This window comes from Psychrobacter glacincola (assembly GCF_965118485.1).
In the GTDB taxonomy this organism is placed as follows: Bacteria; Pseudomonadota; Gammaproteobacteria; order Pseudomonadales; family Moraxellaceae; genus Psychrobacter; species Psychrobacter glacincola_D.
Window position 1 is genome coordinate 1 of sequence record NZ_CBCPJH010000019.1, and the last position, 57,671, is coordinate 57,671.

45 protein-coding genes are annotated in these 57,671 nt (G+C 41.5%); 30 read left to right on the plus strand and 15 right to left on the minus strand.

The annotated features are described in order from the left end of the window. The first annotated feature begins 184 nt into the window (after nt 1-184). The 5 genes from ACMHKH_RS08505 to ACMHKH_RS08525 all read left to right on the plus strand — a co-directional run bounded on the left by ACMHKH_RS08505 (nt 185) and on the right by ACMHKH_RS08525 (nt 5,264). The gene (locus ACMHKH_RS08505; RefSeq protein ID WP_413520210.1) at nt 185-1,279 is read left to right on the plus strand and encodes a DUF2157 domain-containing protein; all 1,095 of its coding nucleotides are present in this window, start codon (nt 185-187) and stop codon (nt 1,277-1,279) included. Beyond that, a complete protein-coding gene (locus tag ACMHKH_RS08510; RefSeq protein WP_413520211.1) occupies nt 1,272-2,459 on the plus strand; it encodes a DUF4401 domain-containing protein in 1,188 nt (395 codons plus the stop codon). Before ACMHKH_RS08505 ends, ACMHKH_RS08510 begins: the two co-directional genes overlap by 8 nt. Further along, on the plus strand, nt 2,456-3,145 hold the full coding sequence (locus ACMHKH_RS08515) for a GDYXXLXY domain-containing protein (protein ID WP_413520212.1): 690 nt from the start codon (nt 2,456-2,458) through the stop codon (nt 3,143-3,145). Before ACMHKH_RS08510 ends, ACMHKH_RS08515 begins: the two co-directional genes overlap by 4 nt. A gap of 126 nt (nt 3,146-3,271) precedes the next feature. Then, nucleotides 3,272-4,249 carry a zinc-binding dehydrogenase gene (locus tag ACMHKH_RS08520; RefSeq protein WP_413520213.1) on the plus strand — a complete coding sequence of 326 codons (978 nt, stop codon included), beginning with the start codon at nt 3,272-3,274 and terminating at the stop codon, nt 4,247-4,249. A 157-nt stretch (nt 4,250-4,406) separates the two neighbouring features. Beyond that, nucleotides 4,407-5,264 (plus strand): HNH endonuclease, encoded by an 858-nt coding sequence (locus tag ACMHKH_RS08525; RefSeq protein ID WP_413520214.1) that lies wholly within the window; start codon nt 4,407-4,409, stop codon nt 5,262-5,264. A gap of 76 nt (nt 5,265-5,340) precedes the next feature. Here the strand turns inward: ACMHKH_RS08525 and guaA are convergent, their stop codons facing one another. Continuing rightward, on the minus strand, nt 5,341-6,945 hold the full coding sequence (guaA, locus tag ACMHKH_RS08530; RefSeq protein ID WP_413520215.1) for a glutamine-hydrolyzing GMP synthase: 1,605 nt from the start codon (nt 6,943-6,945) through the stop codon (nt 5,341-5,343). Nucleotides 6,946-7,335: 390 nt separating this feature from the next. On the opposite strand from guaA, the gene ACMHKH_RS08535 reads away from it, so the two are divergent. The 3 genes from ACMHKH_RS08535 (at nt 7,336) to ACMHKH_RS08545 (ending at nt 12,556) form a co-directional block, all read left to right on the plus strand. Beyond that, on the plus strand, nt 7,336-9,072 hold the full coding sequence (locus tag ACMHKH_RS08535) for an FAD-binding oxidoreductase (protein WP_413520216.1): 1,737 nt from the start codon (nt 7,336-7,338) through the stop codon (nt 9,070-9,072). A 205-nt stretch (nt 9,073-9,277) separates the two neighbouring features. Further along, a complete protein-coding gene (locus tag ACMHKH_RS08540; protein WP_413520217.1) occupies nt 9,278-10,954 on the plus strand; it encodes a glycerol-3-phosphate dehydrogenase/oxidase in 1,677 nt (558 codons plus the stop codon). Nucleotides 10,955-10,987: 33 nt separating this feature from the next. Next, nucleotides 10,988-12,556: an FGGY-family carbohydrate kinase gene (locus ACMHKH_RS08545; protein WP_413520218.1), complete on the plus strand. Its 1,569-nt coding sequence runs from the start codon at nt 10,988-10,990 to the stop codon at nt 12,554-12,556. 128 nt (nt 12,557-12,684) lie between these two features. Here ACMHKH_RS08545 and ACMHKH_RS08550 read toward each other — a convergent pair whose 3' ends face one another. The 5 genes from ACMHKH_RS08550 to ACMHKH_RS08570 all read right to left on the minus strand — a co-directional run bounded on the left by ACMHKH_RS08550 (nt 12,685) and on the right by ACMHKH_RS08570 (nt 16,833). Next, entirely contained in the window at nt 12,685-13,863 is a 1,179-nt protein-coding gene (locus ACMHKH_RS08550) for a MalY/PatB family protein (protein WP_413520219.1), read from the minus strand. Between the two features lie 240 nt (nt 13,864-14,103). Next, the gene (locus ACMHKH_RS08555) at nt 14,104-15,090 is read right to left on the minus strand and encodes a hypothetical protein (protein ID WP_413520220.1); all 987 of its coding nucleotides are present in this window, start codon (nt 15,088-15,090) and stop codon (nt 14,104-14,106) included. Between the two features lie 18 nt (nt 15,091-15,108). Beyond that, on the minus strand, nt 15,109-15,675 hold the full coding sequence (locus tag ACMHKH_RS08560) for an IS630 family transposase (RefSeq protein WP_413520221.1): 567 nt from the start codon (nt 15,673-15,675) through the stop codon (nt 15,109-15,111). Continuing rightward, the gene (locus tag ACMHKH_RS08565) at nt 15,602-15,952 is read right to left on the minus strand and encodes an IS630 transposase-related protein (RefSeq protein ID WP_413520222.1); all 351 of its coding nucleotides are present in this window, start codon (nt 15,950-15,952) and stop codon (nt 15,602-15,604) included. Before ACMHKH_RS08565 ends, ACMHKH_RS08560 begins: the two co-directional genes overlap by 74 nt. Nucleotides 15,953-16,017: 65 nt before the next feature. Next, nucleotides 16,018-16,833 (minus strand): crotonase/enoyl-CoA hydratase family protein, encoded by an 816-nt coding sequence (locus ACMHKH_RS08570; protein WP_413520223.1) that lies wholly within the window; start codon nt 16,831-16,833, stop codon nt 16,018-16,020. Between the two features lie 205 nt (nt 16,834-17,038). Here ACMHKH_RS08570 and ACMHKH_RS08575 point away from each other — a divergent pair, with 205 nt between their 5' ends. Together ACMHKH_RS08575 and rlmF are read left to right on the plus strand one after the other, a co-directional pair. Continuing rightward, nucleotides 17,039-17,776 carry a LysE family translocator gene (locus ACMHKH_RS08575; RefSeq protein ID WP_413520224.1) on the plus strand — a complete coding sequence of 246 codons (738 nt, stop codon included), beginning with the start codon at nt 17,039-17,041 and terminating at the stop codon, nt 17,774-17,776. A 65-nt stretch (nt 17,777-17,841) separates the two neighbouring features. Continuing rightward, nucleotides 17,842-18,879, plus strand: a complete 1,038-nt coding sequence (gene rlmF / locus ACMHKH_RS08580) for a 23S rRNA (adenine(1618)-N(6))-methyltransferase RlmF (protein ID WP_413520225.1) — start codon at nt 17,842-17,844, stop codon at nt 18,877-18,879. 111 nt (nt 18,880-18,990) lie between these two features. On the opposite strand, the gene ACMHKH_RS08585 is transcribed toward rlmF, so the two are convergent. The 5 genes from ACMHKH_RS08585 to dnaA form a co-directional block, all read right to left on the minus strand. Further along, entirely contained in the window at nt 18,991-19,572 is a 582-nt protein-coding gene (locus ACMHKH_RS08585) for a manganese efflux pump MntP family protein (protein WP_413520226.1), read from the minus strand. 124 nt (nt 19,573-19,696) lie between these two features. Next, nucleotides 19,697-22,276 (minus strand): DNA topoisomerase (ATP-hydrolyzing) subunit B, encoded by a 2,580-nt coding sequence (gene gyrB, locus ACMHKH_RS08590; protein WP_413520258.1) that lies wholly within the window; start codon nt 22,274-22,276, stop codon nt 19,697-19,699. 544 nt (nt 22,277-22,820) lie between these two features. After that, the gene (gene recF / locus ACMHKH_RS08595; RefSeq protein WP_413520227.1) at nt 22,821-24,029 is read right to left on the minus strand and encodes a DNA replication/repair protein RecF; all 1,209 of its coding nucleotides are present in this window, start codon (nt 24,027-24,029) and stop codon (nt 22,821-22,823) included. Between the two features lie 167 nt (nt 24,030-24,196). Beyond that, nucleotides 24,197-25,372: a DNA polymerase III subunit beta gene (dnaN, locus tag ACMHKH_RS08600; RefSeq protein ID WP_413520228.1), complete on the minus strand. Its 1,176-nt coding sequence runs from the start codon at nt 25,370-25,372 to the stop codon at nt 24,197-24,199. A gap of 159 nt (nt 25,373-25,531) precedes the next feature. Next, a complete protein-coding gene (dnaA, locus tag ACMHKH_RS08605) occupies nt 25,532-26,977 on the minus strand; it encodes a chromosomal replication initiator protein DnaA (protein ID WP_413520229.1) in 1,446 nt (481 codons plus the stop codon). Nucleotides 26,978-27,634: 657 nt separating this feature from the next. On the opposite strand from dnaA, the gene rpmH reads away from it, so the two are divergent. The 8 genes from rpmH (at nt 27,635) to ACMHKH_RS08645 (ending at nt 35,109) form a co-directional block, all read left to right on the plus strand. Next, the gene (gene rpmH / locus ACMHKH_RS08610) at nt 27,635-27,769 is read left to right on the plus strand and encodes a 50S ribosomal protein L34 (protein WP_007394757.1); all 135 of its coding nucleotides are present in this window, start codon (nt 27,635-27,637) and stop codon (nt 27,767-27,769) included. Between the two features lie 174 nt (nt 27,770-27,943). Next, nucleotides 27,944-28,315, plus strand: a complete 372-nt coding sequence (gene rnpA / locus ACMHKH_RS08615; RefSeq protein ID WP_413520230.1) for a ribonuclease P protein component — start codon at nt 27,944-27,946, stop codon at nt 28,313-28,315. A gap of 1 nt (nt 28,316) precedes the next feature. Next, nucleotides 28,317-28,691, plus strand: coding sequence for a membrane protein insertion efficiency factor YidD (gene yidD / locus ACMHKH_RS08620; protein ID WP_413520231.1), 375 nt, complete (start codon nt 28,317-28,319; stop codon nt 28,689-28,691). A 216-nt stretch (nt 28,692-28,907) separates the two neighbouring features. After that, complete coding sequence (gene yidC, locus ACMHKH_RS08625; RefSeq protein WP_413520232.1) at nt 28,908-30,605, plus strand: membrane protein insertase YidC; 1,698 nt, start codon at nt 28,908-28,910, stop codon at nt 30,603-30,605. Nucleotides 30,606-30,849: 244 nt separating this feature from the next. Further along, nucleotides 30,850-32,286 carry a tRNA uridine-5-carboxymethylaminomethyl(34) synthesis GTPase MnmE gene (gene mnmE / locus ACMHKH_RS08630; RefSeq protein ID WP_413520259.1) on the plus strand — a complete coding sequence of 479 codons (1,437 nt, stop codon included), beginning with the start codon at nt 30,850-30,852 and terminating at the stop codon, nt 32,284-32,286. Nucleotides 32,287-32,379: 93 nt separating this feature from the next. Next, nucleotides 32,380-32,838, plus strand: coding sequence for a transcriptional regulator NrdR (nrdR, locus tag ACMHKH_RS08635; protein WP_413520233.1), 459 nt, complete (start codon nt 32,380-32,382; stop codon nt 32,836-32,838). Nucleotides 32,839-32,930: 92 nt separating this feature from the next. Then, entirely contained in the window at nt 32,931-33,986 is a 1,056-nt protein-coding gene (gene ribD, locus ACMHKH_RS08640) for a bifunctional diaminohydroxyphosphoribosylaminopyrimidine deaminase/5-amino-6-(5-phosphoribosylamino)uracil reductase RibD (protein WP_413520234.1), read from the plus strand. A gap of 451 nt (nt 33,987-34,437) precedes the next feature. Continuing rightward, nucleotides 34,438-35,109: a riboflavin synthase gene (locus ACMHKH_RS08645; protein ID WP_413520235.1), complete on the plus strand. Its 672-nt coding sequence runs from the start codon at nt 34,438-34,440 to the stop codon at nt 35,107-35,109. Between the two features lie 43 nt (nt 35,110-35,152). Here ACMHKH_RS08645 and ACMHKH_RS08650 read toward each other — a convergent pair whose 3' ends face one another. Then, nucleotides 35,153-38,071, minus strand: coding sequence for a response regulator (locus ACMHKH_RS08650; protein WP_413520236.1), 2,919 nt, complete (start codon nt 38,069-38,071; stop codon nt 35,153-35,155). Between the two features lie 161 nt (nt 38,072-38,232). On the opposite strand from ACMHKH_RS08650, the gene fmt reads away from it, so the two are divergent. The 9 genes from fmt to ACMHKH_RS08695 all read left to right on the plus strand — a co-directional run bounded on the left by fmt (nt 38,233) and on the right by ACMHKH_RS08695 (nt 49,587). After that, nucleotides 38,233-39,327, plus strand: coding sequence for a methionyl-tRNA formyltransferase (gene fmt / locus ACMHKH_RS08655; RefSeq protein WP_413520237.1), 1,095 nt, complete (start codon nt 38,233-38,235; stop codon nt 39,325-39,327). Between the two features lie 119 nt (nt 39,328-39,446). Continuing rightward, nucleotides 39,447-41,024, plus strand: coding sequence for a transcription antitermination factor NusB (locus ACMHKH_RS08660; protein WP_413520238.1), 1,578 nt, complete (start codon nt 39,447-39,449; stop codon nt 41,022-41,024). Nucleotides 41,025-41,065: 41 nt separating this feature from the next. After that, a complete protein-coding gene (thrC, locus tag ACMHKH_RS08665; protein ID WP_413520239.1) occupies nt 41,066-42,487 on the plus strand; it encodes a threonine synthase in 1,422 nt (473 codons plus the stop codon). A 344-nt stretch (nt 42,488-42,831) separates the two neighbouring features. Next, nucleotides 42,832-43,929, plus strand: a complete 1,098-nt coding sequence (locus tag ACMHKH_RS08670) for a LysM peptidoglycan-binding domain-containing protein (RefSeq protein ID WP_413520240.1) — start codon at nt 42,832-42,834, stop codon at nt 43,927-43,929. Between the two features lie 58 nt (nt 43,930-43,987). Then, complete coding sequence (gene dprA / locus ACMHKH_RS08675) at nt 43,988-45,199, plus strand: DNA-processing protein DprA (protein WP_413520241.1); 1,212 nt, start codon at nt 43,988-43,990, stop codon at nt 45,197-45,199. Between the two features lie 112 nt (nt 45,200-45,311). Next, complete coding sequence (locus ACMHKH_RS08680) at nt 45,312-45,956, plus strand: L-threonylcarbamoyladenylate synthase (RefSeq protein WP_413520242.1); 645 nt, start codon at nt 45,312-45,314, stop codon at nt 45,954-45,956. Between the two features lie 142 nt (nt 45,957-46,098). Next, nucleotides 46,099-47,073 (plus strand): TIGR01777 family oxidoreductase, encoded by a 975-nt coding sequence (locus ACMHKH_RS08685; RefSeq protein ID WP_413520243.1) that lies wholly within the window; start codon nt 46,099-46,101, stop codon nt 47,071-47,073. Between the two features lie 215 nt (nt 47,074-47,288). Beyond that, nucleotides 47,289-48,359, plus strand: coding sequence for a metallophosphoesterase (locus ACMHKH_RS08690; protein WP_413520244.1), 1,071 nt, complete (start codon nt 47,289-47,291; stop codon nt 48,357-48,359). A gap of 79 nt (nt 48,360-48,438) precedes the next feature. Then, the gene (locus ACMHKH_RS08695; protein WP_413520245.1) at nt 48,439-49,587 is read left to right on the plus strand and encodes a metallophosphoesterase; all 1,149 of its coding nucleotides are present in this window, start codon (nt 48,439-48,441) and stop codon (nt 49,585-49,587) included. 32 nt (nt 49,588-49,619) lie between these two features. Here ACMHKH_RS08695 and ACMHKH_RS08700 read toward each other — a convergent pair whose 3' ends face one another. Continuing rightward, entirely contained in the window at nt 49,620-51,080 is a 1,461-nt protein-coding gene (locus ACMHKH_RS08700) for an alpha/beta hydrolase (RefSeq protein WP_413520246.1), read from the minus strand. A gap of 618 nt (nt 51,081-51,698) precedes the next feature. Between ACMHKH_RS08700 and grpE the strand changes: the two genes are divergently transcribed. Continuing rightward, nucleotides 51,699-52,298 (plus strand): nucleotide exchange factor GrpE, encoded by a 600-nt coding sequence (gene grpE / locus ACMHKH_RS08705; protein ID WP_413520247.1) that lies wholly within the window; start codon nt 51,699-51,701, stop codon nt 52,296-52,298. A gap of 256 nt (nt 52,299-52,554) precedes the next feature. Further along, nucleotides 52,555-54,498 carry a molecular chaperone DnaK gene (gene dnaK / locus ACMHKH_RS08710; protein ID WP_413520248.1) on the plus strand — a complete coding sequence of 648 codons (1,944 nt, stop codon included), beginning with the start codon at nt 52,555-52,557 and terminating at the stop codon, nt 54,496-54,498. A gap of 110 nt (nt 54,499-54,608) precedes the next feature. Here dnaK and ACMHKH_RS08715 read toward each other — a convergent pair whose 3' ends face one another. Both ACMHKH_RS08715 and ACMHKH_RS08720 read right to left on the minus strand, forming a co-directional pair. Then, on the minus strand, nt 54,609-55,448 hold the full coding sequence (locus ACMHKH_RS08715) for a methyltransferase domain-containing protein (RefSeq protein ID WP_413520249.1): 840 nt from the start codon (nt 55,446-55,448) through the stop codon (nt 54,609-54,611). A 69-nt stretch (nt 55,449-55,517) separates the two neighbouring features. After that, the gene (locus ACMHKH_RS08720) at nt 55,518-56,750 is read right to left on the minus strand and encodes an 8-amino-7-oxononanoate synthase (RefSeq protein WP_413520250.1); all 1,233 of its coding nucleotides are present in this window, start codon (nt 56,748-56,750) and stop codon (nt 55,518-55,520) included. Between the two features lie 309 nt (nt 56,751-57,059). Between ACMHKH_RS08720 and ACMHKH_RS08725 the strand changes: the two genes are divergently transcribed. Continuing rightward, complete coding sequence (locus ACMHKH_RS08725; protein WP_413520251.1) at nt 57,060-57,596, plus strand: porin family protein; 537 nt, start codon at nt 57,060-57,062, stop codon at nt 57,594-57,596. Nucleotides 57,597-57,671: the final 75 nt, after the last annotated feature.

Consider the following 57,671-nt stretch of genomic DNA (forward strand, 5'->3'; position numbering starts at 1 on the left):
CTTAAAGCCTACCTTTAATCAGAAGACTGCCATGATGTTACGAATTGTATCCACAGTTTTTTAATCCTCTTTAAAGCAGTATGAATCGTTATTCGGCTCATTTAGCGCTAATGCCAATAAATATAACGCTACTTTATAAAAACCACTAATATAGTCTTAATACTATCTTTAATGAGAAGATGTTATGAGTCAATCACGGCGTACTATTGAACAGCTGCTAAAGCGCGGTATTCTTCCCATTGTAAATGCAGATCTAGCCTCAACTCAGCTAGAGATTTACCCAAGCAAGCGCACATGGCTTTTCTTTTTTGATAAAGCGCTGCTCATTATCGGTATCGTAGCGTTGGTACTATCCCTTGTGTTTTTTGTCGCCTTCAACTGGCAACATATGGGCAAAATGGGTAAATTCACTTTGGTTGAAGCAGGATTGGTTATTAGTATTGCGCTTTATGTGGCACTATCTTTTCGGCGACGATTTCGGCTGATTCGACAGTTATTATTGCTTATCGTTAGCGTGATTACTGGTAGCTTACTAGCGCTATTTGGGCAGGTATATCAAACGGGCGCGGATACTTGGCAGCTATTTTTTGGCTGGGCAGTATTGATTACACCTTGGGTGGTTATTGCCCGCTTCCCTGCGCTCTGGCTGTTGTGGTTAGGGCTGATAAATGCTGGTGTGATGCTATATCTTGATGTGGCAGATTTGTCATTTATCGATGTTATCAATCAAAGTATTGCTCAAGTATGGCTTCTAGCGCTGATTAATTTTATCGCCTTCAATACGTGGCTGATTAGTATGGAAAAGCAAAAACCTCAAACAGACTCGACCCATACCACGCTCACCTCTCACATTACTCCTAAAATGAATAGGCAGACTAAGTCGAGCTTGCACTGGAGCACTTATGTCGTCGGTTTACTCAGTACTTTTCTTACTACCTATTTGGCGATTGTGCCTGTATTTGAGAATGGAAATAGCTTAGCTATGCTTATCGCTGTTATATCTTGGCTTGGCTGGTGCGGATTTATACTGTGGCGCTTTTATCAGCGTCGAATCGATTTGCTGATGCTCACTTATCTGTCATTTTCTATCATTAGCGTGGTGATGTTTTGGGTAGGAGAATCGCTATTAGATGACTTCGATGCCGGTGGGTTTTTAATCTTAACCTTACTATTGATAGGGATGAGTTCAGCAGCGGTCGTTTGGCTACGTAAGGTGGCTCGTTTAAATCACGAAAATAATCTGTCAAGTAAGGTAGCCCGAGGTGATAACTATGAATAGTGACATAGACAATAAATACCCAGACACCACTCTTTTACAGCTACAACAGCTTGGGCTGATTGATGCAAATGCTATTAATAACGATGCTCAGTCTAACCAAACCGTTAATAATAACCCTCAAGACGATAGCCCTTGGTTTATACAAGTATTTTTCGGTTTTAGTGGCGTTTTAGCCAGCTTATTTTTCATTGGTTTTTTGACTTTGATGCTACAAAATACGGGTGCGCTTGACAGCGCGATAGTAACTTTTTTGATTGGCATGTTATTAAATGTGGGCGGCTTTGTGTTATTCAAAAGCCAACTGACCAAGCGTAGCATGTTTTTAAATAGTTTGGCTTTTACGGTCAGTGTTGCAGGTCAAGCTTATGTGTTTTATGCCTTAGTCAATAATGATATTGAACCTCCCTTTGGTATATGGCTGTTTTTATTACTTCAAAGCGCTGTGACTGTTATTGTGCCAAATTTTATTTACCGACTATTGAGTAGCTTGGTTGCTCTGGTCTGTATGGTTTATTTGCTTAACTACTATCATCTACCTGAGGTCAGCTTGGGGTTATTGGCGCTGATTACTATCGTCAGTAATCTGCAACGCTATCGGCTATTACAGCTTACTTCTATTAAATGGCGAGCGGCTTTTTTTGACACGATTAGAGCTGTTGCTTACGCCAGCGCGCTTATGTTGCTATGCGTCTCGGTATATTTTATTGCTGCTGAATATGGAAATAGCTTCGTTACTTCTGATGGTTATAATGCAGCTTTCAGCTACAACTATTATTTAGCCCAAGGGCTGCTCACTGTTACCAGCCTTTATGCGGCTTATCTGATACTGCGGCGCTATCAAGTCAAACCACTATCCTCAGCAAGTATCGTTATTTTCTGCGCCATCGTCGTACTTGGTATCATGTCAATCTACGTCTCAGGGCTACTTGCAACCAGCCTAATCATCGTCATCGCGATGGCCAATAGTCAGCGCGTGCTATTGGGTCTCGGCATTTTTGCCTTGGTCAGCTATATTTTTTGGTATTACTATCAGCTTGATACGTCATTACTAGTAAAGTCTGGCTCTATGCTGATCATTGGCATCGTTATGCTGCTCACGCGGTGGCTGTTAATAAGTCGCTACTTTGCTAATGATAAACAGCGGATGAATGCTGCCGATAATAAGGAGCGTCTGTCATGAATAATATCAGTGATAAAGCCTTGCTTCAAAAGCAACTGACTGAAAAGCAGCCATTTTCTTGGTTACAGAAACGGGTCTTTTGTATCGTCATTGCTCTACTTGGATTACTGCTAATATTGGTAGTAATGACCATTAATGTCGCAAAATACGAAACCCATCTTGCCACTGGTGATACCGTGTTATTAGCGCTTGCCCCTGTTGATCCGCGCGGCTTTATGCAGGGTGATTATATGGCGCTTAGCTATGCGCTAGAGCGTGATATTTTTGCAGCGTTGCGACCAGAAAAGCCTCAAAGCGACTTAGATAATTCTGAAAATTTAGAAAGTTTGCAGCCAAATTTCCAACCTTATGAACCCAGTCAAGGCTATGTGATTGTAAAAATTGATGTCAATAATGTTGGGCGTTTTGTACGATTGGGTGATAGCAATAGTGATGCTAATAACAATAATAATGAAAAACTAGCCGCAAACGAGCGAGCGATCTATTATCGTATCCGTCACGGCAGCGTACAACTGGCAACCAATGCTTTCTTTTTTCAAGAAGGCCATGCCAAGGCGTTTGAGGCAGCAGAGTACGGCTTGTTTCGTATCAACGATAAAGGCGAGCCGTTATTAACCGAGATGGTAGATAGTAATTTTCAGATTATTAAAGGTAAAGCCGAGTCAGCTGTCGACTCCTCTCCTTAAATAATAAAAGCTGGCCAGTTAATAACTTTCATTAACCAAACTGATATTGTGATAGCTATGCACGACTTGTTACTGTTACTGGTGGTTTTTAATTATTCACCCAAAAAATAAATAAAGGAATGACTCATGTATAGCGCAACTTATGACCATTTTGGTAAACCTGCTGAAGTACTTAGCTTAGGCGACCGCCCTACTCCAGAACCCAAAGCCGACGAAGTCCGAGTCAAAACCATCTTAGCCTCTATTCATAATCATGACCTCTTAACCATTCGCGGACAATATGGCTTTAAGCCTGAAATGCCTGCTATCGGTGGTTCTGAGGCCGTTGGTATTATCGATGCGGTAGGTGATGACGTCACAGACCTCAAAGTCGGTCAGCGTGTTGCAGCCGCTAGCGTTCAAGCGACTTGGGCAGAATATTTCGTTGCTTCAAAAGATATGGTATTTCCCGTACCCGATAGCTTAGACGATGAAATGGCGGCGCAATTAGTTGCCATGCCGCTCAGCGCGTTGATGTTGATTGAGTTTTTAGAGATGAAAAGCGGTCAATGGATTATTCATAACGCAGCGAATGGTGCAGTCGGTAAGTCGCTTGCGATGCTAGCAGCAGCGCGCGGAGTCAAAACCATCAATCTAGTACGCAGTGCCGATTCGATAGATGAATTAGAAGTGCTAGATATTAAAAATAATATCAATACGTCAGACGATAACTGGAAAGAGCAAGTAAAACTAATTATTGGTAACGACAAAATCAGCGCTGCCGTCGATTCGGTGGGCGGAGAAGCCAGTGGCGATTTATTATCGTTACTCGGTCATGGCGGCGTATTTGCCGTATTTGGCGCGATGTCAGGTAAGCCCATGATGCTTAACCCTACTGATATAATTTTTAAACAAGCGACGTTAAAAGGATTTTGGGGCAGTAAAATCAGCCAAGAGATGAGTGTAGAGAATAAGCAGCGCTTAGTTGCAGAGCTGATAGATCGTGCAGTTGATGGCAAATTAAAACTACCCGTTGAAGCGGTATTTAATTTGGCAGATATCTTAAAAGCAGTTGATGGAAAAATACAGGCTGAGAAAAAAGGTAAGGTGCTTTTGAAGCCTTAAACTTTAATCTTAGTTTGGAGTTATTAGCAATGGCGGCGTTCTATATTTTGGGATGCTGCCATTTTTTTGATAGATGAATTAGAGCCAGTAAGGAATGATATAGTTAGGAATCAACTTTAATTGTATATTTTTCATAAAAAAATATATCGAGGTTAAAATGTTTGAAGTCGGGAAAGTTTATAACCGCCGCATAGATATACATGGTTTATATAAAGGTCAGCAATATGGCGGTATAGCGACTCCTGCCGCTCATCCTTATGTGTTTATTTTCACTGGTGATGCTGGCGGAGAATATGGCTATATAGATGGTTTTGATGCGAATGGTATCTTTAGATACACTGGTGAGGGACAAGAAGGTCATATGAAAATGACCAAAGGTAACTTAGCAATCCGTGATCATCAAAACAATAAAAAGCAAATCTTGCTTTTCGAATCCGTGTCCTCAGGCTATGTACGGTTTGTAGGGTTCTGCAATTATATCAGTGACCATACCGAAGAACGGCCAGATAAAAATGGTAAGATTCGTGATGCTATCGTCTTTCATTTGGATATTATTAGTAATGTATATTCTGATATAAATCAAAAAACAATTCATAATGTGGTCGAAGCACCAAAGGTATCTTATATAGCTAATCATACAATAAAGCCTAGTAAAGGTAAGTCGTTACAGGAATTGCGCGATATTGCATTAAGCGAAACACCAACTCAAGCAACTACTGAAGAAAAAATTCAGTCTATTAAGTATCGGAGCGATGCCATCAGATTGTATGCAAAGAAAAGAGCAGATGGCACATGTGAAGGCTGCAATGAGTTAGCACCATTTGAAACTAAATCCGGCCCTTATTTGGAAGTACACCATTTAATAAGGTTGGCAGACGGTGGTCCAGATAGACCTGAAAATGTCATTGCACTTTGCCCTACCTGCCATCGTAGAGCTCATTATTCAATAAATCATTTAGAGTTTAATGATGAGTTAATAATCAAGGTTTCTAATATCGAGGCGAATATAATCTAAGTAGATGTTCACAGAGAATAAAAAACACCCAACCAAGTTGAGTGCTTTTGTTATTTTAGCTAAAGACTAAGTAGATTTATTCCCACTCAATCGTCGCAGGTGGCTTGCTCGACACATCATAAGTCACGCGAGATACTTCCGCGATTTCATTCATAATGCGATTCGATACGGTTTCAATTAAATCATACGGCAGATGGGCAAAGCGCGCAGTCATAAAGTCTACAGTCTCAACCGCACGTAGCGCAATCACCCACGCATAGCGGCGACCATCACCGACCACGCCGACCGATTTAATCGGTTGGAATACCGCAAACGCTTGCGCAGTCTTCTCATACCAGCCTGATTTTTCTAACTCTTCCATAAAGATTGCATCAGCAGCACGCAAGATATCAGCGAATTCTTTGGTTACTTCGCCAAGGATACGCACGCCCAATCCTGGTCCTGGGAACGGATGACGATTGATCATCTTAGCCGGTAAACCAAGGGTAATCCCGAGTTTGCGAACTTCATCTTTAAACAAATCACGTAACGGCTCAACCAATTCAAACGCCAAATCATCTGGCAAACCACCAACATTATGATGGCTCTTAATCACATGCGCTTTACCTTGATGCGACTTGGCTGATTCAATCACGTCTGGATAAATCGTACCTTGTGCCAAGAATTCGATGACTTTACCATCGCTTTGCTCGCTGATTTCACGGGCACTATTAGCAAAGACATCGATAAAGGTTTTACCGATGATTTTACGTTTGGCTTCAGGATCAGACTCGCCAGCCAGTGCAGTTAAGAATAACTCTTCAGCATCAACACGGATGACTTTTACGCCCATGTTTTCAGCGAATACTTGCATCACTTGGTCGCCTTCGTGTAAACGAAGCAACCCAGTATCAACGAACACGCAAGTCAGCTGATCACCAATCGCTTTATGCAACAATGCCGCCACGACTGAACTATCGACACCGCCTGATAAACCAAGCAATACTTGCTTGTCACCGATTTGCTTTTGCAATTGTGCAATACGCATATCAATAATGTTATCAGACGTCCAGCTACCAGCACAGCCACAGATATCATGAACAAAGCGTCCAAGTAACGCAGAACCTTGCGCGGTATGGGTGACTTCGGGATGGAACTGCAGACCATAATAATGGCGCGAATCATCAGCCATAATGGCAATCGGGCAGCTTGGCGTACTGGCAACGATATCAAAACCTTGTGGCGCTTCAATGACTTTATCGCCATGACTCATCCAGACATTTAATTTACCCGCTGCGTCTTCGATGCCATCTATAAGGGTAGATTTACCATCGATATTGATAGTCGACGCACCAAACTCATGGATATCACTGGCGTGGACTTTGCCACCGAAACGCTCTGCCATGGCTTGCATACCGTAGCAAATACCCAATACTGGTACGCCTAAGTCGAATACGGCATCGTTGATACGCGGGCTGTTTTCAGCATGTACGCTCTCAGGACCACCCGATAAGATGATGCCTTTTGCGCCAAAATCGATGATGCGTTGGGTGTCGATATCAAACGGGAACATCTCACAAAATACCCCTGAATCGCGTACACGGCGGGCGATTAATTGGCTATATTGTGAACCAAAATCGAGGATTAAGATGCGATCTTCTTTAATAGTAGGTATTGCAGGAGTGGCAGCGGCAGTGGTCATAAATCGATGTCCATCAAGAAAAAATTAGTGCCCCATTTTAACAAGTTTGAGCCCATTAATGGCTATTAGATGGTTAATTATTGATTATTTTTGCGAGTTATTAGGCAGTGATAAGAATAATACTCTTAAGCGAACACTAATAATGACGCTGCAGAGCAAAAGCTATGAATTTTTATTATACAAATGACGAGTCTATATAAAAAATTTGTTTATATTGTGCTATGCTCGAACGATAAAACTCTTATCTTTAAGACTGCCTATTTAACGTAAGAGCTTAATATCATATGTATTTTATGATAAATCTTAGCTAATGATAAGCCGTCAGGCTGAGCCAATATTGACCCAACATTATCCGAACTCTTAATTATAAAAATCGACAGGTATGTCCCTATGAGCAAAATCAAATCTCTTATTCGTAAAACCACTACGCCTACCAATACCAACAATCCTATATTAGATGACGTCGCAAAAAGTGATGCGCCTATTAACATGACCGCTAACACGCCGATAGAGCAAACGCGTTGGAATGGCTGGGGCAATATCAATATCAATAAAAAAGTCTCAGCGCATGGGGCGAAACTGATTAAATCACACATAGGTAAAACCAAAAAACTAAACTCTGTCAGTTTGGCACAGGTACTCAAAACTGTACCCAAATCACGCTTGCCTGCTGCCATTACTGAGTTAAAGACAGTATCTATTGATCAAGAAGATAGACTCAGACATGCGCGTGGACAAAGCTTTCCTGACTGGATAGCTATGCATGGTGGCGACTTTGAGGTCTTTCCTGATGGAGTCGCTTTTCCTGAATCAACGGCTGATGTCGAAACCTTATTGAAACTGGCAAGCGAGCACGACCTTATTGTTATTCCTTTTGGTGGCGGCACCTCAGTCGCGGGTCATATCAATCCACAAAAGGGTTCACGCCCCGTACTTACCGTTGCCATGAGCAAGATGGCTCAGCTTATTGATTTAGATAATGAGAGCCAAATTGCTACCTTTGGCGCAGGCACACAAGGGCCAGCAGTCGAAGCGCAATTGGACACGCACGGCTACCGTTTGGGACATTATCCTCAGTCTTGGGAGCTATCAACCCTTGGCGGCTGGATTGCCGCGCGCTCTAGTGGTCAGCAGTCATTGGGCTATGGGCGTATCGAGCAGATGTTTGCTGGTGGTACTTTGGTGACCCCAAAAGGGATTTTGAATATAGCTGATTTCCCAGCGTCAGCGGCAGGCCCTGATCTACGTGAGATGATGATGGGCACTGAAGGTCGCGCTGGTATTTTTACCGAAGTTAAAATGCGTGTGCAGCAGCAGCCTGAAGAAGAGCTATTTAAAGTCGCCTTTCTGCCTAACTGGGAAGCGGGTAAAGAAGTACTTAGACAAGCCGTGCAAAAAAACGTTCGCTTATCGATGCTACGCCTAAGTAATGCGGTCGAGACTGACGCGCATTTACACTTGGGTACGACACCCAGCCAATTTTTAGCGATTAGTACTTATCTTAAAGCGCGCGGACTCAGTTCAGATAAAGTCATGCTCACTTATGGCGTATCCGGTGATAAAGCACAGAATAAACTGGCGCTGACGCAGTTTAATAAGCTATTAAAACAGCAAGGTAGTGTCACTGGTAAAATAACCGATATCATGGGTAGTGTATGGGCGCATGGACGCTTTAAATTTCCTTATTTACGCGGGACACTGTGGGAAAAGGGCATCATGGTTGACACCTTTGAAACCGCAACCAACTGGAATAATATCGACGCACAGATGCAACAGATGCAAGAAGCCGTGCAAACTGCTTTGAGTGATGAAGGTGAAAACGTCATGGCCTTTACCCATATCTCGCACGTCTATAAGCAAGGTGCGAGCCTTTATACCACTTATTTCTTTAGAGCGGCAAAAGATCACGCTAGCACTTTAAGTCGCTGGCAAAAAATCAAACATGCTGCCAGTTCAAGTTTAGCCAATGGCACAGCGACGATATCGCATCAGCATGGCGTTGGTCGCGATCATGCGCCTTACCTTACTGCCGAAAAAGGCAAGCTAGGCATTCAGGTAACCAGCGATATGCTCAAAAGCTTAGATCCTGAACAGCGTATGAATCCGGGTGTTTTAATCGAAGACTAATATATAGTCGATTCCAAATAAAACAGATACGTTGTATTCCAACGCGAAACTGGTACAAATTTTTCTGGCTTGCTGTGCCTACGCCGACAGAGGCCGCGTAAAATTCATCCCATTCCCGCTGTATCGTTTTAATACTGAATTCACTATATAGCTCTAGCAATACTAGGTTGTTTATGGAAGTTATATAATTTGAGATGAGTCGTTTATGAGCCAAGTCAATCAGCATGATCAACATCAGCAACGCCAGCAAGCATTAGCGCCTTTATCTCGTCGCTCGTCTCAAGAAGTGCCTTGGGATATGCTGATCATTGGCGGCGGTATTACTGGCGCGGGGATTGCTCGCGAGGCGGCAAGGCGCGGCTTAGCAGTATTATTGATTGAGCAAAAAGACTTTGCTTGGGGAACCTCTAGCCGCTCGAGCAAAATGGTACATGGCGGGCTGCGCTATATTGCTTCAGGTGATTATAAAACGACCTTACTTAGCGTCCGTGAACGTGAGCGCATGCTCAATGAGGCTAGCGGCTTGGTTAACGAAATGCATTACGTTATGCCACATTATAAAGGCAAGTTTCCACCGCCATGGATATTCAATACCTTGCTACGTGTCTACGATGGCTTGGCGGGCAAGCGCTACTCTAAGTACTTTAAAAAAGACGCCTTTCTAAACCTAAATCCCGGTATCAAGCAAGAGAAGTTTTTGGGCGCTAGCCAATTTAGTGACGCGGTGACTGATGACTCGCGCCTTGTGATGCGAGTACTCGACGAAGCGACTCATGATGGTGCGCATGCGATTAACTATCTTAAAGCTGAGACGTTAATCACCAACGAGCAAGGCTTGGTCGTGGGTGCAAGTCTAGTCGATACTGCTGCGCAAAATAGCGCCGCCACTTATGATGTTTATGCCAAAGTGGTGGTCAGCGCGACCGGTGCTTGGGCGGACACGCTACGAATGCAGGCAAGTAAACAAACAGAGCAAAGCTTTCATAAGCAAATTCGTCCGTCTCGCGGTAGCCATTTGGTAGTCAGTCAAGAGCGTCTGCCTCTTACACAAGCCTATACCTTTTTGCACCCTGTCGATAAAAGAGCAGTGTTTGTTTTCCCATGGGAAAATCGTACCGTCCTTGGCACTACCGATTTGGATCATCCAACCTTAGATGATAGTGAGGTCGGTATAACGAACGAAGAGGTCGACTATCTATTAGCGGCGACTAATAATCTCTTTGATGATGCTAATCTCAACAGAGAGGATGTCATCAGTACTTGGGCAGGTGTGCGTCCGCTGATTTCGGAAGGTGGCGATGGTAAGCGCGTCAGTCCGAGTAAAGAAAAGCGCGACCATAGCGTTTGGCTCGATAACAACTTAGTGACCGTCAGTGGCGGCAAGCTTACTACCTTTCGCCTCATCGCCCTTGATGTGTTAAAGGTTTGTCAAAAGGTGTTCAAACTTGATGAGTCAGCTACTCAAGATAATGCGTCATATAGCAGCCAAGTTTTTAGTAATCAACCGCCAACCAGTCCCAAATTTTCAACTCTAACACCACTATTACAACAGCGCTTACAAGGATTTTATGGTTTACAGTTAGATAATTTACTAGAGCTAGCTCATGACGATGATTTTGCTCATGTCACCGATAGCAATACTATTTGGGCAGAAGTGCGCTTTGCTGCTCACTACGAGCAAGTCATTCATTTGGACGATTTGCTACTGCGACGCACCCGCTTAGGATTAATACTGCCGCATGGCGCGATGACACCACTGATCAGTGATAGGCTTAAGCAAATCTGTCAGCAAGAACTAGGCTGGGATGAGCAAAAATGGCAGCAAGAAGTTGGACGTTATCAAGCCTTATGGCAACGCTATTATCACTTGCCAGCAGCTTAGCGCTTTTTTATTTCTACATAGTTAAGGACGACTATGACCCATAACCTTGATACTCCTATTTATTTCTTAGCCATTGATAATGGCACGCAAAGTGTTAGAGCACTTATCTTTGATCAATTTGGTAGCGAGATTACCAAAGCCCGCGTCCCTATCGAGCCGTACTTTTCAACGCAGCCCAATTTTGCTGAGCAACATGCCAATTATTATTGGCAAAAATTAAGTGAGGCCTGCCAGCAATTGTGGCAAAGCTGCGATATTACACCAGCACAAATTGCGGGCGTAAGTCTCGCCACCCAGCGCTATACCATGATATGTCTAGATAAAAACAAGCAACCACTTCGCCCAGCTATTGTATGGATGGATTTGCGTCGAGGTGAAACCAACGATATAGGCTTTCTCAATCCACTCACCAAAGTTATCGGTATGGGCGAGCTGGTACAAGAGGCGCAGCAAAAGGCACGCTGTAATTGGCTTGCTCATCATGAACCAGAAATGTGGGCGAAAACTGCCTATTATGTCAATTTATCAGCATATTTAACCTATCAACTGACAGGCGAGTTGATAGACTCAAGCGGTCACGCCTTAGGTTACCTTCCGTATGATTACAAGGCACAAGCTTGGCTAAAAGCTAAAGATCTCAAATGGCGATTATTCAGCTGCCGACCTGAGCAGATGCCTAAGTTAGTTGCACCCGGTCAACCACTCGGTTCTATTAGTACAAAAGCTACTAAAGCTACCGGCATTCTTGAAGGTACGCCAATGATTGCTGCCGCCAGCGATAAAGCCTGTGAAGCATTGGGTTCAGCTGGTCTCGCCGCCGATACCGCTTGCTTAAGCTTTGGTACCACCGCTACCGTAAATACTACATCGAGCAATTATGTCGAAATACTCAAGCACATGCCCGCTTATACCGCCGCCGCACCAAATTACTATAACCATGAATATATGATTTATCGCGGCTTTTGGATGGTTAGCTGGTTTAAAGAGCAGTTTGCTCACTATGAAGAGCAGCTTGCGAAGACGCAAGGCATCGATACCGAAAAACTCCTCGATCAAGCGGTCAAAGACATTCCGGCAGGCTGTATGGGGCTAATGATGCAACCGTACTGGTCGCCCGGCGTTCGTCATCCAGGTCTTGAAGGCAAAGGTGCGCTTATTGGCTTTGGTGATGTACACACACGGGCGCATGTTTATCGTGCTATCTTGGAAGGACTTGCCTACGAGCTTAAACTTGGCTTTGATACTATTGAGAAGCGCACTGGAAAAACCATCAAACATTTACGCGTCTCTGGTGGCGGCTCCCAAAGCGACTCGGCGATGCAGCTCACGGCAGATATCTTTGGCATGCCTGCTTACCGCCCACATACTTACGAAGCATCAGGACTAGGCGCTGCCATCAATTGTGCAGTAGGTCTTGGCGTTTATCCCGACCATTTAGCAGCTACTGAAGCAATGACCCATTTGGGCGATGAATTCTTACCTATTGACGCCAACGTTCAGCTCTATAAACGCTTATATAATGAAGTCTATCTTAAGATGTATGAGCGCTTAAAACCTTTATACCAAAGCATTCAAGATATCACCGGTTATCCTGCGAAGTGAGTTAGTCAGTTTAATATAAAAGAGGTACGTTAAAAATAGCGTTATGCTGGGATAAACTTTCCTTGCTTACTGTGCACTTCGCACTCCAGAGGCTTCGCAAAATTTATCCCAGCAGCACTGTATTCTTTTTAAATTGAATCGACTATATTAAAAGCATCTTTATTTAAAGCTATGCGCATACGATTTAAGCCTTCTATCAATACCGTTTTAGGACATGCCACATTGAGGCGCATTTTCAAATGTCCCTCATTACCATATTTGATGCCTGCGCTAAGCTCAACTTTAGCCTCTCTAAGCGCGTCATAGAGCATTTGATCGTCTTGTGCATATGCCGAGCAATCTAGCCATATTAGATAAGATGCCTCTGGGCGCATAACCTTAATTTTAGGCAGATGCTCTTTTAAAAACTGTAGGGTTAAGTCAATATTTGCTTCGATATAAGCAAGCGCCTGCGCCAACCACTCACCACCTTGCTCATAAGCACTACGCATCGCCGTATAAGCAAATAAATTTAGCTCATGCTCGTCACTTAAGCGCTGCTGCTGATTAATTTTACTCAGTAATGCGCTGTCTTTAGCAAAGATCATCGAGCCTTTGATACCAGCAATATTAAAGGTTTTGGTCATCGAGGTCAGGCTGACTACTTTGTGCTCATAGCCTTTTACTAAGCTTAAAAATGGAATAAAGGTATGCCCACTTAATGTTAAATCTTGATGGATTTCATCACTAACAATTGCCACATTATGCTTTTTGCAGATTAAAAGCAGCGCTTCAAGCTCATCCGCTGTCCATACACGTCCGCCGGGATTATGCGGACTACAGAACAAATATAGCTTAACTTTATGCTCGATAATTTTGGCTTCGATATCAGCTAAATCCAGATGATAGCGTCCCTCGACCTCCTTTAACGCAGAAGTCACAAGCTTACGATCATTATCCAAAACCTTGGTCATAAAAGGCGTATAAATAGGGTTATTGATGAGTACCGCATCCCCTGCTTCGGTAAACACCTTCATCATCAGCACCAAACTTGGCACCACGCCCGAAGAAAAAAGAATATCTTGCTGATCTAGCCATAAGCCATAACGACTGCCATGCCAGTCGATAATCGCTTGGTACAAAGGCTCGGTCGGAACGGTGTAACCCAATATGCCATGCTGCGTTACTTGCTCAATCGCCTTTAAAATAGGCTGGGCAGTCTTAAAGTCCATATCCGCGACCCATAGCGGAATCGTGTCATCGCTATAATGCCATTTAAACGACCCCGTATTACGTCTGTCTATTATTTCATCAAAGTCGTACAACACCGTATTCTCCTGAGTTAGAAAAAAATAATGGTTTAGGGTACAACATGAATGGCGTCATCGCCAATCGCTTTATGGCGTTTGCATAGATGCGTTATGAGATTAATGCTGTGAAATACTAGAAAGGGGGTTTAGCGGTTTGATTGGAATTAAGTATATGAGTAGCCAATCCTGCCATTCGCTATTATTATTTAATTTATAGATTTCCTAGCATACGATATAAATTAAGTAGGCGTTATTAATCTAACAGTCATAGCCTCTATCGTTGATAACAACATCAACTCCAAAAAAAGCAGAAAAGTCGTCTACGTGTTTATCTAATTGTTTAACATCTAGTACTTGATAAATACGAATACTATTTTTAAATCCCTCTATTTTAATCTGCATCCAACAACCGCCGCCACCTTTTGCCGGACGTAGGTTATCAATCTGAATACTTTCAATTTTGTTAGGTAATATTAAACAAAAATCATCCCCCTTAAAGCATATTACTTTATTTACATTATCAATCCATACAATATTATCTTCATCATACTTGAGTAATGCGGTAACAAAGCTTGGTACAGGTTTTATGCAATAATCATAATAGTGATGATATTGCTCTATTTTAAGCCCATAGCCCATATAGTGAATTTTGCTAACAGTGCCTTGATGCTGATAATTATCATCTAGTAAAATAGGATAACCATAATCTCTCTTATTATAGATATCTAGGCGAGTACATCTATTAGGTATTGAATAATTAAGAGCGTAAAAAATATCTTCTATGCGCAAATTGAAGGAGTCTTCACCCATAACCTGTTTATCGGTAGTTTTTTGCGCGTACGTCTCATATTTAGAGAGCATTGCCGCTAGCTTTGAGTAAGTATCTGTATGTCTTACTCCATCTCTAATGTCGATTATATAATGCTGGATTGGTGACGCTAGTGAGGTAGAATTCCATAAAACCTTTACATGATTAAATTTGATATGACCCACTATAATAGGTATATCAAAATGATAAAATTGCACACCATTTATATCTGTTTCTAGATATCCTAAATTAAGGGCTAATAGTTCTGAATACGTCGTATTCCATGATATGCAATATGAAGAGTCTTTTTCTACAGTAAAGAAATATATGATATCTGGAGAGATATAAGGTAAAAGCTCTTCAAAGTCTGGTTGCCGACTTTTTGAAATTTTTAAAAAACACTTAGACCATATCGCCATTATTTTTTGCTTCCACATAAAACAGACCTTATATAGTTAAGTCTTTATAAAATCGATACAGCCCATATCGTGAAACAGTTTAGGTAAATTATTCTCCATCCACCCTTGGCGCAGAAACTTAGCCTGTGCCCATTTTTTCTCGATAGGGTTCAGATCAGGGCTGTACGGTGGTAACCATAAAATACGATGGCCGTGTCTGTTCAGTAATCTTTGAATACGTTTATTTTTATGAAACCGAGCATTATCCATCACAATCACGCATTTAGTTTTAAGACTTGGAATAAGTGTGAACTTACACCAGTCATAAAATATATTGCTGTTGATATTCTGCTCAAAGTAATCAAGCGCAAACAGCATCTTCTCATAAAGAGCACCGATGACATTCGTACGCTTTTTTGCTTGCCAGTTGTAGCTATCGATACAGGGTTTACCAATCGGTGCATAGCCATGAGAACGAATGGTTTCAGCCTCAAAGCCGCTCTCATCCATATATACAATGGGATAGCGTTGCTGAATAAAACTATTAAGCTTACTCTGATATTCTGCTCTTTTGATTGGACACGCTTTTGGATGTTCTAAGGTCTTTTTTTTGACTGATACCAAGACGCTTTAGAGCATTAAAGATGCCCGTTTGACTACAGTTCAAGCGACGAGCTCTTTCATAGTTATAATCATCAGGGTATCTTTTTACGTCTTCAATCAATGCGTCATCAGGTATTTTAGTCGGTGCTTTATTTCTGGTTGTTTTAGGGGCTAAATTCTGCTGCCAACTGTGAATGGTACTGGTACTAAGTCCATAAAATAGGGAAGCTTCTCGAATAGTCATGCCATCAGCGATGCTAGAAAGCACCTGTTTTCGATAGTCTATTGAATAAGTCATCGTTTATTTCATTAAATGCAATTGTTAATAAGATTGTATCGGTTTTATTTGGGTTAAACTATATTTCACTTCCCCACAAACTCAGCATCCCGTCTCTCAACCATCGCCATCGCGCCCTCTTTTGCATCTTCTGAATGAAATAAATGTGGCAGATAGCCATGAATATTGGCTAACGCTGCTTTTGCGCCATTACGACTGGCATCTTGTGCTGAAGACAGTAATCCTTGCACGCCAAGCGGGGCAGCTTTGCAAATCTCTTGGGCGATAGTTAGCGCGCGCTCGTATTCTTCGCCATTTGCCACCACTTCACTGACCAGATTTAGCTTATCCGCAGTTTGCGCATCGAAAGGCTTGCCTGTCAGTAAATAAGGCATGGCTTTTTGCCAGCCAGCAGCGGCTACAAAGCGTACGGTCGCACCACCAAATGGCATGATACCGCGTTGAACTTCCATTTGGGCAAAGTTGCAATTGCTACTTGCGATAACCACATCACTATTGAGCATCAGCTCAATCCCAGCGGTAAAGCAGGTGCCTTGTACTGCGACTACGACTGGCTTACTACGTAATTGTCCACCGATACCCCACGGGTCTATTTCTTCAGCAGTAAACTCAAAAGCGCCTTTATCCCATTTATCTTGTAGCTCCATTAAATCAAGTCCCGCGGTAAAGTGCTCACCATGGGCGAATATCAGCGCACAGCGGAGATTGGCATCATTTTCGTAGTTAGTAAGTGCCTCAGATAATTGCTTAATCATATGGCTATCAAAGGCATTGCGTTTATCGGCGCGATTGAGCCCGATTAGGCAGATGTAATCTTGGACTTCATAGGTGATGCGAATGTCTGTGCTATTGTCATTACTATTCTGGCTTTCCGTCGTCATAGTTTTATCCTTGTCAAAATTATAGTTATCGTAACGTTAGTCGTCATAAGCTTACTTTTAATATAGACACCCATCTGCCACAACGCAAGCAGCAAAGCGCAGACTCATAAAGGTCACCCTCATTAAAGCAGACGTCAATATCAGTTGACCTCATTTGCAATAAGTGAAACTATTATCTAAATCACAGTATTACTCAGAGTACGTTATGGAATTTTGGCACGGTTTTTTGCTTATCACTAGCGTTCATCTACTCGCTGCCGCCTCACCTGGCCCTGATTTTGTATTAGTCTCGCAGCAGACTTTAGCAAAAGGTCGACGCACTGGTTTAATTTGTAGTATCGGTATTACCTTAGGTTTGTCCATTCACATTATTTATTCCGTGCTGGGACTGGCGACGCTAATCGCCCATTCGCAGCCATTATTGACCGCTATCAAATGGTTAGGTGGCAGTTACCTTATTTATTTAGGGTGGCAAGGTATTCAGGCCAAACCTAAAAAGCCATTAAACTCAGCAAATTCAGTAGACGCAACCAATTCAGTTGTTAGTATTTCGCAAGAGGCATTTGCCAAGCAAACGACGTCTACCAATCATGCCGAGCTTTCTGATAAAGCCATTTCTACTAAGAAAGTATCTAGTGATACGGAGTCGACTGCTTCCATTGTACGTCGTGGCTTTTTTTGTAATGTCTTTAATCCTAAAGCGCCAGTATATTTTGTGGCAATATTTACCCTCGTATTATCACCCGGTATCCCGCTGTGGCAATTGGCAATCTATGGCGTATGGATGATGGTCTTGCAGCTGGCATGGTTTAGCACCGTGGTGATGTTGCTGTCTATCCCTGCTATCAATCGCCGCTTTCAGCGCTTTGAGCATTGGATAGACCGCGTATTAGGGTCAGCGATGATAGTATTGGGGTTAAATCTCATTTTACGTAGCCGATAAGACATTCGTTACTCATGAAATCTGCTAAAATGGCGCATTATATTCACATATCAAAGCCCTATACTATGACAAGCAAGCCTATGAACCGTCGCCCGACCGCCAATAATCATCGAAATCGCTCGCCTGAAACCGCCAAAAAGTTAGGGCAGCTACATCCACGCAATCCGCATCAAGGTCGCTATGACTTTGAGGTATTAACTCGTGCTTTGCCTGAGCTTGCTAAGCACACCATTACCAATCCTAAAGGCGAGTCGACGATTAATTTCTCGGACAGTGCAGCCGTGCGCGTCCTTAATCAGGCGCTGCTGGCTCATTATTATGGCGTCAAGTTTTGGGATATTCCGGAAGGCTATTTGTGCCCACCGATTCCGGGACGCGCCGATTATATTCACTATATTGCCGATTTACTTGCACAAACCACGCATGTAAATAAAGACAATACGCCACCAACTGGTAAAGAAATCCACGCCCTTGATATTGGTACTGGTGCCAGCGCGATTTATCCCATTGTTGGTAGCCAAAGCTATGGCTGGCGCTTTACCGCCACCGATATTGATCCGATATCGGTCAATACCGCAGCGCTTATTTGTGAAACCAATCCCAAGCTAAAAAGCGCGGTTAAAGTAAAGCTGCAACCTGAGCCTAAATTTATCTTTAAAAATATCATTGGTCGCCAAGATTACTTTGATGTGGTCGTTTGTAACCCGCCGTTTCATGCTTCATTAGAAGAAGCGATGGAAGCTAACAGCCGTAAGCAGCATAATCTGCAACGACATCGTGGTAAGAATGAGAACGAACAGATCAGCCGTAGCTCAACTAAGTCTGGTAATGCCGCACAGAATCTGAACTTTGGTGGTCAACATAAAGAGTTGTGGAGTGAAGGTGGCGAGATTGCCTTTTTAACCAAGATGGCAAAAGAGAGTCAAGACTTTGCAGAGCACGTCGGTTGGTTTACCAGCTTAGTGTCAAAATCTGAAAATATTAAGCCATTGCAGCTATTGTTAACACAACTCGGTGTTGCTCAAATGCGTATTATTGAGATGAGTCAAGGTCAGAAAAGCACTCGTATACTCGCATGGCGCTTTAATACTGATGAAGAGTAAGTAATAGCTAACATAGAATAAAAATAGTTTCACGTGAAACAAAAAAGCACCGCTTTAGTCATTAAAGTGGTGCTTTTTTATGGAAAAAATAAGCTTACCTGTCAAAGTTAATTAACTAAAAAACATCACCTTTACACCAATAGCAATCAATACTAGTCCACCCAGCATCTCAGCTTTATCCTCAAGCCACGTGCCAGAAGACTTACCTAAATAGATACCAAAAAAGCCAAATCCAGCGGTGATGATAGCGATAATAAAACATGCTAACCATGCATTGAGTGCCAATAAATTTAAGGTAAAGCCTGCTGCCATCGCATCGATACTGGTGGCGATAGCCAGTGTAAGCATCATACGATGATCAATTTTTGCTTGTATATTTTTATCGAAACTTTCTTCTAATACTGCTTCAATCTCACCACTGAATGCTTCGTATAACATCTTAGCGCCAAGTAGAATAAGGATACCACCGCCAATCCACGGTGCAGCAGTCGCTAACCAGCCTAATAATATTGCGCCCAATAAATAGCCGATTAGCGGCATCACGCCTTGTGCGATACCAAAGTATAGCGCTGCATAAATGGCTAAACGTAGCATATAAGCCGGCGATTGTTTTTGAGATTTGGCGCCTAAGCCAATGGATACCGCAAATGCATCCATTGCCAATGCTATAGCTAGTAAAATAACTTCGATCATTTCTATATCCATTATTTAAAGCTTTTATTAAATTGAGTTTCACGTGAAACAAATTTGATATTAAAAAACCACCGCCTTGTTTGCCAAAGCGATGGTTTTTTATTTATTAACAACACTATGCCATTTAGATATCTAAGTTAGAAACCGTTAACGCATTTTCTTCGATAAAGATACGACGTGGTTCAACATGATCGCCCATTAAGCAGGTAAACATATGGTCTGCTGCGATAGCATCTTCAATATTGACGCGTAGCATACGGCGATTTTCAGGATCCATGGTAGTATCCCATAGCTGATCGGCATTCATCTCACCCAACCCTTTATAGCGCTGAATCGCTAAACCGCGGCGCGCATCAAGCATCATTTGTTGCCATAGATAATCGAAGTCACGTACAGGAATATCTTTGGTCGTACCCGCAGTAGCGTCACGGCGGATAAAGGCATCTTCATCAAGCAAGGTATTCCATTCTGCTGATAAACGCAGCAGCTTGCTATACTCGCCTGAATTGATAAAGCTGGCATCAAGCAAGTAATGATGTGCTAATTGATGCACATAAACGGTAATACGTGGCAGCCACTGTGCTTTTGGCGCTACTACTTCAGCATCAGCGCTAACACCTTCTTCAACGGCCACGACAGGTCTCATCCCCAATAAATCGGCAGCAGCAGCATCCATATTTTTAGGTTGCGGTGCATGAATATTAACCAGCTCAATCTCAGGATTTAAATCACTACCAAAATGCTCAAGCTGAGTCTGTAGCGTGTCTCTCCATGCTTGCATAGCGTCTTTATCATAGGTCATGTCGGTACTGAGTTTCGGTGTATGCGTTAGCGCATCCAACAAAACGGCTGGATAACGAATCTGCAAGCGCGCTTTAATCAGCTGCGTTTGGTTATAATCGTTTAATAGCGTCTCTAACGCTTGACCAGTAATTGCTGGCGCATCAGCACTGATATGTAGCCTAGTATTATCAATCGTTGATGACAATAGATACGCTTTAAGTGCTTCGTCGTCTTTTAAGTACAGCTCTTGACGACCTTTTTTGACTTTATAAAGCGGTGGCTGCGCAATATAAATATAGCCCCGCTCAATCAGCTCAGGCGTTTGACGGAAGAAAAAGGTCAATAGCAACGTACGAATATGCGACCCATCAACATCCGCATCGGTCATGATAATAATTTTATGATAACGTACTTTATCAGGATTATATTCATCAGGACCAATACCACAACCAAGCGCCGTAATTAGATTACCGACTTCTTGTGAAGATAGCATCTTGTCAAAACGGGCACGCTCAACGTTTAGGATTTTACCTTTTAGCGGTAAAATAGCTTGCGTTTTACGGCTACGACCTTGCTTGGCTGAACCACCAGCAGAGTCCCCTTCCACGATATATAGCTCTGATAATGCTGGGTCTTTTTCTTGGCAATCAGCAAGCTTACCCGGTAGACCTGCGATATCTAAGGTGGTCTTACGACGTGTCATTTCACGCGCTTTACGAGCAGCGTCACGAGCACGAGCAGCATCAATTATTTTACCAGCAATTAATTTACCAGCGCCTGGATTTTCCTGCAGATAATCATTAAATTTATCATGCATCGCTGACTCAACCGCAGATTTTACTTCGCTTGATACCAGTTTATCTTTGGTTTGACTTGAGAACTTAGGATCCGGCACTTTCACAGAAACAATAGCTGTTAAACCTTCACGAGCATCATCACCAGTTGCGACCACTTTCTCTTTTTTGAAGAGATTTTCGCGATCCATATAGGTATTCAAACAACGTGTCAACGCTGAGCGAAAGCCTGATAAATGCGTTCCGCCATCACGCTGCGGGATATTGTTGGTAAAGCACAGCACTTTTTCGTTATAAGTATCTGTCCATTGCAATGCAACTTCGACACTAATGCCGTCATCTTGATTACTGATAAAATGGAACACATCATTGATGCCATCTTTACCAGCATTAATATAGCTGACAAATTCAGATAAACCACCTTTATGCTCAAACTCATGACGCTTATCGATACGCTCATCGGTTAAGACAATACGTACGCCAGAGTTCAAAAATGATAGCTCACGTAAACGCTTAGCTAAAATATCATATTCAAAAATAGTACCAGTAAACACATCATGGCTAGGATAAAAGCGGATTTGCGTACCTGTTTGCGCCGTTGCTTCCATTTGCTGAATATCGCTGTCCGGCACACCATCGGTATAAGTCTGATGATAATGATAACCTTCACGCCAAATATTCATCTCAAGCTTTTTAGATAAGGCATTAACGACTGAAACCCCAACACCATGTAGACCGCCAGATACTTTATAGCTGTTGTCATCGAACTTACCGCCAGCATGAAGTACTGTCATAATGACCTGTGCTGCAGATACACCCTCTTCTGGATGAATATCCACGGGAACACCGCGACCATTATCCATCACGCTTACAGATTCATCTTCGTGAATAATGATATCAATCTGATCACAATGACCAGCAAGCGCTTCATCGATAGAGTTGTCCACCACCTCAAAGACCATATGATGCAAGCCGGTACCATCATCGGTATCACCGATATACATACCAGGGCGCACACGCACCGCTTCTAAGCCACGCAGTACACGAATATCTTTCGAGCTATAATCAGAAGGTAATACTTCAGGAGTCACAGCGGCAGTCGTCGCTACAACAGCGCTATCTGGCATTGGTTGGTGGTCGGTAGGTAATGAATCACTCATGTGCATTCCTTAATCTAGCCATTATCAGCTGTATACCATCAAATATCACCACAGTGATAATACTTAATGATGCTATCTTAGTTATCATTTTTATAATCAAATTCTGCTATTAATGTGGTTGGGCTAAGATTTTCAGCAGATGAAACACGGGTGAAAATCAGATATAAATAATATAGACTTAACATTATTTATAAAACAATCATTACCAGTGTTTTTAATCTTCAACACACTTTAGAGAATAATATTAAACACTTATTTATCAAAGACTTGATTAACTACAATCGATAATAAATATTTATATAAAACAGTAAGATAGCTTGCTGAGAATAGAACAAAAATAAAGCCATATTTTAGCATTTTTTTGCTTATAAGTCACTGTTTACTGGCAGTTTTATCAGCCGTACAAGTCTATATAACTATAGGAAAATGAGTATAGATTATAAAAGAAGATAGTTAATCAAAGATGCTAGCGACGGCTGAAGCTTTAATAAAAAATTAAAACAATCAGAGACTATTGAGTAAGCGAAATCTCACCTCGTTTCATGTGAAACACCTTGGGCTCAGACCAATATTCATTGATCATCGGTAAGATACTCTCGCTCAAACTGCTCATAAACACCTGACACGGTAGCTGCGCTAAAGTAGCTAATAATATCTCTATTGCTCTTTCATCAAGTTCTGCTGTTATATCGTCCAATAATACCACTGGCGTGGCTCGTAGCTTAGCGTCACTCCTAGCTAGATCGCTATTATTTTTAACGTTAAGTAAGAGTGGAAGCTGAGATAAGCGTAAAGCGGTAATCAACAGCTTCTTCTCGCCGCGAGACAATATATTAGCAGCCTGCTCCTTTAAAACAGGAAGTTTAGTAGATTCATTAACCTCAAACGATGCGTTCTTTTTATCAGTAGCCCTTTGCTCTGAGCCTGTTGAACGCCAATGTACATGAATATCAGCGCGATGGTTGCCGATACGAGTATAACCTAGCTGTAAGTCCTGCTCTAGGCGATCATTAAGCTGTATATCTAACGCTATACTAGTATCGTAGCCCGCATTGTAGCTCAAGCTTAATTGCTCAGCATAAGCAGGCAATAACTGTGCAATACTCTCAGAAAAATACGGTTGCCAAGCTTCAAATATAGTTTCACGATAGTGATGAATTAGCGCTGCATGAGTGGAAAGCCCTTTATCCCAAGCCCTAAGCTCAGCGAGCTGTACATGGGTCAAATGACGTCGCTGTTTAAGCAAACTATTGCGCTGTTTTAAAAGGCGTTGATAAGCAATCCACTGCGGATGAAAGCCTTGTTTCATGTGAAACACTAGCCAATCTAATAGTTGGCGACGGCTGGCACTACCCTGCTCTAACATGTCCATCGTCGATGGATCTATAAGTAAAGTTGGCAGCTGTTCGGTTAAGATACTTTGATTATAAACTGTGGTTTGATTCAGACGTAAAACTGTTGTCGCATCTGCTTGCTTTTGAATAGCCAACGTACGGCTATCATTAATATTGGCATGTACAGTAGCAGAATCTTGATGGTGTTGAATGTAGCGTTTAGGCTGATGATGGCGGAAACTTTTGCCCCTTGATAACAAGAATATAGCTTCAAGTAAAGAGGTTTTACCGCTGCCGTTAGCGCCGATTATGACGTTGCAAGCAGCAGGTTGTAGATTGACTTGGGTTAAATTACGCAAGTGAGAAATTTGTAGACGTTCAATCATAATAGCGACAGCCGCCTATAAAGCTTGTTTGTAAAATAACAGGCAAAAGTTTAATTAAAAACTGAAGTTTTAGATATTTAAATCTTAAATTAATAATTACAATCAAGGTTAAATTGCATACTAATCATGATTTTTAACCTTGATTATCCAATATTTCAAAGTCAAAACTATATACGCATTGGCATAATGACATACTGATGAAACTCATCATTGAGCTGATTAACCAATACCGACGCATTTGACTGACTCATATGCATTTGCAAGTCGCCTTGGATAACGCCCAGTACATCTTGCAGATAAGCGGCATTAAAGGATAGCTCCATCGGTTCTCCTTGATATTTCGCTTGTATCATCTCAACCGCTTCGTCTTGCTCTGCGTTATTGGCGCGTACTTCTACCATACCATCACTGGCGAAATTAAATACCACTCCGCGAGACTTCTCATTGCTTAAAATCGCTACACGGCGTAGCACATCCATCATTTTTTCTTGATTAAATAGAGCAAGTTTGTCGGTATTGCTTGGCATCACTCGGCGATAATCAGGGAATTTACCATCGATAAGGCGCGCAGTAAAGGTCACCATCAAATCTTGACTGACTTGCCCTGCACTATCTACATCACCAAACGGTAAAGTGACTTGCAAAAACTCACGACCGAAACTCAGCGTGACAGCATTGTCTTTATCACCTAGCATCTTGCCAAGCTCAGTAGCCAAACGCTCGAGCTCAATCACAGCCTTACGCGGCAAGATAGCCTGCATACTTAAGTCCGCACTGACATCAATAACGCTACGTGCTAATGCCAGTCTATGACCATCGGTAGCAACCGTGGTTAGCTGCTGCTGTGATACGTCAAACAACATACCCGTTAGATAATAACGAACGTCTTGGATCGCCATAGCAAACTGAGTTTTATGGATCAAATCAGTCAAACGGCTACGGCTAATCGTCAATGGCGTAATATTTTCCGGATTACCCAAACTTGGATAATCTTCACTAGGTAATGTACCCAAGGTAAAACGACTTTTGCCACTGGTCAGTAGACAACGTTGATTTTCTTGAGTCGCGAGATTAACTTGTGCTTGAGCAGGCAAAGATTTACAGATATCTCTTAATTTAGTCGCAGGTAGTGTCGTCGTACCAGCTTCAACACAAGCACCAGCAGGCAATTTCAACGTCGATGTTAGCTCGACTTCTAAATCAGAAGCAGTCAAAACAAGCTCCGACTCAAATAGCTGTAGCTTGATATTACCCAAGATAACCATATTGTGGCGTTTATCAGCAGCCTTGGCGATCAAGTTAATGGCTTTTAGTAACGACTCTCGATTAATCGATAATTGCATGCTTAGTTACTCTTATTTAATTGATTCTTTTTATAAAAATAAAAAATACTGACCTAATATACCTTGTCTGCTGACGATAATCTATTAGGTGTCTGTATACACCAGTTTTCAACATTATAAACCATATCTAGCTACTAAAACACAGTGGTAGCAGAGCTTCTAACCGGCTTGTAGCATCAGTGCTAGGGTCTTGTAATCCTTGTCAAACGCTGGATCAGCAGCACGTAGCTCATTTACTTTATCACAAGCATGCATCACCGTCGTATGGTCGCGCCCTCCAAAAGATTGTCCGATTTCAGGAAAACTCTCGCTGGTCAACTCTCGTGATAGTGCCATTGCTATTTGTCGTGGTCTAGCAATACTACGCGTACGCTTGCGCCCCAGCATATCTTTAATCGTCACATCATAATATTCAGCAACGACTTTACGAATATTATCCATATTAACGGCTTGTACGCGCATGGCAACGATATCTTTTAACGCATATTGCACCATTTCAAGGGTGATAGGAGCGCCGGTTAAGTTAGCATTGGCAAACACCTGATTTAAAGCACCTTCCAAACGTCTCACATTAGACACGACATTTTGAGCAATAAACAATGCACATTCTTTAGGAAGACTCATGCCATACGAAGCAGCTTTCCTTTGTAAGATTTGTACGCGTGTATCAATTTCAGGCGGATCGACAGCAACCGTTAAACCCCAAGAAAAACGAGATCTAAAACGTTCATCAAATTCAGTCATTTGTGACGGATGACGATCAGAAGCCAAAATCAATTGCTTATCACCACTGGTAAAATCTGCAAATAATGTTAAGAATTCATTACTACTTTTTGTCTTTCCAGCTAGTACATGAATATCATCTACTATTAATAAATCCACTTTTTTTATTTTCTTTTTAAAATCTTCTATTTTATTATTTCTTAACGAATAAACTAATTGATTAATAAATTTTTCAGAGGTGAAATAATAAAAACTTTGATTATTTTTTAAATAGCGATGAGCTACAGAATGCATTAAATGGGTTTTTCCTAAACCAGAAGGTCCGTATATAAATAAGGGATTGTGACGATTCTTTGATTGGCGTTTACCAAGCTCGTAACAAGCCTTGTAAGCCAAATTATTAGACTTACCAGTGACAAAGGTTTCGAAAGTAAAGTCAGGATTAAGATAACTTAAAGACTTTGCATCAGCAGAGTCAACTGCCTGCGCATGACGCATATTGGCATCAATATCTGCTTTGGCAGTATTATGATGAATGGTTTCAAAATCATGATTTGCAGGAGTAGGGGAGAGGTTATCTTCTGAGAATAGTGATCCTGATTGTAGCGAGCTACTGTCATCAATATCACGACCCGCGTTATCAACGCGTACAATAACTTCCTCAATACCTCCTTGACTATGCTTAGCAACCAGCTGCTGGATGTCCGCTAAGTGATTCTTTTTAATATAAGTTACAAAATAATCATTAGGCGCGAGAATGATTAAAGTGTTGTTTTCTTGATGAGCAGATAGTGGTCTTAACCACATAGTAAACACGTTATCTTTGACGTTGTAACGTAAGTCGTTTAGACATTTATCCCAAATATTTGCTGTATCTATCATGAATATCAGTAGCCCTATAATGCAAAGTATGAACGTTTTTATTGTAACAATCGATCAAATGATATCTAAAAAAGGCGTTTAAGCTTAGGTTATAACGATTATGACAAAGCCACCTAATATCCTATATCCCATAGGAAGGTAATCTAACACAAATAACCTGTGGATAAAACCTTGTTTTCTGGGGATAAGACTGTGGATAGTTTTGTGCATAAGTAATAATATTAAGTTATCCATATTTCACCCACAGGTTATGCACAGGTTTACCCATAGTCTATACTTTTGATTATAAAGGTAAATAAAGACTTAACCACAGAAAAATGATGCCCCAATAACAACAATATCTATATATATTAATCAATTAATTATTATAGAATTCGGCACAATCTGTGGATAACTTTAAAAATTGACTCTAATGACACATATTATATCTAGCTAAAGAAAGTAATATTTAAAGTAAAATAACGATCGATTTCACAAATAATATTTTATTTCTCAAATCAATCTTCGAAAACACTAATGTCCTGATAAGCGGTAAAAAAGTAATAGGTAACATCAAGCTGCTACACAACATAGTTAATAGTTTATTGACCAACATCCTGTGCAGTGATATAATCCTCCGTTATTACGAATTTAGTCCATTATTTTGATAGGTGAGTTATGAAACGTACATTCCAACCAAGCGTGATCAAGCGTAAACGTACTCACGGTTTCCGTGCTCGTATGGCAACTAAAAAAGGCCGTCAGGTCTTAGCTCGTCGCCGCGCTAAAGGCCGTCATCGTCTTACTGTATAATCAGTAGATTATGCTAAGAATGGCTTGTTGTGTGTCTATTATCTATAGATTACGATAGTCAATCACTACAAATTATTCCTAGCCATATATTAAAAGCGCCCACATCGGCGCTTTTTTTGTCTTTATATTTTATCATTACTCATCATACTATTAGCTCTAATAACAGGTTGTACTATGTCTAATACCGTTTCAGCGAGCGCTAACGCCCGCTTCACTAAAGAGCAGCGCCTGCTCACACCTGCAGCCTTCCGCGAGGTATTTGATGCAACTGAGCGCAAACTACATCAGAGCCACTTAATGGCATTTGTACGTACGAATACTCATGAGCAGCCACGAGTCGGTATGGCGATTACTAAACGTAAAGTACCTACTGCCGTTTCACGGAATCTAATCAAACGTCAAATACGCGAGCAATTCCGGGTAAAGGCCTCTATTTTAGAAAACAAAGATATTGTTTTTATTGTCAAAAATTCTGTTAAAGGAATAAGTAAAATAGAATTGAAAAATGAAATAAATAATATATTTAAAAAATTAGAAAAAAAATAAAATGAAATTTTTAATAAAAAAATTAAATTACACTTTATATAATTTTTTATTTTATTTTATTTTATTTTATCAAAAAATAATAAGTCCGCTATTACCTGCTCGTTGTAGATACTATCCAACCTGTTCGAACTATGGTAAACAAGCTTTGTCTTGGCATGGTACTTGGCATGGTACTTGGTTATTATTAAAACGTATTGGTCGCTGCCATCCTTTAGGCGGACATGGGATTGATTTTGTGCCATTACCTTTAGCTTCTTATGGCTATCGATATATATCCTTTAACCTTCTAACTAATGAAAAGTTTCAAGGCTTATACGTTTATAGAGATATTACTAGCTATGTTTCTCGTCTAAATCATATGATGAAATCAATATAAAGCTTATTATCGACTGCGACGTTGTGGATATCTATTTAGTTACCCACAAGTTATCCACACTCTTGGTATCATTTTCAGACGTTTTTTAGTAAAATGATGAACATTTTATGTGATTGACTGTAAACAGTAGCGTGGGGTATTAGGCCAAAAGCTATTTGCAGCCATGACACATGCCCTAGTTTTTTATTCCCTAATTTTTTAATCTAGGAAAGGTTTATGCAAAAGATATTTCGGGTGATGATCATCATTGCGATGTTAATCACCGCTTATCTGCTGATTTTGGCATGGCGAGATGATTATGCCGATGCGCCAGCTGTAGACACAGTGCCAGAAACTGCAACTTCGGTAGGAGCGGATATTCCTTCTACTAGCGGCGCAGCAGGTGATATTCCGGTACAGACGCTACCTGTCGATAACGCTACAGTTAATAATGGTGCTGTGACAGCAACACCTGCGGCAGACGCAGGGCTAATCACGGTAACTACTGATCGCTATGACATCAAAATCAATCCAGTAGGCGGCGATATCGTTTATGCTGCGCTCAAGCAGTATAATGCGACCCTTGATAGTGATAAGCCTTTTGTATTACTAGAAAATAACAGTAATCGTATCTATGTTGCTCAGTCTGGTCTGATTGGTAAAGACGGTATCGATACCGCAGAGGGTCGTGCTAAATACAGTCATACCGCTAATAACTATGTGATGGAAAAAGGTCAGCAGACGTTATCAGTACCGCTTACTTATAAAAAAGATGGCGTGACGGTTACTAAGACCTTTACTTTTACACATGATAAATATCCTATTGATATCAGTTATCAGATTCAAAATGCTTCTACAGCAGCGTGGCAAGGTCAGATGTTTGCCCAGCTTAAACGTGATAATAGTAAAGACCCTGGTATGTCTGATAAAGGTGCGCTAAGTATGGCGACCTATTTGGGCGGCGCTTGGGGTACACCTGATGATCCGTATAATAAGTTGAAGTTTGGTAAATTTAATGATGGCGCACTGACAACAACCAGCGATAAAGGTTGGGTTGGTATCGTGCAGCATTATTTCGTATCTGCATGGACGCCTGAAAATTTCACTGGTAAATTCTTTAGCCGTGAAATAGGTGACGATTACTTTATTGGCTTTAATAGTCAGCCTGTCAATGTTGCGCCAAATAAGCAAGTAACTTTAAATGCGACGTTATATGCAGGTCCAAAGGTACAGTCTGAGCTTAAAGATGTGGCAGTAGGTCTCAATCAAACCGTTGATTACGGTCTGTTATGGCCAATTTCAAAGATATTATTTGCTATCTTGGATGGTATTCATAAAATCATCGGTAACTGGGGCTGGTCAATCATTCTCTTAACTATCTTAGTGAAGTTCGCTTTGATGTGGTTCTCAAATAAGAGCTACTACTCAATGGCGAAGATGCGTGCGATTGCACCGCGTCTAGCAGCGTTAAAAGAAGAACATGGCGACGATCGCATGAAAATGTCGCAAGAAATGATGGCGATTTATAAAGAAGAAAAAGTCAACCCAATGGCGGGTTGTCTACCAATCTTGATGCAAATGCCAATTTTCTTAGCGTTATATTGGGTGCTGGTTGAAAGTATTGAGTTACGTCATGCCCCATGGATTCTATGGATTCATGACTTATCAGCGATGGATCCGTGGTTTATTTTGCCACTATTGATGGGTGCATCGATGTTTATCCAGCAGCAGCTTAACCCGCAGCCAGCTGATCCGATGCAAGCGAAAGTCATGAAGTTCTTGCCGATTATCTTTACCGCTTTCATGTTATTTTTCCCAGCAGGTCTTGTGCTCTACTGGACAGTGAATAACTTATTTAGTATGACACATCAATATATCGTCAATAAAAAAGTTGAAGAAGAGCAAAAACTGCGTACGGTTAAAGTACTCGATTAGTTACTTGATGATTTAGAATTCGAAAAACCATCGCTACGGCGGTGGTTTTTTTATGTCCTTAATTCCATATCTGTTCTAAATGACCACTTAAGACTACGCCATATTCGTGTCAGCTAGGCTAGATGATATAGGCAAACGCTTACCATTAGGATGTAGTGCTATTTAAAGATTGCTTTGTCAGTGTGCATTAAGCCGTCTATAATGGAGTTTTTAGTTATTGAGAGTACTTGTGGATTCCCAAGAGTTGGCGTTAGCTGCCCCTGAGTCATCAAAAAAATCTGGTTTGTCGAGTCTACCTACCATTGCGGCGATTGCCACACCGCTTGGACGAGGTGGGGTTGGGGTTATTCGGCTGTCTGGTACCCGTGCGTATAGTATTGCTTGTACGCTGACAGGAAAGTCGAAGTTTAAACCACGCATGGCGAGCTTTTGCCGATTTTACCAAGCCGATGGCACGGTTATTGATGAAGGTCTGGTACTATATTTTAAAGGCCCAAACTCGTTTACCGGTGAAGATGTCATTGAGCTGCAAGGTCATGGTGGCATGATTTTACAAAATCAATTACTGGCGCGTGTGTTTAAGTTGGGAGCAAAACAGGCAAGTGCTGGCGAGTTCTCTTATCGTGCTTTTGATAATGATAAGTTGGATTTAGTACAGGCCGAAGCTATCGCTGATGCTATTGATGCTACTAGTGCTGCTGCTGCTAGTAGTGCTATTCGTTCACTTAGCGGTGAGTTCTCAAAAAAAATAAATCAGCTATTGGAACAATTGATATATTTGCGTCTACATGTTGAAGCAGCCATTGATTTCCCCGATGAAGAAGACGTCGATTTTTTATCAGATGGTGTGATACAAGATAAGCTTGAGCAGACACAAGAAAAAATCCAACAAGTACTGGCGACAGCCAAGCAAGGGCAATTATTACGCGACGGTATTCATGTGGTATTGGCAGGTAGACCAAATGCTGGTAAATCGAGTTTACTTAATCGCTTAGCTGGTCAAGAGCGGGCTATCGTCACGGATGTAGCGGGTACGACGCGTGATACACTACAAGAAACAGTCGTGCTCAATGGTCTGACGCTACATTTGACTGATACTGCAGGTTTACGCGAGACAGAAGATACAGTCGAGCGTATCGGCATTGAGCGCGCGCGTACAGCGATTACTCAGGCTGATATGTTACTGATGGTCTATGATGTCACCCGTGATCTTGAAGAAGAAATTAATCCGTTACAGCTTGCTGAACAGCTATTTGGTGAGCTACCAGCAGCTAAGCGCTTATTAATTATTGCTAATAAAAGCGACCTATTAAACAATAATAATGCTAAAGAAATAAACTCTATTTCACAACAAGAGATTCATGATCGTGGTTATGAGCAGGTGAATGTTTCATGTGAAACAGGCGCAGGTATCAATGATTTAGTCGAAACTTTATGTGCTAAAGTAGGATTCCATCCACCAGAAAATAGCTTAATTGCTCGTACGCGCCATCTAGATGCGTTAAGAAGAACGGCTGAGTATCTTGCAGAAGCTCACGAGCAGCTCACTGTTTTTAAAGCGGGAGAACTGGTTGCTGAAAGCTTACGTCAAGCTCAGCATAGTCTGGGCGAGATTACCGGTGAATTTAGCGCAGATGATTTGCTTGGTAAGATTTTTGGCAGTTTTTGCATTGGTAAGTAATTTTATCTACAGTTAAAAATGAGAATAATATTGTTGTAAAGGTAGGGTTGTTGCCCGTTTACTCTAGCTTCTTATAAAGACAAGGAAAGCCGTATGCATTGCCCTTATTGTAATGCGTCAGAGACAAAGGTAATCGATTCACGTCTTGCCGCTGAAGGCGCGCAGGTACGTCGTCGTCGTTCTTGTAATAGCTGTCAAGAACGCTTTACTACCTTTGAAGTGTTTGAAGTAGTGATGCCGCGTATCATCAAATCCAGTGGCAAGATTGAACCTTATGATAATGATAAGCTGCGTCGCTCTATCTTATTACCACTACAAAAACGTCCAATCACCATCGATGAGCAAGAGGCGATGATTAGCCGTATTGAAAAACGGGTACGGCAAATGGGCGAGCGTGAGGTCAGCAGTAAAGTGCTCGGTGAAATTATCATGAGTGAGCTTAAAACACTAGATGATGTCGCTTATGTGCGCTTTGCCAGTGTTTATCGCGACTTTCAGGATATCGATGCGTTTCATCAAGAAATTGCCAATATCCGTCCCAATGAAAAATAAAGGATGACATTAATCGCTTTTTCAAGATGATGCTTTATGCTAATTCGTAAATCTATTTATAATCATATCTCTTTATTTATTAAGCCTTTTTTATGTTGAATCTAAATTACTCGCAAAATGCCAAAGACAGCTATTTTATGATGCTTGCTATTGAGCAAGCAAAGCTTGGCTTATATAGCACAAGACCCAATCCTGCTGTAGGGTGTGTCATTGTTCAAGCGGAGGAAATCGTCGGTCAAGGGTTTCATCCTAAAGTTGGTCAACCACATGCTGAGGTATTTGCTTTAAAAGATGCCGGTATACGAGCAGTAGGCGCTACTGCCTATGTGACTTTAGAGCCTTGTAGTCATACTGGGCGTACGCCGCCTTGTGCAAAAGCGCTGATAGAGTCTGGCGTTAGTCGGGTTGTTGTCGCTGGGCTAGATCCAAACCCACAGGTTGCAGGTCGCGGGGTGAGGTTACTGGAACAAGCAGGTATTGAGGTAACAGTTGGTATCCTTACCGCGCAGGCCGAAGCATTAAATAAAGGCTTTCTTAAAGCCATGCGTACTCAAATGCCCTACGTACGGCTAAAAATCGCGACTAGCCTTGATGGTCGTACGGCGATGGTAACAGGTGAATCAAAGTGGATTACCGGTTCAGCAGCACGCGAAGACGTGCAAAAGCTACGGGCGCAAAGCGGCGCTATCATTACCGGTAGCGAAACGGTTATCGTCGATAATCCTCAATTAAATGTACGCTCTAGCCAGCTGGGTATCGCGCCCGAACAAGTGCCACACTCTAAAGTGGTGATACTCGATAGACGCGCGCGCTTACAGCACAATCTACAGTCAGATTACCAATTGTGCCGACGTACGGACATATTGTATTGGCGTGATGATAATTTGACGGACTTGTTAAAAGTGTTGGTGAGTGAATATCAGTGTTATGACGTTTTGATAGAAGCAGGTGCTAGTGTTGTTGGTAGCTTCTTGGAGCAGCAATTGGTAGATGAGCTGATTGTATACCAAGCTCCGTGCTTATTAGGCTCACAAGCGAGAGCAATGGTTGATATCAATCCCTTGTCATTAGCTCAGCAGCTGCGTTTTGATATTGAGTGTCATGAGCAGCTTGGTTCGGATCTAAAACTAACCTTATTGCCGATATGATTTCTAACTATTTATCCACAATATTGAATTAAACTATGTTTATTAAAAAATTGGGGATAAATATTAGCTACTAATATTGGTTTCACATGAAACTGTGCATAACTTTGTTTCACAGGAAACTATTTATCTAAAGGTAAGATTGTGTTTATAAAATAATTTATTATAAATCAATAGTTTAAGTGATGTTTACTAGCTGTGCAAATATTAACTGCAAACCACGTTAATTGTGGATAACTTGTTAATAACTAAAGGTTTTAAGTCTATAGAATAGCATTAGTTGTTAGTTATCCACAGTTTATCCTAGAATAAATGTAATAAATCATAGTTATTACTTTTGAAACCCATCTTAACTGTATGTATGTAAGCGTTTTACCAAAGCAGTCGTATTACTAAGATATCTGAATTACAAACACCATCTACAATGACAATAAAACAATGAGAAGAGGTCAATATGTTCACTGGAATTATAGAAAGTGTGGGAAAGGTTAAATCGATGCATCCTACAGGTGGCGATATTCGTTTAACTATAGAGTCTGATGGTTTAGATTTTAGCGATGTCAAGCTTGGCGACTCGATAGCTTCTAATGGTATCTGTCTAACAGTGGTAGATTTTGGCAGTAACCATTATTCTGTCGATGTTTCACGTGAAACTATAGCCCGAACCGCATTAGAGGATTTGAAGCCGGGGCATATTGTGAACTTAGAAAAGGCAATGCTGCCGACCACGCGCTTTGGTGGACATATTGTTGCAGGGCATGTCGATGGGGTAGGAGTGGTTAGCAAGTTGCAAAAGGATGCACGTTCTATTTATATCGAAATTGAAATACCGGTAGAACTTGCTCATTATACAGCGACTAAAGGCTCTATCACTTTAGACGGCATCAGTCTCACAACCAATTTAGTACGTGATAATATTGTCTCGTTAAACATCATTCCACATACCGCGCAGGTTACCAATATCGCGCAGCATTGGCTGGTGGGAGACAAGGTGAATGTAGAAGTAGATATCGTGGCTAGGTATTTAGAGCGCTTATTAAATAAATCGCAGGGAAATACAGCAAATAGCAGTCCGCAAAGTCATATTACCGAAGCTTTTTTAGCAGACAATGGCTTTATGAAATAGACGCCATTTATGATTAAATACAAGAGGTGACGAGTATTATTGATTAGGTTTTAATAAACGATGCCAACATTTCTTGTAGCTTGTTTTTATTAATAGGTTTGGCTAAAAACTCATCCATCCCGACCTCCAAGCAGGCAGTACGGTCTTCCTCAGTATTATTTGCTGTCAGGGCGACAATAGGAATATCATCGCCTTGCGCTCGAATCGCTTGCGTTGCTTGCAAGCCGTCCATCACTGGCATCCGGCAATCCATTAAAATAAGGGCAATCTCTTGACGCTGAGTTTGCAATATATCTAGCGCTTGCTGCCCATTCTCTGCCACTATAGTACGATAACCCAATTTAGCGAGTATTTTGCAGGCGATTTTTTGATTGGTTGGGCTGTCCTCTACGACCAAAATCAATGGTGAAATAGCCTCGTTAGTTTTATCTGTAATTTCTATTAAATCGCTATTAGTACTAATTTCCGTACTTTGTTTAAATGTCTTTCTAGTAGGTAGCGTCAATCTTAGTAACTCAGATAGCAATAAATTGGCATCTAATGGTTTGGTCAAAAAACCATCGCATTTATCTAGCAGTATCGAAGCAATACGGCGCTCAGACTGCATGCTGAGTAATATTTTTGGTAGCGACACATTAGACAATAAATGATTTAACGCCTGTTGCTTATCGCCAGCTTCTTCATTAATAATTCCGTTATTAATAGATGCACTATCTGTGACAGTTATTTGTTGTTTTGGAATAGTCATATTATTGCTGTCTTGATTGACTACATCTAATGGCTTAGATAAAACAAGCGTCAGACTTTCATAATAGTCATAATCAAGCAGTAAGATAGGCGCGAGATTCTGCTTATTTTTTACCAAACCATCAGTCAACTGCACCAAGTCCACATTGTCAGCAGAAGTAATCACCGTCACCGCTATGGATAAATGATTGCATAATTGTTTGAGATGTTCCGCAGCAAGTGGCTGGTTGATAATAGTAATCAGGTGAATCTGGGTTAAATGAGGGTTCAGATGGTAAACAGGTTGATAGTTTGGCTGCCGGCAAGGTAAATAGAGACTAAACGTACTACCTTTACCCATGCTACTTTTTATTTGAATAAAACCGCCTAACAAGCGCGCAAAGCTATTGACGTCATTTAACCCTAGTCCTTTGTACATAGCATTTTTTTGATGATATTGATTGTTTTTAATTTTGTTTGCACTGTTATTCTGACTCAGATAAGTGACTAACTGGTGCTGTTTCGCTATATCAATTCCTATCCCGCTATCTTCTATACTGAACCGAATCCAATCGTGTACAGTAGAATCAGAGTTGGCGTTGTCTTTACTTAGACCGTTGTTTTGATTAATCGTATCGATATTCATCAAACTTGTATTTTTAATTAATGCTACATCTGCATGACTCACGGTATCAATAGTCAATGCCACATAACCAGAATTGGTAAATTTGATGGCATTATCTAATAAGTTACGTAAGGTTTCTTGTAGGCGTTTATGGTCGGTATCGATGAGGCGTGGACAGTCAGGAGCAAAGAAATACAGTAGCTCAAGCCCATGCTGTCTTGCGTCCTTTTTGAATAAATGACTGATTTGTTGACCCATCTTGTAGATGTCGACAGCTTCAATACTAAGACGGGTTTTTCGAACTTCTATCTCCCCTATATCAAGCATCTCGTTGAGCATAATAAGCATAGCCTGACTGGTTTGAACCAAAGTGTTGACCGTCTGTTTTTGCTTGTCAGTTAAAACGCTGATATCAATTGGCTCCAAGGTATCAATCATCGCTTCTAATGGCAGACGTAAGTCATGGCCCATAGATGATTTTAGGATACTAAATTCATCGAGACGTCGTTGCATTTCTATATTTTGTTGCTGTAATTGTGCGTTTTTGCTCACCAACTCATTAATATTATTTAATAGTACCGTAAAACCATGAACTTGACCGTGCTCGCCAAACCATGGCGTGATGTGCAGCTGATACGCTTTTTTATTAGTAAGCCTACAGACCAGAAGCGTGCGTGTGACACGAAGCGTTGCCAGTTTTTGCAGGAGTAATTGTGTCGATGGGTCTTCGGAAAAAATAAAATCGGTCAATTGATAGCTGCTGTCATCGTGAAACGCTGTCGAAAATACTTGCTCAAAACGTTTATTAAAAAAGCTGATTTGACCATGTCGCATAATCATTAACATCGGTAGCGGAGCATGGTCAACTAGGCGTTCTAAGCGATGCTGAAGGGTGGTAATACGGCGATGATTGTTATGCAGCTGATAACTGACTCGACTGAGGGCGTTCCCCAATTGGAGAAAATCCGGTGTAGATTCTTTGGTGACAAACGGTGGCGGTATATAAGCATCCTTTGCATGACTACTTAAGTTATCAGTATAACGTAGCAGCTGCTCCCAATTGGCACGGCGCTTTAGTACATATAACAATGCTAAGGTGAAAAACATGATGGCTGTCATTAAAGGCAGCCAATAGCGATAGGATACCCAATCGATATCGAGTGGTTTATGACGCAAAACGGTATACAGTTTATGACCACTTTTAAGCTCGATAGTGCCAACCAACTTACGCTCAGATAGGGTATAGGTGCTATGAGAGTTTTTATAAGATAGAAGTGACGTCTCAATCGTTGGAAACATAATCCCTGCAAATCCATGCTCATTAGGCTGAGTATGCTGGTAAATATACGTTTCACCAGAGGGCATTGCAAAAATTAACTGATAGCTGACTCCTTGCATAAAAGGCTTTTCCATAATATCTTTAAGGACAGGATTTATGGGATTGTTATATTCAGACATTTCATGCTGTAAGGTATGGAAAACTTCTACACTGTGCTGCTTGTTATAATTTCTCATCTCATGAAACAGGATGAAGTAATACAATGACAACATCGCAACGAGTGTCAACGTATAAAAAACCAGTAAGCGTTGTAGAGACTGAAATTGTTGCATAAACGCATGACCCTAAGTCGGCACAATGGTACACAGTGATTTATTGTTATTATAAAGATAAATAAACGCATTAGTAGCGCTTGATTGTCGCCATTACAATCATGGCACAACGCCACAAACTCACCTATAATAGCTGCATTACTCATTAATACTGCCTAACTATGACGACACTTGCTTGTGATCCCGATGTATCCCTCACCAATGATACCGCTGATATAATGGAAACGACGCGCACTGCGCCATTGAGAGTAGTGTTTGCTGGTACACCTGAGTTTGCGGCAGTGAGCCTTGAAGCATTAATCAAGCAGCAACAGGCGTTGAATATCAACATTGTGGCGGTCTATAGTCAGCCTGATCGCAAGGCAGGACGCGGACAAAAACTGGCTGCTTCTGCGGTAAAGCAAATGGCATTGACTCATGATATCGCTGTTGAGCAACCAGTTACCTTTAAAAAATCAAGCACAGAAGGGTTGGCAGCAAGGCAAACCTTGCAAGATTATCAGACTGATGTGATGATTGTCGCGGCTTATGGCTTGATATTGCCGATTGGTGTATTGACCACGCCGACGCTAGGCTGCCTAAATATTCATGCCTCACTACTGCCACGCTGGCGCGGTGCAGCACCTATTCACCGCGCGCTATTGGCGGGTGATAGCGAGACGGGCATTACCATTATGCAAATGGATAAAGGCTTGGATACTGGCGATATACTTTATAAAGTCAGTGCTCCTATTGAGGCTGATGATACGGCTGCTAGCCTCCATGATAAAATGGCTGAGCTTGGTGCGACGGCCATTATTACCGTGCTAAAGGACTTGCCACATTATCAAGCACAGGCTGTACCTCAAGATGACAGTCAAGCCAACTACGCTGAAAAACTGGTCAAAACCGAAGGCGAAATCAACTGGACACAATCCGCTACTGAAATTGAGCGACAAATTCGTGGACTGACGCCATGGCCAGGTGCTTATACTTTTTTGGCAGGGCAGCGTGTCAAGATTTTAGCCAGCTTACCTGTGAATCCGTCGCAGCAAACCAATCAGCCTGCTGGTACGGTCATCAGCGTTGGACGCAAAGCGATATTGGTAGCTTGTGGTCATGACAGTAATATTGATAATGGTGTCGAAAAACCGCAAGCCAGTACTTTAGCCATTACCGAATTACAGTTTGCTGGTGGTAAACCGATGACAGCCGAGCAAATCTGCCATGGCAACCAATTAAACGATGGCGACCAGTTCACAGCAGACTCAAAATAATTGCTCCTAAATCACTTTAATACAGCTTAACCTTATTTATTTTTATATTCGTCATTTAATACCAAACAATCCAACTTTTATCAGACGCAAACTATTAGGCGTCAAGGAAATTCAATTTAATGAGAAGCACTGCGCCAAGAAATAATAAGCTCAAACCGTCAAGCAACCTCATCATGAATGGTAGCGTCCGCGTCCGTGTGATTCGCACTCTAATGGCTATTCAAAATGGTCAATCACTCGCAAGCGTCCTTGATCCGTTACTGAACAGTTTGCACGATGGCGATAAAGGCTTTGCTCATGCGTTGCTACTGACAACGTTGCGCCAATGGTATGCCCTTGAGCGCCTACTGGATAGTCTGGCTGATAACCCGATTGATGAAAAAGAAGTACGTACGACTATTCAAGTGGGTTTGACACAGCTGCTTTATTTGCAAGTAGCTGATCATGCGGCAATTCATGAAACGGTTGAAGCAGCGAAAGAAATTGAGTTTGCGCATTCGACTGGTTTAATCAATGCCATCTTGCGTAAAGTCGCTAAGAACCCAAGCAAGTTCCGTAAGAAGTGTGATAAAAAACACAGCTTGCCTAATTGGCTTGCCTATCAGCTGAAGCAAGATTGGAGTGAGCAGTATGACGATCTAATGCAAGGTCTACGTCAACCTGCGCCGATGTTTTTACGCGTGAATACAGCGGTTACTTCGATAGAGGATTATCAACAAGCATTGGTAGAATTTGAAGTTGAAGCGGACTTGGTTGAGCTAGTGAGTGGCTTTAACTTATCTAACTCGTTGGATACAGCGACATCTAATAGTATATTAACCAAAGGTTTGAGATTACATCAAAGTACTGCAGTGAATGCCTTACCTCAATTCGCTGAAGGGGCTGCTAGTGTACAAGATATGCATGCTCAGCTTGCAGCGCCGCTTATCCATAATGCTCTACTTAATAAACTGAGTGTTAAAAACGATGATGCAGACGGCAATGTAGATACAAGCAACAATAATGATAACAATGAAGTCCGCATTTTAGATGCTTGTGCAGCGCCGGGTGGTAAGCTTGCTCATTGGTTAGAGTTAATTAGCTCAAATGAGTATTCGTTGTTTCACGTGAAACAAGATGATGAATCTATTCCTCTAGTTTCAAAAGTTAAGCTAACTGCGATTGATAATGAAGCACCACGTATCGAGCGCATTCATACTAATTTACAGCGCTTAAATCTAAGTCAGCACGACTTGCAGCAAGCGGAGAAAAATATCGAGCTCAATATTGTTTGTGCGGACGCAACCACATGGCAAGGGGCTGGCAAGAAAAAAAGCAAACTCGTATTTGACGCTATACTACTAGATTCACCTTGTACCGCGACTGGCGTGATTCGTCGTCATCCTGATATCAGTATCTTGCGTACCGAAGAAGACGTCGAGCAAACGGCATTACTACAAGCCGATATTTTGCATAATCTATGGCCACAACTTAAAGTTGGCGGTTATCTGTTATATGTCACTTGCTCTATCTTGAAGCAAGAGAATGTCGAGCAAATGCAGGAGTTTATGACTCATTATAATAATGTAACAGCCGTTGAATTTAGCGACGATTGTAATTGGGGTATCGAGCAGGCGATTGGTCGCCAGTGCCTACCAATTGATAGCGAGAGTGGCGATGGTTTTTATTATGCCTTGCTGCAAAAAACTGCTGAATAAACTGTTTTAATTAATCATCTCATTGTAGACAGGACAATCTAATGAAATATATCAGTACCCGTGGTCAGACAGCGCCGATGGATTTTAGTGATGTGTTATTAATGGGTCTTGCACCGGACGGTGGTTTGATGTTGCCTGAGCATTATCCAAATATTGATAGTACGACACTGAATGAATGGCGTGCGCTCAGCTATCCACAGCTGGCGATGGCGATTATGCAGCGCTTTGCGACCGATATTCCTGCCGCTGATTTGCAAGATATCATTGAGCGTACTTATACCGCTGAAGTATTTGGCTCTGATGAGATTGTTCCTGTGCGCAAGCTTGAAGATAATTTATATATTTTAGGCTTATCAAACGGTCCAACGTTGGCATTTAAAGACGTTGCCATGCAGTTTTTAGGCAATGCTTTTGAATATGTGCTTAAAAGAAAAGACGCGCGTATCACGATTATCGGTGCTACTAGTGGCGATACGGGCAGTGCGGCAGAATATGCATTACGCGGTAAAGAAAATATCGAAGTCTTTATGCTGTCACCGCACGGCAAAATGAGCGAATTTCAGCGTGCGCAAATGTATAGCCTGACTGATAAAAATATCCATAACATTGCTATCGATGGGATGTTTGATGATTGCCAAGATATCGTCAAAGCGCTACAACAAGATGCTGAGTTTAAAGCCGCTTATAACTTAGGCACGGTCAACTCAATTAACTGGGGGCGCATCCTAGCGCAAATCGTTTATTACTTTAAAGCCTACTTTGCCGTGACGACGAACAATGATGAAACAATCAGCTTTAGCGTACCATCGGGTAACTTTGGTAATATTTGTGCTGGTCATATTGCACGCGAAATGGGCTTACCAGTTGAGCGTTTAATTGTCGCGACCAATGAAAATGACGTGCTCAATGACTTCTTTAATCAAGGTGCGTATCAGCCGCGTCCGACTGCCAAAACATATATCACTTCAAGTCCCTCAATGGATATCTCCAAAGCCTCTAACTTTGAACGTTTTGTTTATTTGTTACTAGATAAAGATAGCGCGCGCGTGCATGAGTTATTTGAAGGGGTGAAATCTGGTCAAGGTTTTGATTTGTCTGATTTAATGGAAGCGGTTAATACGCAATATGGTTTTGCTGCGGGTAAATCTACTCATAATGACCGCTTACAAACGATTAAAGCGCTTTATGAGCAGCATGGAGAATTGGTCGATCCGCATACCGCTGATGGTATCAAAGTTGCCAAAGAACTTCAGCGCGAAGGTGAGGTCATTGTCTGTGCTGAAACTGCGCTGCCAGTGAAATTTGCCGATACCATCGTTGAAGCCATTGGTCAAATAGAGATCGCTCGTCCAGCTCATACTGAAGGCTTAGAGAGCTTACCGCAACATGTGGTGGTGCTTGATAATGATGCTGAACTAGTCGCTGAGCAAATCCGTCAACAGGTCACGCCAAATCCTGCTTAATCGATTTGATTCTTAGTTGATTGTTAAAATGAATATCCAGTCTAAGGTTACACTATTGTAATAAAGTGTTTATGATTGTGTTATTGTAGATATAATTGTAGTATTAGAAATAGCGTCAGTAAATACCATTTTACTAGGCGCTTTTTTAGCAATCATACCTGTCATTCATATCAGACACGAACATTAAATAGCTGCTCTATAGACCTTATGGTAACGGTATTATGAGTCTCTATCTCTGCTAATTTTTTTATCTTTTTTAAAGAAAGATATGATTTTTAGTAAAGCAGCAGTTTTGAATACCTTTGATTATGGCGCTAACAGCGTTACATACTGTGGATATAACAATGAAGATGAGCTTAAAAAATATCGTAAAAGCGCTATTGGTGACCACCTTTAGCAGTGCAATGCTAATGAGCACCGCTCACGCTAATAATCCACCGCCAACTATCAAGGCAGACGCACCCAACCGCTATATTGTCAAAAAAGGCGATACTTTGTGGGATATCTCAGGACGTTATCTGGACAGTCCATGGCGCTGGAAAGAAATTTGGGCGACCAATAAGCAAATCAAAAACCCCAATCTTATTTATCCTAATGATATTTTGATTTTATGTGTCATACAAGGTAAAACCTTGATTGGTGTTGATACAGGTGAAGGCTGCGCAGGGGTTGAAAAGCAATTGACGGGCAATGTGGTAGCGACAACGGTTGCCGTTACTTCTGCTGTTAATAGTATTCCGCCTATTCCATGGTCGGCTATTCAGCATTGGCTTGATAAGACTCTGATTGTTAATCCGCAAGATTTTAATACCACACCATATATTTTAGCCTCAAAAAAAGGCAACTTAATTACCGCCAGTGGTGATAAGGTTTATGCCAAAGGCGTGCCGCTTATCGTTGGTCAGCGTTATGGTATCTACCGCGAAGGCGAGATGTATACTGAGCCGAAAACGCAAAAAGTTATCGGTTTAGAGGTCACTCAAGTGGCAACAGGTTTGGTAACGTCGACAGAAACTAATGGCGTTACGAGCTTACAGCTTATTGACAGTTACGGTAAAGAAGTGCGTGAAGGCGATCGGGTGTTTGTTGAGCTCGATAACGCTATTCCGCCAGTCTTTTATCCGACGCCAGCAACCGTCAATCGTGGTGGTATGATCGTCCGCGTGATGGATTCTATTAGCTCAGCTGCTAAAGGAAGTGTGGTGGCGATTAATTTGGGTCGCGTACAAGGCGCTAAACCAGGTGATGTATTGACCGTTTATCAAAAGGGTGCCCTCATACGCGATATCAAAGATAGTGATACACCGGTACGTCTGCCAAGTGAGCCAAGCGGTATGGTAATGGTATTTAATACCTTTGATCACATCAGCTATGCTTACGTGCTTGAGTCTGAGCTACCGCTGAGTATTGGTGACCAGCTTTTACCACCGCCTTACTTATAATCAAGCCTCAAATGTTATGAGCGGATACGATAAGTAAGCCTATACAAGGCAGACGATAATGACGGTAGCCCCTTTTATTTTATCAGACGATCAGCGCGCTATACTGGCGCTGTGGTTTGAGCTGAATGCATCATTATCGTCTTATCATAAACTTATCCATAGCTATGGCAGCGCACAGCTTGCATTACAAGTGGGCATAGAGTCTTGGCGTCAATTAGGGATGCATCATACCCATTTGACGAGGCATGAGCAGCCAGAGCAAACGCGCGCTAGTATTGATAAGATTCAACAAGCATTAATTGATAATAAGTACGGTCTATTATTTGCTGAACAGCCAAATTTTCCTACTCAATTATTAGAGATATACGATCCTCCGCCGCTATTATTTTATCGCGGTAATAGTGAGCTGTTGCATCACACCCAAATCGCTATCGTTGGCAGTCGTAAACCGACAACACACGCGCAAAAAATCACTTTTGATATAGCACAATATCTTGCCCAAGCAGGCTACATCATTACTAGTGGGCTTGCCATTGGCGTTGATAAGCGTGCTCACCTCGGTGCGCTGGCGCAGGCTGATATGGCAAATCAAGGTCGCACAGTGGGTGTCATGGGCACAGGCATTGATGTCAATTATCCCAATCATCATGATCAGCTGTTTAGCCAAATTATTGATAAAGGCGGCTGTATCGTTAGTGAGCTGTTGCCGCATACACTGCCACATAAGCATACTTTCCCGCGCCGCAATCGCTTAGTTGCTGGTCTGAGTATTGCCACTATCGTTACTGAAGCTACGATTCAAAGTGGTTCGCTGATTACTGCGCGCCTAACCTCTGAGCAAGGTAAGCAAGTCTTTGCGATTCCCAGTCATATTGATAACGCTAATGCCGAAGGTTGCCATCATCTCATACGTGAAGGCGCGACCTTGATTTATCATCCTCAGCAAGTATTAGATGATGTCAGTTTGCAGCTGCCAGTCCAATCTCAATCTAACGAGTATTTAAATACTCAGATCTCTTCTCAGGCAGTATCTAACTTAATTGCTACTAGCAAAAAAACGATAAAACAGCAGCCAATAAAACCACTGTCTAGTATTACCATACCTGAGCATTTAACAGCCCTGTTTGAACAGTTAGATTGGCACGGTCAAGATTTGGACGCCCTTATCATTGCTAGCAATCTTGCACCTGCGCAATTGATTGGGCAGTTAATGGAGTTAGAGCTGGTCGGTGCCATCACTGTCCAAGGTGGACGTTATTTACGTATTTAAATGTGCTTATGGTTTTAAATATACAGACAGTGCTACATTTCTTGTAAAATAAATTCGTGATATCTATTCGCAGTATCTCTTTTAATTCTCCTTATTCCAAAGGCATTATTTTATGTCCTTATCTATCCCCTTTATCACTGACTCTGTGATTCAAGCAGCACACTGGCTTAAAAAAGGGCAGCTGCTCGTGTACCCAACTGAAAGCGTCTGGGGTATCGGCTGCGACCCCTTTAATCAGCAAGCAGTCATGCAGCTATTGGCCATTAAGCAGCGCCCAATAGAGAAGGGTATGATAGTGGTGACTGATAGCCCAAGCCGACTTACAGCCCTGCTAGAAGTTTTAACGGCTGTAGAGCGGCAAACCGTGCTTGATAGCTGGCAAGATGATTCGATTAACGCTACTGCCAAACAAGCGCATACTTGGCTATTACCTACTCCCGAAAATCTACCGGTTATTATTCCATCATGGATTACGGGTGCTCACGATAGCGTTGCCGTCCGTGTCATTGACCATCCATTGGTTAAACAACTGTGCGCGCAAATGGTATCAGAAAGTAATCCTTATGGTTTTGTCGTTTCGACAAGCTGTAATCCATCAGGTGAGCCTCCTGCATTATCACTTAACGAAGCGAAACGTTATTTTTTAGACGACCACTTACATTTAAATCAGAGTGTTGGCTATCTTCAAGGCGAGACCTTAGGTTATCAATTACCAAGCCAAATAGGTGACGCTTTAACAGGAGAAATCATTCGCTAATTTGATAGTTAAATTCGATATCACTATCTTTACTTTCGTTCCTACGCTCTCTTTTACTAACCTCTACACTTGTCACCTTGTTTTCATGGCGTGCTTTTTGTCACACTGATGAGAATATAATCAATAATAAGGATAATAAGCGATGAATATTCTAATCAGTGGTGGTTCAGGATTTTTGGGCAGTGCATTTAGCTATGAGCTGCAGAGGCGCTATCAAGAGATGAGTAAAGATCTACAGATTACTTGGCTAACCCGCGATAGTAATCAAGCACATCCTAGTGATATTACGATGATGACCTATGATGAGCTTGCAAGTTCAGATACAAATTTCGATGTGATTTTAAATCTAGCGGGCGCAGGGATTGCTGATGCGCGCTGGAGTGATGCTCGTAAAGCGCAACTGCTTGCCAGCCGAATGAAACCTACTGAATCATTGTTGTCATTTATTGCTCGTAGTAGTGTGAAGCCGCAATTACTCGTCAGTGGTTCAGCGATTGGCTGGTATGGTAATCAAGGCGATAAACCTTTGACCGAAAGTAGTGGTTTTCAGGCAGATTTTGCCCATCAGCTCTGTGATGACTGGGAGAAGCTAGCGCGACAAGCGACTGAGTCAGGCGTAGCAGTAGCGCTCGTACGTACGGGTGTCGTTATCCATCCTACAGGCGGGATGCTTAGCAAGCTTTTGACCCCTTTTAAAATGGGTGTTGGTGGACAATTAGGTAATGGTCAACAAATCATGAGCTGGATCAGCCGTGATGACTGGGTATCAGCCGTGATATTTATTATAGAGCAACACCTTAATGATACCACTCATCATATTAATGAGGATACGCAGGCTGCTCGTCATACAACAAGCAATAAAGACGTGACAATTTATAATTTGACCGCGCCAAACCCTGTGACCAATCATATTTTTACCAAAACATTGGGTGCATGGCTACATCGTCCAACCTTTTTTACTTTGCCGGAGTTCTTGCTTAAGCTGATGTTTGGTGAGATGTCGACGCTGCTTATAGACGGACAAAAGGTATTGCCGCAAGCCTTGCTGGATGCTGGGTTCGAATTTAAACATCAAACGCTTAAAGAAGCCTTGGAACAACAGGTAATAAAAGAGTAGTTATCAAATCTGGCATGATAAATCGATAGTGGTTGCTATAACTATTTTATAAACCAAAACGGCGGATTGTTTCATGTGAAACAATCCGCCGTTTTGGGTTTTCTATAGGAAAAAGTCGCTAAATACTGTTAGGTTGCAATAAACAAAATCTCTGTCTTTAATAGGTAAGAATGTTGGCGTACTATATGGACGTCTTTGGCTGATTAGATTTAATTATGTGGCTTTTTATCATTGGCACGCAGTTATTAGCGATTATGAGTAGTATGATATTTTGGTGGTTAATTAAGCCAAAACAGCGCTTTAGTCGTATAAGCTTAGTCCTCAGTATCTTCGTCATTAATAATATTTTTCTTATCTATGGGCTGAGTGAGTTTTGGCGCGAGCGTTTTCATGTCTATCTGGTCGCTAGTATTTTGCAAGGCTTTATGTTTTATGCTGGATTAATCACCGCTGTCATTGCTATTATTTATAGCCAAATCTTGAGGCAAAAATCAAATCCTACTGGCATTCGCGTATTCGCAGTAGCTGCTTATATAGGTATTGTCGGCTTAGCGGTATTTAATGCTTATTCGCCAGTTGTGCATCATTTAACGGTAAAGACAGATAAATCATTAGACAAACCAATGAGGATAGCCTTAGTTTCTGATACTCATTTGGGAAGATGGTTTGGTAATCGGCAGATAGATAAAATGGTCACGCTCATAGGTGAGCAAAATCCTGATGTAGTACTTATCGCCGGTGACGTCATGAACGATTCTACTGAGGCTTATGATAAAACTAATATGTATGAGCATTTATCAAAATTAAGAGCACCGTTTGGCGTCTATGCAACCTTAGGTAATCATGATTACTCTGGTAATGAAGTTGCGATTGCTGAAGCAATTGAGCGCGCCGGCATACAGGTAATTGATAATAAAAGCGTATGGTTGGATGATGCTGTATTGCTGGTTGGGCGTTCAGATGCGACAGACCCTAGGCGTCCTGCTGCTGCAGATTTGATGGCTGATATTCAAACTGAAAAACCGGTGCTGTTTCTGGAGCACAGCCCTGATGCGTTAGAAGAAATAAAAGAGTTACCCGTTGATTTGCATTTATCAGGGCATACGCATGGCGGTCAAATATTCCCTTTAACCGTGTTATTAAAGTGGTTTACGCCTTTGGTTTATGGTCTTAAAGAAGTAAATGGTAGCCAGTTTTTGGTCACCTCAGGTTATGGTATCGGAGCGGTGCCATTTAGATTGGGAACGCGCTCTGAGATTTGGCTGATTACTTTACAATCGATTTAAAGTACTCTACTGCATCGTTATTAATTAAATGAGCTCAGAATAAAAACACAGTGCTTAAACCCCGCTCAAGGATTTCCTCATGCGTTACGCCTTTATTCTCACCATTATTTTGCTGCTAGAGCTTTTTAGTACGGGCGCAGCGCTCAGTTTGCAGTGGTGGCTTCAGCCTTGGTTAGATTCGACAGCTACATCGAGTGCGGTATGGATAGGGGTGTTTTTAATTACCCATATTTTATTATTGCTAAGCATCACTAAGCTATTTTCTAATAGCTATCGCTGGATGAGTGGTTGGATGTTAGTCATGCATTTTACGATGCTGACTGCAGTAGCGACCAGTATAGTGTATGGAGGATTTTGGCTTTTAATATCCCTGATTGATAGTACGCTTGACCATCCAAAGATGATTGCTATTGGCTTACGCATTTTCGCACTGCTATTTTTTATAGGGCTGTTTGTATATGCTTTATATAGCGCTTATATTCCCGTTGTGCGTAAGCTCTCTATCAAAATTAATAAACCTTTAAGCAACTCACTGCGTATCGCAGTCGCCAGTGATTTACATTTGGGTCGTCTATTTGGTAATAAGGCTATCGAGCGGCTGCATATGATGTTGAACGCGTATCAAGTAGATATTTTATTGATGCCGGGCGATATCATGGATGACAATACACAGGCATTTAATAACTATAATATGAAAGACAGCTTGGCAAAGCTTGTTGCTAGTTTGCCCTACGGTGTCTATGCGACGTTGGGCAATCATGATTTATATGGTCATGAGCAACCCATCAGCGACTCTTTACGCGCGGCAGGCGTACAGTTGCTAAATGATGAAGTAGCACACTTAAACCATCAAGGAGAAGTTGTCTGGCTCATGGGACGCTTTGATAATCACAAGCATCAGCGCGTCGCAACGAGTAAGCTGCTGACACAAGTGAATAGCGCTGAGCCCGTGATTCTTTTAGATCACAGACCCAGTGCTATCATAGAGCACAGTCAGCTACCAATAGATTTACAAGTATCAGGACATACTCATAATGGTCAGATATTTCCCGCTAACTTTATCGTCAGCGCGATTAACCGTTTGGGTTATGGTTATGAAGCCATTGATAAAGGACATTTTTTGGTGTCCTCAGGTTATGGTTTTTGGGGCATACCATTTCGATTGGGTTCTCGCTCTGAGATTTGGATAATTAATCTTATAGGTACTGATATAGCTACTAAAAAATAATATAAATAACCATTCAAATATTAAAACACTAATTAAGCGCTTAATAGTGCTCTTGTTTTTATGATTTCACGTACAAAGCTGGCAAAACCTGTGATGATATGCTGAGTTTCTTGCCCCAATCTTTGATGAACGCTCATAAAATGAATAAATCCATGCGGTGCGCCAAGTACCGTATGAGTTTGTACGGCTATACCATAACTCTTTAACTGCTCGGCATAAGCAAATGCTTCATCGCGTAAGACATCCAATTCTGCTGCCACGACATAACTTGGGCAAACATTTCGATTGTCTCCAAGCATCGGTGAGGTCAGGATATGCTGGCGCGGTAATGGACTGTTTTCTAAACAAGCGGCATCAAATACCGCAACGTCGGCATGGTCAAGTAACAGACCTTCACCATACAGTTCCCAACTTGGATAATCATTTTCGATATCGGTCACAGGATATAGTGGCATTTGCGCCATAGGATGTGGCAAACCTTGCAATAAATCGTACGTTTGTTGACCGATGTCACCCAAATCAAGCCAAGCATTTTCATTCGGGCTAATGATTTGCTGAGCAATTAACGTCGACAATCCACCGCCTGCGCTATCACCGGCTAGTACGATGCGTGATGGCAAAGCACCAAATTCTTCAGAGTGCTCAGCCAACCACGCATAAGCACTAATACAGTCCCTTACAGCAGCAGGGGCAGGGTGTTCAGGTGCCAAGCGGTAATCGACACTGACGACTGGCCAGCCCGTTTGTTCACAAATGGCATGACAAAATTCATGATGAGTATTGAGGTCACCAATACAAAACCCGCCACCATGGAAAAATAGTAGCACGGTCTCATCAGAATTGTTGTTTTGTACTTTTTTAGAAACAAAGCCTTTATCAGGCATCTCACTTTGATAGCAGCGAATGGTCATATCACCATCGTCGGCATTAGCAATCGTTTTATCTTCCCAACTAATAGCGCGCTCAGATTTTTTAGTAAAAGGTTTGATATTGCTAAATAAAGTATCACTGGCTTGCTGCCATACTTTTGGTGCTTGCATGGCGACAGCATCAGCGGCAAAGCGCTTGCGCAGCTCAGTCATCTCTATCAATTGTAAAGGGGTTTTAAGTTTACTGTTCACAGCAAGAATCAAACGCAGATGAGCATCAACGTGCATGTATTGCTTTGAGGTTGGTCCTTTTAAGCATCCAATCAGGCTCTCAAGGACAGGAGTAGGCAAATAACCAAAGCTCTTTATTGCATAGTGTAGTAGATGCGGTTGATAGTTGTTCATCAGATTATGATCGAGCACCTTATCTTTAATAGCTGAGCAAGTGTCATTGATATCAGTGCTAGCATTTTTTAATGGCATATCTTCAACATCAACCAATTCGACTGACTCATTAGTATCAGCAGTTTGATGCTTCTTTTCTTTTCCTAACGACATGATGTTCATACTCTTTACCGCTTTATTGAGTAAGGTGTTGACCGATAGTATCGTTGAATTAGACATAACACCTCTTATAAACTATTGTCAGTGCTCACAGTTTGGATTTTTTAACATTTGTCAAGCCTGTGATAACTGTTATCTTAGAAATTGTAATTATGCTCATCATAAGATAATCAGAAATTAAGTTGAGTATTCTTTGGTAATAGTTTAGGTACAAAGCGTAAATAATCTGGAATAAGTGACGATGTTCTGTAGCTTTTGTTAGCATTACTGCTTATTTATGGGCGATAAAGGTGAATAGTAGATGCAAAACAGGTCAGTATTTGACTATTTTTGATTTTATTTGCAGCATGTTTATTGATGGCAAGAAAAATTCCTCGCAGTAGACTTGAAATTTGAGCTTACAACCTTTATCAAGCAGCTATTGTAAGATGATTATAAAGACAATAAGTGACAGCTTTTAAATAGACGGTTAAGTGGGCAAGATAAGCCTATAAATCGTTAATAACTCTTTAGTTAATAAGAATAGATTACCAATAACTATATTGGTTAATAACTACAGATTAGTAACCAACGCAGATTAGTAATAAATATACAAAGGCGAGCGCTGCGCCAAATTTTGTGTGCCAACTTTTATCTTTATTATCAACCATTAATATTATGAACCATTAAGGAGCTATTATGAGCGAGCAAAATAACAACCACGAATCGACTGACCAAAACGTTTCGCATGACAATGTTGAACACGAAGACAGTATCCTAAATGAAACCTTAAAAGAGTTTGACCCACAAAACAACTCGGGCGAAGAAAGCGTTATTGAAAACGATATCAATATCGATACGTTTAAAGCTCGTATCGCTGAGCTTGAAGGTGAAGTTAAACAAGCTAAAGAGCATACAGCCCGTGCCAATGCCGAAACTTACAATGCGCAAAAACGCATTGAGCAAGAGGCGGATAAGAGCAAGCGTTTTGCGCTACAGAAATTTGCCAAAGAGTTGTTAGAAGTGGTCGATAATTTAGAACGTGCGATTGAAAGCGCGCATGCAGATGATCCAGTGACCGAAGGCGTGAGACTGACGCATAAAGCATTGCTTGATGTACTGAATAAAAACGGCGTCGAAATGGTTGATCCACAAGGCGAGAAATTCAACGCTGATTTTCATGAAGCCGTCGGTATTGACCCAGAAGCAGAAGCGGATATGGTTGGTACGGTTTTACAAAAAGGCTATAGCTTGAATGGTCGTCTACTACGCCCAGCGATGGTACGTGTTGGACAGTAATTTCAAGAAAATCTTATCTCTATATAAGTCTTGAGTAGTATAGATAATAAATAATCAGTCTTTAACAGTACTAAACCTTATTATTAGTAAGGCTTTTAGCAAAAAATCACATAAAAGGGTTTTTTCATACCATGAATGACTTGAAAAAATACACAAGCAAACCGATATAAAGTAACAAGTGATCGAATAGGTTTATATAACCTAAGATCTGTATGTATAAATATTTAATTCAAAAATAAATTAGGAGCAATTCAGTATGGGTAAAGTTATTGGTATTGATTTAGGTACAACCAACTCATGTGTCGCAGTAATGGAAGGTGATAAAGTTAAAATCATCGAAAACGCTGAAGGTACTCGTACCACACCATCGATTGTCGCTTATAAAGATGACGAGATTCTTGTCGGTCAATCAGCCAAGCGCCAAGCGGTTACCAACCCGAACAACACCTTATTTGCCATCAAGCGTTTGATTGGTCGTCGTTTCGATGACAAAGTCGTGCAAAAAGACATTGGTATGGTGCCTTATAAAATCGCCAAAGCCGATAACGGTGATGCATGGGTTGAAATCAATGGTAAGAAATTAGCACCACCACAGGTTTCTGCTGAAATCTTGAAAAAAATGAAAAAAACAGCAGAAGACTATCTTGGTGAAGCGGTTACTGAAGCCGTTGTAACGGTTCCTGCTTACTTCAATGACTCACAGCGTCAAGCAACTAAAGATGCTGGTAAAATTGCTGGTCTTGATGTAAAACGTATCATCAACGAACCAACAGCAGCGGCTCTTGCGTATGGTATGGACAAAAAGCAAGGCGACAGTACCGTTGCTGTATATGACTTAGGTGGTGGTACGTTTGACGTATCAATCATCGAAATCGCTGACGTTGATGGCGAACAGCAGTTTGAAGTGCTTGCGACCAATGGTGATACATTCCTTGGTGGTGAAGATTTTGACTCAGCGTTAATTGACTTTTTAGTAAGCGAGTTCAAAAAAGACCAAGACGTCAACCTAAAAGGTGACTCTCTTGCGATGCAGCGTCTAAAAGAAGCGGCAGAAAAAGCGAAAATTGAGCTATCAAGTGCCCAAAGCACTGAAGTAAACTTGCCATATATCACTGCTGATAGCAGTGGTCCTAAGCATTTAGTGGTTACTATCAGTCGCTCAAAACTTGAGAGCCTAACTGAAGAATTGGTACAACGTACGATGGGTCCTTGTAAAATTGCCCTTGAAGATGCTGGTCTAAAAATCGGCGATATCGATGATGTCATCTTAGTTGGTGGTCAGACTCGTATGCCTTTAGTACAGCAAAAAGTACAAGAGTTCTTCGGTCAAGAGCCACGTAAAGACGTGAACCCTGACGAAGCAGTAGCAGCAGGTGCAGCGATTCAAGGTGCGGTATTGTCTGGCGAAAAAACTGACGTATTGCTACTTGATGTAACACCATTGACGCTTGGTATTGAAACGATGGGTGGCATCTTGACGCCAATCATTGAGAAAAATACCATGATTCCTACTAAGAAATCACAGGTATTCTCAACGGCTGAAGACAACCAACCAGCGGTTAGTATTCAGGTTTATCAAGGCGAGCGTAAAATTGCGAACCAAAATAAACAGCTTGGTCGTTTTGACTTGACGGACATTCCGCCAGCACCACGTGGTCTGCCACAAATCGAAGTAAGCTTTGACATCAACGCTGACGGTATCATGAATATCTCAGCGACTGATAAAGGTACTGGTAAAGCACAAAGTATCCAGATTAAAGCGGATTCTGGCTTGTCGGACGAAGAAGTTGAACAAATGATTCGTGATGCTGAAGCCAACGCTGCTGAAGACGAGAAATTCGCCAATTTAGCGCAAGTACGTAACGAAGCAGATGGTCGTATCCATGCGGTACAAAAAGCGCTAAAAGATGCAGCTGATAAAGTATCTGACGATGAAAAATCATCAGTAGAAACGGCTATCTCTGAGCTTGAAGCAGCTGCTAAAGAAGATGACCATGAAGACATCAAAGCCAAGCTTGAAGCATTAGACAATGCCTTCTTACCAGTTAGCCAGAAGATTTATGCTGATGCAGGCGCGGGTAGCGAGGGTATGGATCCAAACCAGTTCCAACAAGGTGCGGATAATGCAGGCGAAAGCAACCAAGCAGATGACGATGTGGTCGATGCTGAGTTCACTGAAGTAGAAGATGATAAAAAATAATTCTGCTACTAAGTAACTAAGTTAGTTAGGTAATTAAGTAGTTAAATAAAAAACGCATCCTTCGGGGGTGCGTTTTTTTATGCTAGTCAGTTTATATATTACTCATACCATTATCTCTCATGTATTTCTGCTTTAAAAGCACTTACGAGCAGCACATCATAAGTCAAATTGACACAAGACTGACCCTCTTGATCTAATGCAGAAAACTGCTGCCAATAGTCTTGTTCAAATTGTTTCAGACTAGACTTATTCCATATAAAAGGCTGGCGATTACTTGACTGTTCTTGCGTCCGATTAGTTGATACGCCGGTCAGCTTCATATGTTTAAGTACAGCATACGGAGTGGTAAAGGATACATCAAAGCGCTGAGTAGATAGTTCGATTTTTTCAAATCCTGCCTCTTTTAGTTCTGATTGCCATTCGCTGATAGTGGGGTAATGTAGCCCTTGACCCGTTAGTTGCTTAATCTGCAAAAAATTATCTGGTGTAAAGGTATTAAAGAGCAATTGTCCACCTGCTTGTAAATATCGAGCTGATTGTTTTATTAAGTTCAAAGGATTATCAAACCACTGCACGGCATTGGCACTGACTATCAAGCTGGAATCCAATAAGTTAGAGTCTACTGATAATTGAATGCTTTCAGCATCACCAATTAGTATATTAGCTGTCGGTAATATCGATTGCAATATCGCTGTCCTTTCAGCGCACAGCTCATTGATCACCCAGTGCTGACTTTTAATATTTGCTGCTAATAAGCGTGTCATTTGACCTGTACCTGCACCGATTTCTAATACGCTTTTTTGCTGGGTATAAACGATGTTATTGAGTAAGTCGTGGCAGACTTGCTGTTGAATCTTTGCATGCTGGTCATAATCGTCAGCAGTCGCAAAATGACGTGCGATGTTTTTTTTTCTTGGACTAAAGGCATCGGGCATAGCAGGAGCTTTCATGTTATTTATGTCATCCAAATAAGCAGGTTATTGCTTAGCGCTAAAATAAAGTAGTCATTAAAAATTGCATTATAAGTGCGCTATCAGTCGTTGACAGTCCTCATGGCTAAGCGCTGCATTCATCACCAAGCGGATACGAGCGGTATTTGCAGGAACGGTCGGCGGTCTGATAGGTAAGGCATAAAATCCTGCTGCTTGTAGCTGCTTTGCTTTTTCGACAGTGAGCGCATTATCACCTAATATGTAAGGGACAATAGGAGAGCTATAGACCATCTCTGAATTGCTTGATGACACACGATAGCGTTCGGGGATAGCAGTACTTATCATCGTAGATAACTGCGCGAGATGAAGACGCTGCTCATTTAAATTTGGCATTTTTGCTAAAATAAAACGTGTCCATGCATGATTGATAGGTGGCAAGGCGGTGCTAAAAATAAGGGGACGCATCTGGTTAATCAGCCATTGTTTGACGACCTCATCACACATGATATAAGCGCCAATGGAGGCAAAAGCTTTACCAAAAGTCCCCACTAGATAATCAATATCAGCCAGTGTGTGGGTTTCCTCTGCCAATCCCAACCCTGTGTCACCTAAGATACCAATGGCATGTGCTTCATCAATATACAGCTCAATACGAGCGTCTTTGGCTTTTAGTTGTACCAATTGATTCAAGTCAGCACGGTCACCATCCATACTAAAGATACTTTCGGCGACAATGATAATGCGTTCAATACTCGAATCTGCTTGTTCAATAAATTTGGCTAAATTCTCATAGTCATTGTGACGATAACGGCGATAGCTGACCAAATTAGTCTGGCTCAGACGTATGCCATCAATAATACTGGCATGCACCAGTTTGTCGGCTAAAATCAGAGTTTTGATTGGCAATGCCGTCAGTGTTGGCAAAATACCAATGTTAGCATGATAGCCGCTGTTGAATACCAGTACCGATTTTGATGAAGATAGGTTTTGCTTATCTACGGCGTTTTGATACCAGCTTTCCAGTTCAGACTCCAATGCTTGAATCTGTTCATCGCTACCTGTTAAAAGCCTAGAAGAGCTAGCACTCATCCTAGGAACGCTAGCAACTGGCAATTGATATAGTTGATTAAGGAACTCGCTCTGCAACTGACAGTCACTGCCTAAACCAAGATAGTCGTTGCTGGCGATATTGAGTAATCGTTTGCCTTCGTTAATCACATGTCGCCCATGGTGTTGTAAGTTAGGTATTTGACGATATTGATTTGCTATTACTAGGGCGTTGAGGGATTCCTGTAGACGATTAACAATTAGAGTAGTCATCTTTATCCTTTTTTTTATTTAGGCACTATTCTCGTTGATTAAATTTAATAACTATATGAGTCAGTCTTAAAATGAGTAGCAATTATTGCACAAACTAAGTGGTTGTAACAAAAGATTTCATATCGCCGCTTTTGTAACTTGAATACTGATAAACACTTGCAAAACTTAACTTTCTTACCATTAAATACAGACAGTGTTTCTGACATGGTTTGTTACTATGTATACATCGTTAGCAAACAAGGCGATATGGCTAAAAAGTCCACATAAATAAATAACTTGTTTGTCCAAATTAATTTTAAGGAACTACATATGAAAACTCTACAAAAAACTCTACTTGCACTAGCAGCTGGTTCTTTACTAAGCATGGGTGCACAAGCTGCCGTTTCTTATGGCAACGGCTATACTGGTCAACCGTATGTTGGTGCTAAAGTCGGTCAATTCGATTTAGACGTTGATGGTGCTGATAAGCCAACTGCATATGGTGTATACGGTGGTTATAACTTTGATCCAAACTTTGGTTTAGAAGCTGAATTTGTAGGATCAGATGACGCTGATTACAGAGGCGGCGACATTAATGCAAAAACTTACGGCGCTTATGGTACATACCGTTATGCATTCCCAAATACTGGTCTATATGCCAAAGGTAAACTAGGTGTTGCGAGAACTGAAGTAGAAGCTTCTAATACTACGCTAGGTCTATACAATGGCACGGATAAAGATACTAGTTTAGCTGGTGGTGTTGGTCTTGGCTACTCAGTCAACCCTAATTTCAGCGTTGAAGCTGAGTATGACAAACTAGGTAGTGATGCTGATCTAATGACCGTTGGTGCACAGCTAAAATTCTAAGCTATTAACTATCATTAGTAAGTAATAACCAAATAAAAAACGATCGCTTCGGCGGTCGTTTTTTTGTGGCAATCA

Coding starts and splice junctions, on each gene's coding strand:
- nrdR (WP_413520233.1), top strand. CDS start 32,380: ATGCATTGCCCTTATTGTAATGCGTCAGAGACAAAGGTAATCGATTCA.
- ACMHKH_RS08695 (WP_413520245.1), top strand. CDS start 48,439: ATGCGTTACGCCTTTATTCTCACCATTATTTTGCTGCTAGAGCTTTTT.
- ACMHKH_RS08660 (WP_413520238.1), top strand. CDS start 39,447: ATGAGAAGCACTGCGCCAAGAAATAATAAGCTCAAACCGTCAAGCAAC.
- ACMHKH_RS08510 (WP_413520211.1), top strand. CDS start 1,272: ATGAATAGTGACATAGACAATAAATACCCAGACACCACTCTTTTACAG.
- dnaN (WP_413520228.1), bottom strand. CDS start 25,372: ATGCAATTATCGATTAATCGAGAGTCGTTACTAAAAGCCATTAACTTG.
- yidD (WP_413520231.1), top strand. CDS start 28,317: ATGAAATTTTTAATAAAAAAATTAAATTACACTTTATATAATTTTTTA.
- ribD (WP_413520234.1), top strand. CDS start 32,931: ATGTTGAATCTAAATTACTCGCAAAATGCCAAAGACAGCTATTTTATG.
- ACMHKH_RS08720 (WP_413520250.1), bottom strand. CDS start 56,750: ATGACTACTCTAATTGTTAATCGTCTACAGGAATCCCTCAACGCCCTA.
- guaA (WP_413520215.1), bottom strand. CDS start 6,945: ATGACCACTGCCGCTGCCACTCCTGCAATACCTACTATTAAAGAAGAT.
- ACMHKH_RS08515 (WP_413520212.1), top strand. CDS start 2,456: ATGAATAATATCAGTGATAAAGCCTTGCTTCAAAAGCAACTGACTGAA.
- ACMHKH_RS08570 (WP_413520223.1), bottom strand. CDS start 16,833: ATGACGACGGAAAGCCAGAATAGTAATGACAATAGCACAGACATTCGC.
- gyrB (WP_413520258.1), bottom strand. CDS start 22,276: ATGCCAGATAGCGCTGTTGTAGCGACGACTGCCGCTGTGACTCCTGAA.
- ACMHKH_RS08565 (WP_413520222.1), bottom strand. CDS start 15,952: ATGACTTATTCAATAGACTATCGAAAACAGGTGCTTTCTAGCATCGCT.
- ACMHKH_RS08585 (WP_413520226.1), bottom strand. CDS start 19,572: ATGATCGAAGTTATTTTACTAGCTATAGCATTGGCAATGGATGCATTT.
- ACMHKH_RS08700 (WP_413520246.1), bottom strand. CDS start 51,080: ATGTCTAATTCAACGATACTATCGGTCAACACCTTACTCAATAAAGCG.
- ACMHKH_RS08650 (WP_413520236.1), bottom strand. CDS start 38,071: ATGCAACAATTTCAGTCTCTACAACGCTTACTGGTTTTTTATACGTTG.
- thrC (WP_413520239.1), top strand. CDS start 41,066: ATGAAATATATCAGTACCCGTGGTCAGACAGCGCCGATGGATTTTAGT.
- ACMHKH_RS08715 (WP_413520249.1), bottom strand. CDS start 55,448: ATGAAAGCTCCTGCTATGCCCGATGCCTTTAGTCCAAGAAAAAAAAAC.
- recF (WP_413520227.1), bottom strand. CDS start 24,029: ATGATTGAACGTCTACAAATTTCTCACTTGCGTAATTTAACCCAAGTC.
- rlmF (WP_413520225.1), top strand. CDS start 17,842: ATGACAAGCAAGCCTATGAACCGTCGCCCGACCGCCAATAATCATCGA.
- ACMHKH_RS08540 (WP_413520217.1), top strand. CDS start 9,278: ATGAGCCAAGTCAATCAGCATGATCAACATCAGCAACGCCAGCAAGCA.
- dprA (WP_413520241.1), top strand. CDS start 43,988: ATGACGGTAGCCCCTTTTATTTTATCAGACGATCAGCGCGCTATACTG.
- ACMHKH_RS08690 (WP_413520244.1), top strand. CDS start 47,289: ATGTGGCTTTTTATCATTGGCACGCAGTTATTAGCGATTATGAGTAGT.
- rnpA (WP_413520230.1), top strand. CDS start 27,944: ATGTCTAATACCGTTTCAGCGAGCGCTAACGCCCGCTTCACTAAAGAG.
- ACMHKH_RS08535 (WP_413520216.1), top strand. CDS start 7,336: ATGAGCAAAATCAAATCTCTTATTCGTAAAACCACTACGCCTACCAAT.
- ACMHKH_RS08520 (WP_413520213.1), top strand. CDS start 3,272: ATGTATAGCGCAACTTATGACCATTTTGGTAAACCTGCTGAAGTACTT.
- ACMHKH_RS08555 (WP_413520220.1), bottom strand. CDS start 15,090: ATGTGGAAGCAAAAAATAATGGCGATATGGTCTAAGTGTTTTTTAAAA.
- ACMHKH_RS08525 (WP_413520214.1), top strand. CDS start 4,407: ATGTTTGAAGTCGGGAAAGTTTATAACCGCCGCATAGATATACATGGT.
- ACMHKH_RS08545 (WP_413520218.1), top strand. CDS start 10,988: ATGACCCATAACCTTGATACTCCTATTTATTTCTTAGCCATTGATAAT.
- yidC (WP_413520232.1), top strand. CDS start 28,908: ATGCAAAAGATATTTCGGGTGATGATCATCATTGCGATGTTAATCACC.
- ACMHKH_RS08685 (WP_413520243.1), top strand. CDS start 46,099: ATGAATATTCTAATCAGTGGTGGTTCAGGATTTTTGGGCAGTGCATTT.
- dnaA (WP_413520229.1), bottom strand. CDS start 26,977: ATGATAGATACAGCAAATATTTGGGATAAATGTCTAAACGACTTACGT.
- ACMHKH_RS08680 (WP_413520242.1), top strand. CDS start 45,312: ATGTCCTTATCTATCCCCTTTATCACTGACTCTGTGATTCAAGCAGCA.
- rpmH (WP_007394757.1), top strand. CDS start 27,635: ATGAAACGTACATTCCAACCAAGCGTGATCAAGCGTAAACGTACTCAC.
- ACMHKH_RS08645 (WP_413520235.1), top strand. CDS start 34,438: ATGTTCACTGGAATTATAGAAAGTGTGGGAAAGGTTAAATCGATGCAT.
- ACMHKH_RS08505 (WP_413520210.1), top strand. CDS start 185: ATGAGTCAATCACGGCGTACTATTGAACAGCTGCTAAAGCGCGGTATT.
- ACMHKH_RS08670 (WP_413520240.1), top strand. CDS start 42,832: ATGAAGATGAGCTTAAAAAATATCGTAAAAGCGCTATTGGTGACCACC.
- ACMHKH_RS08575 (WP_413520224.1), top strand. CDS start 17,039: ATGGAATTTTGGCACGGTTTTTTGCTTATCACTAGCGTTCATCTACTC.
- ACMHKH_RS08725 (WP_413520251.1), top strand. CDS start 57,060: ATGAAAACTCTACAAAAAACTCTACTTGCACTAGCAGCTGGTTCTTTA.
- dnaK (WP_413520248.1), top strand. CDS start 52,555: ATGGGTAAAGTTATTGGTATTGATTTAGGTACAACCAACTCATGTGTC.
- grpE (WP_413520247.1), top strand. CDS start 51,699: ATGAGCGAGCAAAATAACAACCACGAATCGACTGACCAAAACGTTTCG.
- fmt (WP_413520237.1), top strand. CDS start 38,233: ATGACGACACTTGCTTGTGATCCCGATGTATCCCTCACCAATGATACC.